This window comes from Nocardioides conyzicola, assembly GCF_039543825.1.
GTDB lineage: Bacteria > Actinomycetota > Actinomycetes > Propionibacteriales > Nocardioidaceae > Nocardioides > Nocardioides conyzicola.
Genome location: NZ_BAABKM010000004.1, coordinates 226,176 through 281,066, shown reverse-complemented (window position 1 = coordinate 281,066; position 54,891 = coordinate 226,176). Strand labels below are relative to the sequence as shown.

The window sequence follows — 54,891 nt, the reverse complement described above, 5'->3', positions numbered from 1 at the left end:
GTGCACCGGCTTCGTGCGGATCCGGGAGACCGGCAAGCCGATGGTCGTGCTCGGCGGCGAGCAGCAGCCGAGCGCCGAGCTGATGGAGCTGTCCAGCGTCCCCATCGGCATCGCCGCCGAGGCGCACCGCTACCTCGCCGAGGGCGGGCCGGCCAACCTCGCGCAGCTGCACGCGTTCCTCTCCGACACCGTGCTGCTCACGGGCGAGGGCTTCGAGCCGCCCGCCGCCGTCCCGCAGTGGGGGATGGGTGAGCGGCCGCCGACAGAGCTCCCCAGGGTCGGCGTCCTCTACTACCGCGCCCACGAGACCAGCGGCAACGCCGGCTTCGCGCACGCGCTCGTCGACGCGATCGACGCGACCGGCCAGGCCGTCGGCGTACCCGTCTTCGCCGGCAGCCTGCGCGCCGCGCCCGACGAGCTGTACGACGCCCTCGGCACCCTCGACGCGCTGATCGTCACCGTCCTGGCCGCCGGCGGCAGCAAGCCCGCAGCCGCCAGCGCCGGCGAGGACGACGAGGCGTGGGACGTGGAGCGGATGGCGGCCCTCGACATCCCGATCTTCCAGGGCCTGTGCCTCACCAGCAGCCGCGAGGAGTGGGAGGCGTCCGACGACGGTGTCACGCCGCTCGACTCGGCCACGCAGATCGCGATCCCGGAGTTCGACGGGCGGATCATCACCGCGCCGTTCTCGTTCAAGGAGATCGACGAGGACGGGCTGCCGCGCTACGTCGCCGACGCCGAGCGCTGCGCCCGGGTGGCCGGGATCGCGGTCAACCACGCCCGTCTGCGACACATCCCGGTCGGCGAGCGCCGGGTCGCGCTGATGCTGTCGGCCTACCCCACCAAGCACTCCCGTGTCGGCAACGCCGTCGGTCTCGACACCCCCGTCAGCACGGTGCGGCTGCTGCGCCGGATGCGCGAGGAGGGGTACGACGTCGGCCACATCCCCGCCCTCGACCTCGACGACGAGACGGAGGCCGGTGACGCCCTCATCCACGCGCTGATCGCGGCGGGTGGCCAGGACGAGGAGTGGCTGACCAACGCCCAGCTGACCGACGCCCACGTGCGGATCACCAAGGCCGAGTACGACGCCTGGACGGCCGACGTGCCGAGCGGGCTGATGGACGACATGGTCGAGGCGTGGGGCGAGTCCCCGGGCAGGCTCTTCGTCAACGACAGCAACGAGATCGTCCTCGCCACGATCCAGGCGGGCAACGTGGTGCTGCTGATCCAGCCGCCGCGCGGCTTCGGGGAGAACCCGGTCGCGATTTACCACGACCCCGACCTGGCGCCGTCGCACCACTACCTCGCGGCGTACCGCTGGCTCGCCCACGGCTTCGGGGCGGACGCCGTCGTGCACCTCGGCAAGCACGGCTCGATGGAGTGGCTGCCCGGCAAGAACGCGGCGCTCTCGGCCGCCTGCGCGACCGACGCCGCGATCGGCAGCATGCCGCTGATCTACCCGTTCCTCGTCAACGACCCGGGCGAGGGGGCGCAGGCCAAGCGCCGCGCGCACGCCACGATCATCGACCACCTGGTGCCGCCGATGGCGCGTGCCGAGTCGTATGGCGACATCGCGCGGCTCGAGCAGCTGCTCGACGAGCACGCCAACATCGCGGCGATGGACCCGGCCAAGCTGCCGGCGGTCCGGGGCGAGATCTGGCAGCTGATGCACGCCGCCGAGATGCACCGTGACCTCGGCCTGGACGAACGGCCCGACGACGAGGAGTTCGACGACTTCATCCTCCACGTCGACGGCTGGCTCTGCGAGATCAAGGACGCGCAGATCCGCGACGGCCTGCACGTCCTCGGCCAGCCGCCGGAGGGCGAGGCCCGGGTCAACCTGGTGCTCGCGATCCTGCGGGCGTCTCAGGTGTGGGGAGGGCAGACCGCCGCCGTTCCGGGGCTGCGGTCTGCCCTCGGCCTGAAGGAGGGGTCGGAGGCGACCGCCGCCGTCGACGCGATCGAGGCGCAGGCGCGCGACCTCGTGGAGCGGATGGAGGACGCGTCGTGGGCCCCGGAGGCCGCGGCCGGGATCCACGACGACCCGCAGGTGCAGCAGGTGCTGCGCTTCGCCGCGGAGCAGGTGGTGCCGCGACTGCGGCGTACGACCGATGAGCTCGACGCCCTCATGCACGCGCTCGACGGCGGGTTCGTGGCGGCCGGACCGTCGGGCTCGCCCCTGCGCGGGCTGGTCAACGTGCTTCCGACAGGGCGCAACTTCTACACCGTCGACCCGCGCGCGGTGCCGTCGCGGCTGGCCTGGCAGACCGGGCAGGCGATGGCGACGTCGCTGCTCGAGCGGCACGTCGCCGACACCGGCGACTACCCGACGTCCGTGGGTCTCTCCGTCTGGGGCACGTCCGCGATGCGCACGTCGGGCGACGACGTCGCCGAGGTGCTCGCGCTGCTCGGCGTCCGACCCGAGTGGGACGAGGCCTCCCGCCGGGTCAGCAACCTGGTCGTCGTCCCGCTCGACGAGCTCGGTCGCCCGCGCATCGACGTGACCGTGCGGATCTCGGGCTTCTTCCGCGACGCCTTCCCGCACGTGGTCACGATGCTCGACGACGCGGTGCGACTCGTGGCCGGGCTCGACGAGCCCGACGAGAGCAACTACGTCCGCGCGCACGCCCGGGCGGACCTGGCCGAGCACGGCGACGAGCGGCGGGCGACCACCCGCATCTTCGGCAGCAAGCCGGGCTCGTACGGCGCCGGCATCCTGCAGGTGATCGAGTCCGGGAGCTGGCGGGACGACGCCGACCTCGCGGAGGTCTACACCGCCTGGGGCGGCTTCGCCTACGGCCGCGACCTCGACGGGGCGCCGGCCGCCGACGACATGCGCGCCAACTACAGGCGGATCAAGGTCGCGGCCAAGAACATCGACACCCGCGAGCACGACATCGCCGACAGCGACGACTACTTCCAGTACCACGGCGGGATGATCGCGACCGTCCGCGCGCTGACCGGCACCGCGCCGCAGGCGTACGTCGGCGACTCGACCACCCCCGACGCCGTACGCACCCGCACCCTGCAGGAGGAGACCAACCGCGTCTTCCGGGCCCGGGTCGTCAACCCGCGCTGGATCTCGGCGATGCAGCGGCACGGCTACAAGGGCGCGTTCGAGCTGGCCGCGACCGTCGACTACCTCTTCGGCTTCGACGCGACCGCGGGAGTGGTGCACGACTGGATGTACGAGTCGCTCGCGCAGGAGTACGTGCTCGACGCGACCAACCGCGAGTTCATGACGAGGTCCAACCCCTGGGCGCTGCGCGGCATCGTCGAGAAGCTGCACGAGGCCAAGGACCGTGGCTTGTGGGAGTCGCCGGATCCGGAGACGCTGGCTGCCATGCAGCAGGTCTACCTGGAGCTCGAGGGCGATCTCGAGGACCGCGGATGAAGCGCGTCCGCGTCATCGGGGTGGGGCCCGGCGACCCGGACCAGGTCACGATCGAGGCGGTGCACGCGCTGCGCGAGGTCGCCTACTTCGTCGTCACCGACAAGTCGGGCCGCGGCGGCATGCCCGACCCGCTCGTGAACGCCCGCGAGCGCCTGCTCGACCGGCACCTCGAGCGGCCGCCCGTGATCGTGCGCGTCGACGACCCCGAGCGCGAGCGCCGGCCGGACCGGACCGCCACGCAGGAGGAGTACGACGCGGCCGTCGCGCGCTGGCACCAGGAGCGGCAGACGGCGTACGAGGAGGCCCTGCTGTCCCATGAGGGTGACGCGGGCTTCCTGGTGTGGGGCGACCCGGCGTTCTACGACTCGACGATCCGGATCCTGCAGTCGTTGCAGCAGCGCGGTCGTCTCGACCTCGAGCTCGACGTCATCCCCGGGATCTCCAGCATCCAGCTGCTGGCCGCGCGCCACCAGATCGTGCTGCACGAGGTCGGCCAGGCGCTGCACGTCACCAGCGGGCGGCGGCTGCGGGAGGCGCTCGCGCAGGGCCAGGACAACGTCGTGGTGATGCTCAACCGGGTGATCGAGCTCGACGGCCCCGGCATGGACCTCAGTGACTGGACGATCTGGTGGGGCGCCAACCTCGGCACGCCGTCGGAGGAGCTGGTCGCCGGCCGCGTCGGCGACGTGCTGCCCGCGGTCGACGCGGCGCGCGAACGGGTGCGCGCCGCCGCCGGCTGGGTGATGGACATCTTCCTGCTGCGGCGTACGACCTGATGGCGCACAACGTCCTGGTCGTCCCGGTGCCCGAGCTCGAGGAGTTCGTCCTCGACCGGACCCGCCACTACGACGGGTCCTTCGTGTCGGCCGACCCGGCCTTCGTCCACGCGCACGTGACGGCTCTCGGACCGTTCCTCGACGACCCGTCCGAGGCCGACCTGGAACTGGTGGCCGAGGTCGCGGGACGTACGCCGGCGTTCGACTTCACCCTCGACGAGCTGGACGAGTTCGCCGACGGGATCATCCACCTGGTGCCGTCGCCGGACGAGCCCTTCCGTGCGTTGACCCGGCGGCTGATCGCGGCGTTCCCCCAGTGCCCGCCGTACGGCGGCGCCTTCCCCGAGCCGGTCCCGCACCTGACCCTCGACCAGCGCGCCGACGGCATCGACCGGGCATCGGTCCGAGCGGCCCTGGGCGACGCCGTGCCCGCGAGGTGCCGGGCCGACCGGCTGGTCCTCGCGCGCTACGCCAACCACGACTGCCGAGTCCTCGCGGAATGGAAGCTAGCGTGACCGGCCTCCTGGTCGCCGGGACGACCTCCGACGCCGGCAAGAGCATCGTCACCTCGGGACTGTGCCGGGCGTTCGTGCGCCGCGGGGTGAAGGTCGCGCCCTTCAAGTCGCAGAACATGTCCAACAACTCGATGGTCGTCGACGGCCCGAGCGGCACCGGCGAGATCGGCCGAGCCCAGTGGGTGCAGGCGCTCGCGGCGAAGGTGGAGCCCGAGGTCGCGATGAATCCCGTGCTGCTCAAGCCCGGCAGCGACCAGCGCAGCCACGTCGTCGTCCTCGGGCAGCCCGCCGGCGAGGTCTCGTCGCGCGACTTCGTCGACGGCCGGCGGCACCTCGCGACCGCGGCGTACGACGCCTTCGACGACCTGTCGTCGCGCTTCGACGTGGTCGTCGCCGAGGGCGCCGGCAGCCCGACGGAGATCAACCTGCGGGCCAGCGACTACGTCAACATGGGCCTCGCGCAGCACGGTCGCCTGGCGACCGTGCTGGTCGGCGACATCGACCGCGGCGGGGTCTTCGCCTCCCTCTTCGGCAGCGTCGCCCTGCTCGCGCCCGACGACCAGCGGCTGGTGGCCGGGTTCGTGGTCAACCGGTTCCGCGGCGACGAGTCGCTGCTCGGGCCGGGTCTGACCGAGCTCGAGGCACTGACCGGGCGACGCGTGTACGGCGTGCTGCCCTTCAGTTCCGACGTGTGGCTGGACAGCGAGGACACCCTCGACGTCGGCGACCGGCGGGTGACCGAGGGACCGGCGCCGCTGCGGGTCGCCGTGGTGCGGTCGCCGCGGATCAGCAACTTCACCGACATCGACGCGCTCGGGCTGGAGCCCGGCGTGGACGTCGTCTACGCCTCCGACGGGCGCTCGCTCGCGGACGCCGACCTGATCGTGCTGCCCGGCTCGCGCGCGACCCTCGCGGACCTGGAGTGGCTGCGCTCGCGCGGGCTCGACCGGGCGGTGCTGGCCCATGCCGCGGCCGGCCGGCCGGTGCTCGGGATCTGCGGTGGCTTCCAGATGCTCGGTCGGACCGTGCGCGACCCGGACGGCGTCGAGGGCCCCGAGGGCGCCGCGGCCGAGGGGCTGGGCCTCCTCGACGCCGACACGGTCTTCCAGGCCGCGAAGGTGCTCCGGCTGCCACACGGCTCCGCGCTGGGCGCGTCGGTCGGCGGCTACGAGATCCACCACGGCCGGGTCACCGTCGGCTCGGGCGAGTCCTTCCTCGGCGGCGCCCGCGACGGGCAGGTCTTCGGCACCATGTGGCACGGCTGCCTCGAGCACGACGACTTCCGGAGCGCGCTGCTCGCCGAGGTCGCCCGGCTCACCGGCCACGCGTGGGCACCCTCGGGCGTGAGCTTCGCGGCCGCCCGCGAACGCCGGCTCGACCTGCTCGGCGACCTCGTGGAGCACCACCTCGACGTCGACGCCCTGCTCGAGCTTGCCACGGCCGGCGCGCCCGGCGACCTCCGGGTCCTGCCGCCGGGGGACCAGCGGTGAAGGTCCTGGTCCTGGGCGGTACGGCGGAGGCGCGGTCGGTCGCCGCGGCCCTGGTCGACGACGGCATCGAGGTCACGACCTCGCTCGCCGGCCGGGTCGCCGAGCCGCGGCTGCCGGCCGGGGGCGTGCGCATCGGCGGGTTCGGCGGCGTGGCCGGGCTGGCGGCGTACGTCGTCGGCTTCGACGCGGTCGTCGACGCCACGCATCCCTTCGCCGCGCAGATCTCGCAGCACGCGGCAGCCGCCTGCGGCGCCGTACCTCTCCTGCGGCTGCAGCGCCCCGGCTGGACCGGCGACTGGACCTGGGTCGACGACCACGCAGGCGCCGCGGCGACCGCGGCGGGACTGGGGAAGCGGCCGTTCCTGACCGTGGGCCGGCAGTCGCTCGACCGCTTCGTGGGTCCGCTCGGCGACCGGGCGGCGCTGGTGCGCGTGGTCGACGAGCCCGAGATCCCGCTGCCGGCGACGTGGGACGTGCTGCGCGACCGCGGTCCCTACCGGCTCGAGGACGAGGTCGCGCTGATGCAGCAGCACGGCTCGGACGTGCTGGTCACCAAGGACTCCGGCGGCTCGTACACCCGGCCCAAGCTGGACGCGGCGGCCGCGCTCGGCATCCCGGTGGTCGTCGTACGCCGGCCGCCTGCTCCTGCCGGGGTCGAGACGGTCAGCGACGTCGCGGCCGCAGCGCGATGGGTGCGGTCACGAGCAGCGCGGCCAGCCCGACCCGGCTCGCCAGCCGACGGGCGCGGGTGATGTCGTGGACGTCCGGGGCACGACCGTCGCCGAGCACCTGCCGGTCCTCGGTGCGACCGGCGTAGACGTTCACGCCGCCCAGCCGCACCCCGAGCGCGCCGGCGAACGCCGCCTCGACCGGACCGGCGTTGGGGCTCGGGTGACCGGGCGCGTCGCGGCGCCAGGCGGACCAGGCCGCGCGTCGGTCGTCGCCGAGCAGGACGGCGAGTGCGGCGGTCAGCCGCGACCCCGGCAGGTTGAGCAGGTCGTCGAGCCGGGCCGCGGCCCAGCCGAAGCGCTCGTAGCGCGGGCTCCGGTGCCCCACCATGGCGTCCAGCGTGTTGGCGGCGCGGTAGGCGAGCAGCCCGGGAGCCCCGAGCAGGGCACCCCAGACCAGCGGCGCCACGACGGCGTCGGAGGTGTTCTCGGCGACCGACTCGATCACCGCCCGGGCGACACCCGCCTCGTCCAGCGCGCTGGTGTCGCGGCCCACGAGGTGGGTGAGGCGCTGACGGGCGCCGGGCAGGTCACCGGCCTCCAGCAGCCGCTGGACGGCCTCGGCCTCGCGGTCGAGCGACCGCCCGCCCAGGACGGCCCAGGTCGCGAGCGCCACCGGGGTGCGGGCGCCGAGGAGCGCGGCGCCGCCGACGAGCAGGCCGACGTGCACGACACCGGGCGCGCGGCGGTCGGCGTACGAGATCCGCTCGAGGGTGGCCGCGGTCGTGCCGAAGCCGGCGACCGGGTGCCAGCGTGCAGGATCGCCCCACACACGGTCGGCGGCGAAGCCGGCCACCAGACCGAGAGCACGTCCACGCAGGGGAGTCATCGATGAGGGTCCTGGTCACCGGAGGTGTCCGGTCGGGCAAGTCGCGGCACGCGGAGTCGCTGCTCGTCGGGGAGTCGGCGGTGCGGTACGTCGCGCCCGGGCCGGTCCGCGACGACGCCGACTGGCAGGAGCGGATCGCCGCCCACCGCGCGCGCCGCCCGGCGTCCTGGACGACCGTCGAGACCGGTGACCTGGCCGGGGCGCTGGCGACCGACGAGGCGGTCCTCGTGGACTGCCTCGGCACCTGGCTGACGCGCCTCGTCGACGACGCGGGGATGTGGGACGCGACGATGCCGGACCTGGCGGCGTACGTCGACGGAGCGGTCGACCGCGGCGTCGAGGCGCTGTCGGTGGCCGGTGGCACCGTGGTCCTCGTGACCAACGAGGTCGGGATGGGGGTGGTGCCGGAGCACAGGTCGGGACGGGTCTTCCGGGACCTGCTCGGGTCGGTCAACCAGCGGTTCGGGGCCGCGTGCGACGAGGTGCACCTGGTCGTCGCGGGCCGGGTGCTGCGGCTCTGACTCCCTCACCACCACGCCCAGGTGAGCAGCGTGGTGGCGAGGGCGAGCTCGATGGCCGCGCCGAAGACGTCGCCGGTGACCCCGCCGAAGCGCGTCGTCGTACGCCGTACCAGCAGCAGCACGACGAGCCCACCGGTGACCGACAGCAGCAGGCCGCCGAGCGCCGCGAGCGGCAGCGGGACCGTGCGCGTGTAGGTGTCGCCGAGACCGCCGGGGCGCGCGGACGGGACCCGGGTGCAGCAGGTGATCCAGAGCGCGCACCTCGACAGGCAGACGAGCGCGCCCGCGAGCAGGGCGAGGCCGAGGGTGTCGACGTAGGCCGTGAGCGCGGCGGCCTGGATGCCTGCCACGACGACGGTGGCGACCACGCCGGCTGGACCGCTGGTGCCGGTCTTCATCACGGCCAGGGAGCGCTCGCGGTCGTAGGACGCCGTCAGCCCGTCGGCCACGTCGGAGAGCCCGTCCCAGTGCAGCGCGCGCGAGCCCGCGGCCAGCGCGCCGACGGCCACGAAGGCCACCGCCAGCGGCGGCAGGTCCGCCCGTCCGCCGAGCCACAGGATCGCGGCGACGAGCGCGCCCAGGGGGAGCACCGCGGCCGGTGCCAGCAGCATCGCCGCGCGGGCGGTGGAGCGGGTGACCTGCCGGGGCGGCCCGACCGGGAGCGCGGTGAGCGTCCCGGTGGCGAGCCGCCAGGCGTCAGGCACCTGGCCCGGCGTGGGGCTCGGGCGGCAGCAGCTCGGAGAGCAGCGCGACGTCGCGCAGCACGGCGACGGCGCTGCGCAGCACCGGCACGGCGGCGACCGCGCCGCTGCCCTCGCCGAGCCGCAGCCCGAGGTCGAGCACCGGCTCGAGGCCGAGCTTGGCCAGCGCGAGCGACTGGGCGGGCTCGGTGGAGCGGTGACCGGCGGCGAACCACGCGGCCGCACCCGGGCCGAGCCGGTCGGCCGTCAGCGCGCACGCCACCGCCATCAGCCCGTCGAGCAGCACCGGCACGCCCTGCCGGGCGGCTTCGAGCAGGAAGCCCGTGCTGGCGGCCAGGTCGGCGCTGCCGAGCGCGGTGAGCGTGTCCACCGGATCGGACGTCCGGTCGCCGGCCCGGTCGAGCGCCTGCTGGATCAGCTCGGTCTTGTGCACGAGCGCCGCGTCGTCGATGCCGGTGCCCCGACCGACGACCTCGGTGGCCGGGAGCCCGAGACCGGCCGCGACCAGCGCCGCGGCGGGCGTGGTGTTGCCGATGCCCATATCGCCGCTGAGCAGCAGCTGGGCGCCGGCGGCGATCTCCTCGCGGGCGACGGTCGCACCCACCTCGAGCGCCTGGCGTGTCTCGTCCGGCGTGAGCGCGTCCTCGAGGTGGATGGCCCCGGACGACCGGCGCACCTTGTGCCGGCGTACCTCGTCGGGCACACCGTCGAGGTTGTCGTCGACCCCGAGGTCGAGGACGCGTACGGCGACCCGGTGCGCACCGGCGAGCGCCGAGACGCCGGCCCGGCCGAGGACGAAGGTCCGGACCATCGCGCCGGTGATCTCCGGCGGGTACGCCGAAACACCGTGGCGGGCCACGCCGTGGTCGCCGGCGAAGATCACCAGGCGCACGTTGTCGAGCTCGCGCGGCGGCACGACGCCCTGGGCGGCGGACAGCCAGACCGCGAGGTCGCCGAGCCGCCCCAGCGCTCCGGGTGGGGTGGCGAGCGCGGCCAGGCGCTCGGCGGCGGCCGCCGCGACCTCCGGTGACGGGGGACCGACCACCGGGCGCGTCACAGGCTGGCCGCCAGCTCGCGGCGCGCGGCCTGCTGGACGTCCTGCCGGTACCGGCGACCGATCAGGCCGGTGAGGCCGATCCCGATCACGGCCCACATCGTGGCGAACGTGATCAGGGAGGCGCGGCGGAAGTACCAGAGCACGTCGGCCGGGAAGTCGCCGATCTCGTTGACGGTCGGCAGCAGCTGGCCGGCGACGACCATCGCGACGACGTACAGACCGACGCCGGACAGGACGCCGGCATAGGCACCGGAGTTCTCGGCGACCCGGACGGCGAGGAGGGTCGACAGGGCGGCGAACGCGAGGGAGATCAGCATGAAGGCGAAGTACCAGCTGGTCCGGTCGCCGATGGTCTCGCCGTTGCCGACGGCCGGTGGCGTGGCGGGGTACTTGAGGAACGGCACCAGCGCGAACGACACGAAGCCGATCAGGGCGACGGTCGCGGTCGACTGCCCGGGTGTCATCCGGCCCAGCCGACCGACGGCCGCGGCGGCCAGCAGCGCGACGATCCCGCCGAGTGCGGTGCCGACGACCAGGGTGCCGGTGAGCAGGCCCCAGGTGCGCTGGTCGTGCCGGGAGACGACGGTGCCGTCCTCCTCGTGGGTGTGGCCCGCGGTGGCGTCCTCGGCGTGGGGGGCATCGGCAGCGGAGCCGGCCTCCTCGAGGGCGATCGCGGTCTGGACGTGGGGTTCCCCGACCTCGTAGGCGACGAGGAACGTGGCGAATCCGGCGAGGAGGCCGACGAGCAGCCCCCTCACGAGCAGGGCTCGTGCGGTCATCTCAGCGACCCGCCCTCAGTGGCAGGGGTAGCCGAGCAGGTGCCGGCTGTCGTGGACCCACTCGTGGACCGCGTTGCCGGTGGGGATCGAGACGGCCCCCTGGTCGGCACTGATGAAGAAGAGCCCGAGGATCGCGAGCAGGCCGAAGAAGATGGCCCACGGGAGGATCTCGCGGAAGGGGATCGACGGGATCTCGACGGCGGAGCCGGAGATGGGTGCAGCAGACGACTGTGACATGTGATGCCTCCTCAGGGATACGTGCGTCCCTGTTCGAATGGGTGGAAGCGGACCTTTGGGTCTGACTTCACCGCTCCCCGGATGGTGCTCGGAGGCGATGTCACAGTAGCGCGACTGTGCCGGAGTCTCACCGGCTTCCTCGTGCCCGCGCGGTCAGCCTAGGGCATCGGGACCGAGCGCGGACAGAGCATCCAGGAGTGATCTCGTCTGCTCGGGTGGACGCACCGCGATCCGCACCCAGGACGGGCCCAGGCCGGGGAACGTGTCGGCGCGACGTACGGCGATCCCGGCCCGTCGGAGCACCGCGTGCGCGCGGTCGCCCACCTCGGCGAGCACGAAGCTCGCCTGGGACGGGATGTGGTGGATCCCCATGGTTGACAGGGATTGCTCGAGGTCGCGTCGCCACTCGCCGATCTGTACGGCGCGGCGTTGCGCCTCGGTGACCGCCGCGTCGCCGGAGCACGCGACCATCGCGGCGGCGGCCGTGCTGGCGACCGACCAGGGCACCTGGCCGGCGCGCAGCTCGGCGACGAGCGCGGCGTCGGCGAGCAGGTATCCGGCGCGTACGCCGGGGATGCCCCAGTGCTTGGTCAGGCTCCGGATGACCAGCAGTCCGGGGTCGCGGTGACCGGTGAGCGTCGCGACCTCGCCGGGCACGGCGTCCATGAACGCCTCGTCCACGACGACCAGCCGACCGGGCCGCAGCAGCGCGGTGAGGGCGGGTGCGGGATGCAGGACGCCGGTGGGGTTGGTCGGGTTGCCGACGACGACGAGGTCCGCGTCGTCGGGGACGGTGCCGGGGTCGAGCTCGAACGGCTCGGGGAGCACCACCTCGGTGACCGCGCGCCCGGCCTGCAGCAGGGCGGCGTGCGGCTCGGTGAACTGCGGGTGCACGACGACCGGACGGCGCCACGGCCGCAGCCGGGCGACGAGCGAGAAGGCCTCGGCGGCGCCGGCGGTCGCCAGCACCTCGGTGGGATGCCGGCCGTGCCGGGCGGCGATCGCCGTCTCCGCGGCCGAGGCCGACGGGTAGCTGCCGGCCTGGTCCAGGCCCTGGTGGAGGGCGGCGTCGAGCCAGGGCGGTCGCGGCCCGGCGTACACGTTGACGGCGAAGTCGACGAGGCCCGCACCCACCTCCACGTCGCCGTGGTGGCGCAGCGGGTCATCCACGGGCGTGCACCGCGTCCGCGAAGCGTCGGGCCAGCTGCGGGTGGCCGGCCCAGTGGGTGTGGAGGTACGACGCGTACAGCGTGGGTCCGAGGTAGCCGAGCTCGCCGCCGGGTGGCGTCACCTGGGTGCGGTGGAACTCGTGCCCGGTGACGGCCTCGCCCGCACGGGTCAGGAGGCTGTCGGTGGTCGCCGTCATCGTGGGATACCTCAACGTCAGCCGCTCGGTCATCTCGGCTCGCGCCGCGATCGCGCCGACCATGGGGGAGGAGTCCAGTGCCTCGCACAGGTAGAGCAGCCCGGCGCACTCGGCCACGGTCGGGACGCCGTCCGCGATCGCCGCCCCGAGCTCGCGCCGGAGCACCACGTTGTCGGTGAGCTCGCAGGCGTGCACCTCGGGGAAGCCGCCCCCGAGGTAGATGCCCGCGGTGCCGTCGGGCAGGCGCGGGTCGACCATCGGGTCGAAGCCCACCACCGTGCAGCCCGCCGCCCGGAGCAGCTCCTCCGTCTCGGCGTACCGGAACGTGAACGCCCGCCCGCCCGCCATCGCCACCACGGGCCTGTCGGTCCCGGAGGCCGCGACCTCGCGAGCCGGATCCCAGGGATCTGCGTCCAGGTCGGGCGCGGACCGGGCGAGCGCGAGCACCGCGTCCAGGTCCACCAGCTCGGCGATCCGCTCGGCCAGGGTGTCCAGCGCGTGCCGGGCCTCGTCGCGCTCGGCGGCGGGCACCAGGCCGAGGTGCCGGGACGGTACGGCGAGGTCGGGGTCGCGCCCGATCGTGCCCAGGACCGGCAGGTGGATCGAGTCGGCCACCTCGCGGGCGTGCCGCGGCGAGCCGGCCTGGTTGAGGATCACGCCGGCGACCTGCACGTCCGGGTCCCAGGTGGCCATGCCGTGGACGACGGCGCCGATCGACCGCGACGAGCGGGAGATGTCGACGACCAGGACGACCGGGGAGCGGGTCAGGGTCGCGACGTGGGCGGTCGAGGAGAAGCCGCGTCCGCCGATCTTGCCGTCGAAGAGCCCCATCACGCCCTCGACGACGGCGACGTCGGCACCGGCGGCACCGTGCAGCAGGAGCGGCACGATGCGCTCCTCGCCCACCAGGTGCGGGTCGAGGTTGCGACCGGGGCGGCCGCACGCCAGCGCGTGGTAGCCGGGGTCGATGTAGTCCGGCCCGACCTTGTGACCGGACACGACGTGCCCCGCCCGGGTCAGCGCGGCCATCAGCCCGGTGGCGATGGTCGTCTTGCCCTGCCCGGTGGCGGGGGCGGCGACCACGATCCGCGGCAGGGCTACCACTCGATGCCCTTCTGGCCCTTCTGCCCGCGGTCCATCTGGTGCTTGACCTTGGTCATCTCGGTGACCAGGTCGGCGACCTCGACGAGGCGGGGGTGGGCGCGGCGGCCGGTGACGACGACGTACTGCCGGCCGGGCCGGTTCGCCAGCGTCTCCACGACGTCGTCGACGTCGACCCAGCCCCACTCCATCGGGTAGGTGAACTCGTCCAGCACGTAGAGGTCGTGGGTCTCGGCGGCGAGCCGGCGCTTGATCTCGGCCCAGCCGGACGCCGCGTCGGCGGCGTGGTCCTCGGCATCCCCGGCCTTGCGCGACCACGACCAGCCCGAGCCCATCTTGTGCCACTCGACCGGGCCGCCCTCGCCGGTCTGGGTGTGCAGCTCGCCGAGGCGTTCGAGCACGGTCTGCTCGCCGATGCGCCACTTGGCGGACTTCACGAACTGGAAGACCCCGACGTCCCAGCCCTGGTTCCAGGCACGGATCGCGAGCCCGAAGGCCGCGGTCGACTTGCCCTTGCCGTCGCCGGTGTTGACCATCAGCAGCGGCTGGCTGCGCCGCTGGGCGGTGGTGAGGCCGTCGTCCGGCACGATCGTCGGCCGTCCCTGCGGCACGTCAGGCCGCCCGTCCGCGGATCGCCAAGGTCAGGGCCTCGGCGCTGACCTCCGCGATCGGCACGTGCTCGGCTCCGAGGTGCTCCGCGAGCACCTCGGCCAGGCCGAGGCGGAAGCCGCCGCTCTCGCAGTCGACCACCAGGCTGTCCACGCCGGTCCTCGCGAGGTGGCCCGCCGCCTGGCGTGACCGCTCGACCGCGGCGTTGCCGCTCGTCGCCCGTCCGTCGGTGACCACGACCAGGAGCGGGCGGCGGCGCGGGTCGCGGACGCGCTCCAGCTCGAGCACCCGCGCGGCCTCGAGCAGGCCCTCGGCCAGCGGGGTGCGGCCGCCGGCGGGCATCACCTGCAGCCGGCTGGCCGCGATGTCGACGGAGTACGTCGGCGGCAGCGCGAGGTCCGCGGCGCTGCCGCGGAACGTCACCAGCCCGACCTTGTCGCGCCGCTGGTAGGCGTCGAGCAGCAGCGACACGATGGCCGCCTTCACCTGCTCCATCCGCTTGCGCGCCGCCATCGAGCCGGAGGCATCGACGCAGAAGAGCACCAGGTTGGACTCCTGGCCTTCGCGCGTCGCCACCCGCAGGTCCTCGGATCGCAGCAGCAGCCGGCCCGCCGTACGACCGCGCGCCAGCTGGTACGGCGCCGCCGCGCGGATCGTCTCGGTCAGGTGCAGCGGCCCGCGCTGCCCGGCGCGTGAGCCGGTCCGGCGCCCGTTGTCGGTGACCGCACGGCTGCGCTTGCCCGCCTCCCCGGCCCCGGTGCCGCGGACGGTGAACAGCTTCGGCCGGTACGTCGCGCCGGCGCCGACGGTCGACTGACCGCCCCCCGTGCTCGCTCCCTCCGAGACGTCGGGCGGTGGGGGTGACCCCTGGCTGTCCCCGGACGACGCCCCGTCGGGATCGGTCGGGGTCGGGTCGCCGCCGCCGCCCCCGTCGTCACCGCCGCCGGGCGGCTCCGGCTCCGGCTCCGGCTCGTCGTCCCCGAGCACCTGGTCGAGCAGGTCCTCGTCGAGACCGGGCGCGTCGAAGGGGTTGCGCCGCCGCCGGTGCGGCAGGGCCAGGCGCGCGGCGGCGCGCACGTCCTCGGTGGTGACCGAGCTGCGGCCGTGCCAGGCGGCGTGGGCGACCGCGGTGCGGGCGGTGACGATGTCGGCGCGCATGCCGTCGACCTCGCACGCGGCGCACAGCTCGGCGATCTGCAGCAGCGTCTCGTCCGAGAGCTCGACGTCGGAGACACGGGTCTGCGCCTCCTGGATCCGCGCGGTCAGCGCGGCCTCCGACCCGGCGTACGACGCCCCGAACCCGTCGGGGTCCGCGTCGTACGCCATCCGCCGGCGGACCACCTCGACCCGCAGTGCGGGGTCCCGGGGCGCGGCCACCTCGACGGTGAGCCCGAACCGATCGAGCAGCTGCGGCCGCAGCTCGCCCTCCTCGGGGTTCATCGTCCCGACGAGGACGAAGCGGGCCGCGTGCTCGACGGACACACCGTCGCGCTCCACGGTCGACCGGCCCATCGCCGCCGCGTCCAGGAGCAGGTCGACCAGGTGGTCGTGCAGCAGGTTGACCTCGTCGACATAGAGGATCCCGCGGTGGGCCTTGGCGAGCAGCCCGGGCTCGTACTCCGCCTTGCCCTCGGAGAGCGCGCGCTCCAGGTGCAGCGAGCCGAGCACGCGGTCCTCGGTCGCGCCGACGGGCAGCTCCACGAGGCGGACCGGCCGCGTCTCGACCGCGGCGTCGGCCGCGAACGGACCGTCGGGGGACAGCGGTGCCGGGTCCCGCGGGTCGCTGGAGAAGCGGTCGCCGGCGACGACGTCGATCGGCGGCAGGACCGACGCGAGCGCCCGGACGATCGTGGACTTCGCGGTGCCCTTCTCGCCGCGGACCAGCACGCCGCCGATGTCGGGCGAGACGGTGGTGAGGATGAGGGCGAGGGCCATGTCGTCGGAGCCGACGACGGCGCTGAAGGGGTACTGCTGTGGCATGAGAGGCTCCCGCTCGCTCGCCAACGGACATCGGATGATGCGTGACGCGAGGCCGGTCTTCGGACTTCCCAGACGTTCCTAGGTCACCGCAGCGGGCCTGTGCCGGACTTTCACCGGCTTCCCAGATTCTCCCCAGCGTTCGGGGCACCTCGTGCCGTGGTCAGGCTAGCGGCTGGACCACGTCCCGGAGCCAGCGGTCCACGTCCCGGCGGCTCCGGAGTCGGACGATCGGGAGGCCGGGGTAGGCCGCTGCGACGGCGGGGAGGCGCTCGTCGTAGAGGTTCCGGGTGCTGATCGCCCAGCGCACGATGTGCTCGGGGTCGGTGAAGAAGTGGCGGAGCGGGCCCTCCCGGTTGCCGTTCCACAGCTCCTCGCGACGCAGCCGCCGGCGCAGCGTCCGGCGTACGACGCGCGCCAGGGTGAGCGGGAACGGCAGATCCACCCACACCATGAGGTCGGCGTGCTCGGTCAGGAGCGGCCGGGCGTAGTCGTACTGCCACTCGCAGACCCACGCGTCCCCAGCGACGACCGCGTCGACGTCGGCCTCGAACTCCGGCCGCTTCGTCCATCCCGGGCCGTGGTGCAGGGCGTCCATCTCGGTGTGCGGCAGCCCGAGGATCTCGGCGAGGCGGCGCGAGAGCGTGCTCTTGCCCGACCCGGCGACGCCGGCCACCGCGACCCGGCGCGGCCGGTGCGGCAGCGGGTCGGTGGCGGTCAGCACCGCGGCATCCTACGGCGACCCGCGGCCGTCGCTGTAACGCCTCGGCACCTACCGGGAGCTGGCTCGGCTTACCGAGTGGGGGCAGCTCCCGATCGCCGAGGAGTCCTCGCACCGACCCCGGTGACCCACGACGGATAGGGTCTGGCGTCGTGCCGCCCGACGACCAGCAGCCCCTGATCACCGTGATCGGGATCGGTGCCGACGGCTGGACCAGCGTGCCGGAGGCGAGCTGGCGGCGGCTGCTGACCGCGGACGTCATCCTCGGCGGCGCCCGCCACCTGGCGATGCTGCCGGACACCCTCGACGTGGTCCGCGAGCCCTGGCCGTCGCCGCTGCGCGACAACCTGCCCGCGTTGCTCGAGCGCCATGCGGGCCTCGACGTCGTGGCCCTCGCGTCGGGCGATCCCCTGGTCTCCGGGATCGGCTCGACGCTGATCGCGCTGCTGGGCGAGGGCGCCGTACGCATCGAGCCGGCCCTGTCGTCGGTGGCCCTGGCGCGAGCGCGGATGGGGTGGTCGGCCGAGGCCAGCACCGTGGTCTCCGTCGTCGGCCGCGACCTGCACGCCGTCCTCCGCGAGCTGGCGCCCGGCTGGCGGGTCGTGGTGCTCTCCTCCGACGCGAGCACCCCCGGTGACCTGGCCCGGCTGCTGGTCGAGCAGGGGTACGGCGCCAGCGGGATGACGGTGCTCGGCAACCTGGGCTCGGGCGAGGAGTCCCGGGTCGACGCGACCGCGGCGACCTGGAGCGGACCGGCCCCTGACCTCAACGTCGTCGCGCTCGACCTCCGCGGCCCGGTCGTCGGTGCCTGGGCGGCCGGCCTCCCCGACGAAGTCTTCGAGCACGACGGCCAGCTCACCAAGCGCGACCTGCGCGCCAGCGCCCTGGCCCGCCTGGCGCCGCAGCCCGGTCAGCTGCTCTGGGACGTCGGCGCCGGTGCCGGCTCGGTCGGCATCGAGTGGATGCGCGCGCACCCGCGCTCCTGGACGATCGCGGTCGAGTCGGACGACGAGCGCGCCGCGCGGATCGGACGCAACGCTGCGCGTCTCGGCGTCCCGAGCCTGCGCGTCGTCCGCGGCCGCGCGCCCGATGCGCTCGCCGACCTGCCCGCACCCGATGCCGTGTTCGTCGGCGGGGGAGCGACCGCGGCCGGCCTGCTGGAGACCTGCCTGGAGCGGCTCGCCCCTGGTGGCCGGCTCGTCGTCCACGGCGTGACCCTCGAGACGGAGACCCTCCTGGCCGGGGCGTACGGCGAGCACGGCGGCGAGCTGACCCGCCTGTCGGTCGAGCACGCGGCGCCGATCGGCTCGTTCAGCGGCTGGACGCCCGCCCGCGCCGTCACCCAATGGAGCTGGAGCAAGCCATGACCGTCCACTTCGTCGGCGCCGGTCCCGGAGCGGCCGACCTGATCACGCTGCGCGCGGCCGCGATGCTCGCCGCGGCGGACGTGGTGCTCTACCCCGGCACCTACCTCGACGACGCCGTGCTCGCGCACTGCCGCGACGGTGCTCGCCTCGTCGACACGCAGGACCTCGACCTCGACGCCATCCTCGCCGAGCTCGTCGGCGCCCACGAGGGCGGCCAGGACGCCGTGCGCCTCACCTCCGGCGACCCCTCGGTCTACTCCGCGATCGCCGAGCAGACCCGCCGGCTCGACGCCGCCGGGGTGCCCTGGGACGTCACCCCGGGCGTCCCGGCGTACGCCGCCGCGGCGGCACTGGTCGGCCGCGAGCTGACGGTCCCGCTGGTCTCGCAGTCCGTCGTGCTGACCCGCACCCAGGCGAGCTCGACGGCGATGCCGGACACGGAGTCGCTGGCCGCGTTCGCCGCCACCCGCGCGACGCTGGTGCTCCACCTCGCGATCACGCGCACGCGTGAGCTGATGGCCGAGATCGAGGGCGAGTACGGCGCGGACTGTCCGGTGGTCGTCGTCCACCGCGCCTCGCAGCCAGGGGAGCTGGTGCTGCACGGCACCGTCGGCGACATCGCCGACCAGGTCGAGGCCGCCGGCCTGCGGCAGGCCGCCGTGATCCTGGTCGGCCGCGCGCTGGCCCGCGACGGCGGCGAGTCCTGGCTCTACGCCGGGCACCGGGAGCGACGATCGGTCTAGACCGGGGTTACGGACGGACGCGTAGGGAAAAGAACCGGGTGGTGACCGACCCGTAGACGGCGTGGTCGGTGCTCGAACTCGGAAGAGGCCCCATGAACAAGCGCGTACTTTCCGCTGCAGCAGCAGCCGCATTCGTCCTCACCTTCGCCACCGGCTGCGGAGGGGGCGACGGCGGCGGGCGACCGTCCGTCGACGAGATCGCCGACGGCATCCAGGGCGGCGTCCTCGGCACGGACGTGGACGAGGACGTCGCCACCTGCGTCGCCAAGGCCTTCCGTGACTCGGACCTGTCGGACGAGGCCCTCCAGGCGATCGCCGACAACGACGAGGACTACAAGGGCAGCAAGGAGGACGCGGAGGCCGCTCGGTCCGTCTCCACCGAGTCGGTCACCAAGTGCATGGGCGTCGACGTCCCGGACACCGGCTCCGACGGCTGACCCGAGCCCCGACCGTCAGCCGACCGAGCGCGGTGTCCACACCGCGCCGGTCGGGCTGACGGTGGTGCTCGAGGCGCCGATGATCAGCAGGCACTTCATGTCCACGGCGTCCGCGTCGAGCCCGGCCAGCGTGGTCACGGTGAGCGACTCCTCGGCCCGCCCGACGTCCCGCCCGACGACCACGACGGTGTCGGGGGAGCGGTGCTCGAGCAGCACCTTCTGGGCCTCGACCACCTGGTGGGTGCGCGACCGCGACGCCGGGTTGTAGACGGCGAGCACCAGGTCGGCCTGCGCCACCGCCCGGAGCCGCTGCTCGATGACCGACCACGGCTTCAGCCGGTCCGAGAGGCTCATCACCGCGAAGTCGCCGCCGATCGGCGCTCCCGCCCGGGCCGCGACCGCCTGCACCGCACTCACCCCGGGGAGCACCCGGATCGGCACGTCGGCGTACGCCGGGTCGGCGGCCGCCTCGAAGACCGCGGTCGCCATCCCGAAGACCCCCGCGTCACCGCCCGAGACGACGGCCACGCGCTCGCCCGCGAGCGCCAGTTCGAGCGCATGGCGGGCGCGGTCGAGCTCGACGGTGTTGCCCGAGGCGTGGCGGCTCAGCCCCTCGCGCTGCGGCACCCGGGCGACGTACGGCGCGTAGCCCACCACGTGGTCGACGCCCGCCAGGGCGGCGGTGACCTCCGGCGTCACCCATTCCTCCGGACCCGGTCCGAGACCGACGACCAGCAGCTCGGCGGTCGTCCCCGCGGTCTCCGGCACGGGTGCCGTCCGGCGCCCGGCTCCGTGGAGCGAGTCGCCGGCGACCACGATCAGCGAGAAGTACGGCACCGAGCCGGGGTCGACGTCCGCGACCGGCAGCCAGCGCTCGGCGGGCATCGAGGCGCGCTCGACGTACACCGCGTGCTCGAGGCGCCCGGCGGCCGCGAGGGCGCGGCGTACGGCGGGGAAGGTGCGGCCGAGCTTCATGATGATCGCGCCGTCGGTGTCGGCGAGGCGACGCGCGAGCTCGGGCTCGGGCAGGGTGCCGGGCAGCACGGTGAGCACGTCGGTCTGGCGCACCAGCGGGGACGCCACGGCCGCGGCGGCTGCGGCGAACGCCGGCACCCCCGGCACGATCTCGGTCTCGAACCGGTCCGCCAACCGGTCGTGCATGTACATGAACGACCCGTAGAACATCGGGTCGCCCTCGGCCAGCAGGACGACGTCGCGCCCGGCCGCCAGGTGCGCCCCGAGCCGCTCGGCCGCCTCCTCGTAGAACGCCGCCATCGCGCCGGCGTACCCGCCCGGGTGCTCGGTGCCGCCGGTCGTGACCGGGTAGCGCAGCTCCTCCTCGATCACCCCGTCGGTGATGACGTCCGCCGCGATCCGTCGGGCGTTGGACGACTTGCCGACGCCGGCGTGGAAGGCGACGACGTCGGCCGACGAGATCAGCCGGGCGGCCTTCAAGGTGATCAGCTCAGGGTCGCCCGGTCCGACACCGACGCCCCAGAAGCGTCCGGGCGCGGTGCTCACTCCGCCTCCTGGGCCAGCGCGTTGACCGCGGACGACGCCATCGCCGAGCCGCCGCGACGTCCGCGCACGGTCACGAACGGCAGGTCGATCCCGTGGTCGCGCCCGAACGACGCGAGCGCGTCCTTGGACTCGGCGGCGCCGATGAACCCGACCGGGCACCCGACGATCGCCGCCGGTCGCGGGCCGCCGTCGAGCACCATCTCGAGCAGGTGGAAGAGGGCCGTCGGCGCGTTGCCGATCGCGACCACCGCGCCGTCGAGCAGCGGCTCCCAGAGCGAGACCGCTGCCGCCGTACGCGTCGTGCGCCACTCGGCGGCCAGTGCCGGCACCCGCGGGTCGGTGAGGAAGCAGTGCACCTCGTTGCCGGCCGGCAGCCGACCGGCGGTGATCCCCATCGCCACCATCCGCGCGTCGGTGAGGATCGGCGCGCCGAGCATCAGGGCGGTCCGGGCGGCAGGCACCAGGTCGGGGTGGACGACCAGGTCGTCGACGAGGTCGACCTGCCCGGAGCCGTGGATCATCCGGACGGCGAGCTTCTCGGCCTCGGGAGGTACGCCGTCGAGGCGCGACTCACGCCGGATGGTCGCGAACGAGTCGACGTAGATCGCCGGCCCGTCGTCGAGGTAGTCGTAGCGCCGGGGAGGCCGGGCGAGCGCGCTCATGCCGGCACCAGGACGCCACGCCAGGGGGTGACGACGAGGTCGGCGTCCAGCTCGCCGAGAGCCGGGTCGACGATGCCGCCCACGGCCGGGACGTGCTCGCCGCCGGGGACGACGCCGTACGCCAGCGGGCCGGACGGCAGGGGGGTCAGCCGGTCGGGCGGCTGGACCGGCACCAGGAGCTCGGGGAGCTCGCCGACGTGCCACTCCGTGGTCCGGCTGCGCAGGAACGCACGCGCGAGCGCGACCAGCGCCGCGGGCGCATCGGTGAGGGGGAGGACCTCGCCCCACCGGCCGCCGACGCGGAGCTGCGCGGACCGCCCGTCGAGCGCCACCACGCCGAGGTCGACCGCACGGTCGAGCAGGTCGCCGCGGCCGTCGTCGAGCACGAAGAGGAAGCGTCCGGGCAGGCCCTCGAGCAGCGGGTCGGCGCAGAGCTGGCGGTCCAGCTCGGCCACGACCGGCCGCAGGTCGGCGCGGCCACCGGCGAGCCCGGTCTGGGGCGAGCACATCAGGTTGCGGGCCAGCTCGTGGCTGCGTGAGGGCAGCAGCCCGGTCGCCTCGATGGCGGCGACCAGCTCCGGCGTGATCTCGCCGAGGCCCCGCAGCTGGAGGTTGGCGCGTCCGGTGACGTGGACGTCGCCGTCGCCGTACGTCGTGGCCACCTGGCTCAACGCCCGCAGGCTGGAGGCGGGCAGCCTCCCGCCGGCGAGCCGGAGCCGGACGAGGTTGCCGTCCGCGGCGGCCCAGGGGCGGAACACGCCCGGGCACTGGTCGGGTCGGGTGCGGGTGTCGGGCACGGGTCCTCCGCGGTCAGGGGCTCGTGCGCGGAGCCCGCGGGGTTCCTCGCGGCAGGTGCCGTGAGGGCCAGCAGGTCTTCGGACTCGGGATCGACCGGTGCGGGACGCCTTCCCAGGCTCCCGGAGGAGCCCAGTGGCTGCGTGTCCCGACCGTCACCCATACCGCTGCGCGTCAGTCCCGGACTCTCACCGGGTTCCCTGACCACCGAGGTGGTACGACTGGCACCCCGGAGGCTACCGGATCGGATCGTCAGCCCTGGCACGGCGGCGCCTCCGCCCACCGGTCCGCGACGTGTGCCCGGGACGAGCGCCCGCCGACTCCTCAGGCACTTCTTCAACTTCTCGGGCTCTGCAGTGTCCCAGAAGTTCAGGGATCCCCGGTTGACCGGGTATCCCTGGGACTCCTGGGACTCACCCGGTGAACGCCACCAGGTGCCGCGCGAGCTCCGGGCCCTGGTCCTCCTGGAGGAAGTGGCCGCCGCCGCCGATGGTGGCGTGCGGCTGGCCGGCGGCTCCCGGGACGTGCTCCTGGAACCAGTGCTCGGCGCCACCCGTGATCGGGTCGCTGTCGGAGAAGAGCGTGACGAAGGGCTTCTCCCAGGTCCCGAGCACCTGGCGCGCGGCGAGGTTGGCGGCGCTGGCCGGGTCGTCGGGCGAGGTCGGCACCAGCGTCGGGAAGATCCGGGCGCCGGCCTTGTAGGAGTCGTCCGGGAAGGGCGCGTTGTACGCCGCGACGACCGCGGGAGGCGGCATCGTCACCACGCCCATGCTGATGATCGCGCCGAGGTCGAAGTCCGGCGTCGTCTGCGAGAACTGCTGCCAGGCCAGGAACGCCTCGCTCATCGGCTCGTGACCGGTGGGCAGGCCGGTGTTGCCGATGGCGACGCGGGCGAAGGCGTCCGGGTGCTCGGCGACCAGCCGGAGGCCGACCAGCCCGCCCCAGTCCTGGCCGAAGAGCGTGATGTCCTCCAGGCCCAGCTCGTCGAGCACCAGCGCCCGCACCCACTCCACGTGCCGCGCATAGCTGTAGTCGTCGCGCTCGGCCGGCTTGTCCGAGCGGCCGAAGCCGACGAGGTCGGGCGCGATGCAGCGCAGCCCGGCGTCGACCAGGACCGGGATCATCGTCCGGTAGAGGTAGCTCCACGAGGGTTCGCCGTGCAGCAGCAGCACGACCGGCCCGTCCGCAGGGCCCTCGTCGAGGTAGTGCATCCGCAGCGTTCCCCCGTCGCCGTCGGGCACCTCGGCGTAGTGGGGCGCGAAGTCGTAGCCGGGCAGCGACGCGAAGCGCTCGTCGGGCGTGCGAAGGACCTTCATCGTGTGCTCCCGGTGGTGGTGTCGGTGCGGCGCGCGAGCACGAGCCGGACCATCTCGCGGGCGACCATCGGGCCGGCGTTCTGGTTCTGGCCGGTGACGAGGTCACCGTCGACGACCCAGTGGTTGGCGAACGGGTCGCGGAAGCGGGTCGACGACTCGAAGAGCGCGCCGGCCTTGCGGAGCTCGGTCTCGGGGTGCTTCGGGGTCGAGGTGATCCTGAGCTCGCGCACCTGCTTGTCGGTCACCGCCGAGATGCGGCGGCCCTCGACGAGCGGGCGGCCGTCAGGGGCCTTCGCGTTGACGAGGCCGAGCGGTCCGTGGCAGACGCCGCCGATCACGAGACCTGCGGCGGCCGCCTCGGTCATCTGCTCGGCGAGCGGCTCGGAGTCGCCGAAATCGAACGCCGCACCCCAGCCGCCGGCGAGGAAGACGAGGTCGTAGTCGGACATGTCGACGTCCGCGATCGCGATCGAGTCCTGGAGCTTGGAGCGGAGGACGTCGTCGCCCAGGTAGCGGTCGTCGGCAGCGGTCCGGAGGACCGGCTTCAACGACATCGGGTCGACCGGGATCACGCCGCCGAGCGGGCTCGCGACGTCGACGTACATCCCGGCGTCCTCGAAGTAGTAGTACGGCACGGTCAGCTCGGACGCGAAGACGCCCGTCGGGGTCCCGTCGCCGAGCGTGGCGTGGTTGGTCGCGATCACCAGCGCCCGGCGGCCGGGCGCCTCCTGGACCACGGCCGCGCCGTCGTCGGGGTGCATGCCGAGGCGCTGGGCGAGCCGCCGCAGGGCGCGGGCGGGCTTCGGCGGGCGGACCAGGTCGGGCTGGCCGTTGCGGCGTACGACGTAGGGCCACGGCACGTTGCGCTCCGGCACGCTGCGGCGCTGCTCCTCCTTGAGCCGGAGGCGCAGGCGGTCGAGGACCTCGGCGTACGCCGGGTCGCCGGCCCGGTTGAGCGACTCGACCGGGTCGGCGGTCAGGTCGTAGAGCTCCCACTGGTCCGGGACGGGGGTGGTCCGGTACTCGGGTCCCGCGGCACCGTTGGCGGCCAGGTGCCGCCGGCCCGGCTCGGTCCAGGTGGCGGGGTCGTCGAAGGTGCGCACCAGCTTCCACAGGTGGTCGTCCACCCGGGTGACGACACCCTCGAAGTTGGCGCCGACGTGGGCGGCGACCTGGATCCGCAGGGGCGCCGGCGGATCGGCCCTGCGGCCGAGCCGGCGGGCCAGGCCGGAGAGCCCGGTGTCGCCCTCGAGCATGTTGTCGCGGGTGATCAGGTAGACCGCGCGGTCGGGGTCGGCGAGCGTCGGGTCGGCGACGACGGGCATCAGGTCGCGACCGGGCAGCGGGTGCACCTCGGTGAAGTCGGCGCGCAGTGTCGCGGCCACCGCGTCGGCGTCGATCCCGGCGGCCGACAGCAGCGTCGGCACCAGGTCGACGTGCGAGGTGGGGACGTCGACGACGCGGGAGCCCGACGTCGGCGAGGCGCCGGTCCGCGCCACCAGGAACGGCACCCGGGTGGCCTCGTCGTACAGGTTGAACCACTTCTGGTGCAGGCCCCCGTGCGCGCCGAGCAGGTCGCCGTGGTCCGACGTCCGCACCAGGACCGCCTCGGCCGAGCCGGCGGTCACCGTGCGGCGGACGCGGTCCAGCGGGCCGTCCACCTCGGCGTGCAGCCGGTAGTAGAGGTCGCGGTACTGCTGGGCCTTGGTGCGGTAGATCCGACCGATGGCCGAGGGGGGACCGTACGCCGACGGGTAGGACTCCCGGAACGCGATCTGGGCCGCGGGCTTGAGCGCGAGGTCCTCGTTGGCGGTCGGCGCCTCGGTGACGTGCGGCGGGTCCAGCGGGCCGGGCGCGATCGGGCTCTTCCGCACCCACGCCGGGAAGAGCACGATGTCGTGCGGGTTGACGAAGCTCGCGACCAGCAGGAAGGGCCGCAGCGCGTCGGGATCCCCGGCGCGACGTCGCGCGTACCGGTCCTCGAGCCAGGCCACCAGCCGGTCCGCGATCAGGGGGTCGCGGCGCAGGCCGCTGTCGGACAGGCTCGCGCCGTGCGGCTCGGGCCCGACCCAGCCCGAGAAGCCGTACGGCGCCAGGGGGTCGGCGTCCAGGTAGGTCTGCACGGAGCCGGGCAGGACGTCGCCGGCCGGCGTGTTCGTCTCGATGCGGCGCCCGTCGGCGTCGTGCAGGTCGGCATGGCTGATGTGCCACTTGCCGTCGTAGTGCGTGTCGTAGCCGGCCGCGCGGAACCAGTTGCCCAGGGTCGGCACCTCGCCCTGCCGCAGCCAGCGCATCCGGCTGTCGTCGGCGGACTTGCCCAGCCCGTCGGTCTGGGTCACGCCGTGGACGTCGGGGTACTGGCCGGTGAAGATCGTCGGCCGCGACGGGACGCACGCGAGCGAGCCGGTGTAGTGACGCTCGAAGGAGACGCCGTTCTCGACGAACCAGCGGGTCCCGGCCAGGGTGCGCTCGCGCCAGGCCGTCAGCTCGGGACCTTCGTACGGCGGGGCCGCGCGCTCCTCGTCGGTCATCAGGATCACGACGTCGGGACGGGTGCTGCTCATGGGTGGGTGCTCCTCAGGTGTGCCACGAGGCTCTGGACCAGCTGTGCGTTGGCCTTGCCGACCTGGCGGGCCACGATCCGCGCGACCAGCGGACCGCCACGTGTCTCGAGGTCGCAGGACAGGGTGACCAGCGTGCCCGGGCCGCCGGGCTCGAGCGTCCACGTATTGCGCGCGGCGGTCACCACGGCCGGCAGCCCGGTGATGTCGTAGGCCAGCGCCCGGGCCGGCTCCCAGCGCACGACGGTCTCGCGGAGCGCGGTCCGACCAACCTGCACGCGGCGTACGGCCCCCGGACCGGGGGCGGTCTCCGTCAGGAGGCTGCTCTGGGAGACGGGGCCGGCCCAGCTGCTGATCGCGGCGAAGTCGGCGAGGAGGTCCCAGACCACCTCGACCGGCGCCGCGACCTCGACGTTGGACGCCGTGCTCGTCATGCTTCGAGTTCTATCATTTGGCACAACCTATGCCAATAGTTATTGACACCCTCGCTGACACTTCCTACGGTCGTGGCATGCCCCCGAGCGACTCCGAGCAGGCCCGGATCGGCCGCACCTTCGCCGACTCCGCCCCTGCGTTCCCCGAGCCGCGTCGCGCCCGCCCGGGAGCACCCAACGTGGTCTACGTCCTGTACGACGACCTTGGCTTCTCCGACCTGGGCTGCTTCGGCTCGGAGATCGCCACCCCGACCGCCGACCGGCTCGCCGCCGAGGGTCTGCGCTACACCAACTTCCACGTGACGCCGCTGTGCTCGCCGACCCGCGCCTGCCTGCTCACGGGACGCAACCACCACCGTGCCGGCATGGGGCTGCTCCCCAACTTCGCGATGGGCTACCCCGGCTACCGCGGGGAGCTGCACCACTCCACGGCGACGCTGGGGGAGATGGCGCAGTCGCAGGGCTACACCACGCTCGGCGTCGGCAAGTGGCATCTGACCCCGATGAACCAGTTCACCGGCGCCGGGCCGTTCGACCAATGGCCGCTGCAGCGCGGGTTCGACCGGTTCTACGGCACCCCCGACGGGATGACCAACCAGTGGCGGCCGGACCTGATCGAGGACAACCACTGGACCGAGATGCCCGACGACGCCGACTACCACTTCACCTCCGACATCGTGGACCGGGCGATCGGCTACGTGCACGACCACCGCAACGGCGACGCGGAGAAGCCGTTCTTCCTCTACGTGGCCTTCTGCGCGCCCCACTTCCCGCACCACGTGCCGAAGGAGTACGTCGACAAGTACGTCCTTGTCTTCGAGAAGGGCTGGGACGCCACCCGCGAGGACCGCCTGGCGCGGCAGCAGGAGCTCGGGCTCGTCGACGCGGGCACCCCGTTGCCCGCGCGCAACGCGGGCGTGCGGCCGTGGTCCGACTACGACCCTGCGGACCAGGCGGCCATGACCCGCCTGCAGGCGGCGTACGCCGGGATGGTCGAGCACACCGACGAGCACCTGGGTCGGCTGGTGGCGGCACTCGAGGAGATGGGCGAGCTCGACAACACCCTCTTCGTGCTGCTCAGCGACAACGGCGCCAGCCAGGAGGGCGGCGAGGTCGGGTCGATGAACGCGGTGAAGTTCTTCACCGGCTACGACGCGCCCGAGCAGGAGCTGGCGGAGATCCACGAGCACCTCGACGAGATCGGCACCGAGCAGTGGGTGAACACCTACTCGATCGGCTGGGCGATGGCGGGCAACACCCCGCTGAAGCTGTGGAAGCAGGACACCCACGGCGGCGGCGTCCGGTCCCCGCTGATCGTGCGGTGGCCGGGGGAGGTGGCCGACCCCGGTGGGATCCGCACCCAGTTCCACCACGCCATCGACCTGACGCCGACGGCCCTGGAGGTCACCGGCATGGTCGCCCCCGGGCAGGTCAAGGGCGTCGAGCAGCAGCCGCTGGACGGGGAGAGCCTGCGCTACACCTTCGGCGACGCGGGCGCACCGACGCGTCGCACGGTCCAGTACTTCGAGATGAACGGCCAGCGGGCGCTGTGGCAGGACGGCTGGAAGGCGGTCGCCCACCACGAGCCCATGCTCAGCCCGGTGCTGGTGCTGACCGGTCAGGCCGAGGCCGTGACCGACTTCGACAGCGACGTGTGGGAGCTCTACCACCTCGACTCGGACTGGAACGAGGTCCACGACCTGGCCGCCGAGGAGCCCGAGCGGCTCGCCGCGATGGTGGAGCTGTGGTGGCAGGAGGCCGAGCGCAACGACGCGCTGCCCCTCGGCGCGATCATCGGCGGCATGAACGGCCCGATCATCACGGGCAGGTACGACCAAGGCCCGCGATGACGACCCCCGAGTGGACCGAGAGCTGGACCCTCTACCCGGGTCCCGGTCGGCTGCCCGACGCCGCGGCGCCCGACGTACGTGCCCGGACCCACTCGATCTCCACGGAGGTGCTCCTGCCCACCGCAGGCGACGGGGGCGTGGTCATCGCGCACGGGGACCGCACGTCCGGGTACTCCGTCCGGGTCGCCGATGGCTACCTGGTCCACCACTACGTGCACGGTGGTGGCCTCAGCTCGACCGTCTCGACCGCTCGCATCCCCGTCGGCCGGCCGGTCCGCCTCGAGGTCCTCGTCCGGCGTGAGGGTCCTGGGGGGACCGTCACGCTCCTGGTCGAGGACCTCGAGGTCGGCACCGGCCGGATCCAGAGCCTGGCCCGCGGCCGGACCGGCTACACCGGCGTCGACGTCGGCTGCGACCGGGGTCTCCCCGTCGGCGGCTACCCCGGCCCCGCTCGCTTCACCGGCCGCCTGACGCGGGTCCTGATCCGGGCCGCGGACGACCAGCTCCTCGACCCGGCCCGGACCTGGGACATCGCCGACAGCGCCGGCTAGTGGTTACTTGCCCGCAACGGCGTTCTTGAAGGCCGTCGCCGGCTTGAAGCCGGGGACGGTCGTCGCGGCGATCTGGATGGTCTCGCCGGACTGCGGGTTGCGGCCCTCGCGAGCGGCCCGGTCGCGGGGCTCGAAGGTGCCGAGGCCGGGGATGACGACCTTGTCGCCACCGGCGACGGCGGTCGTGACGGCGGCGACGACGGCCTCGACGGCGCGCTCTGCATCAGCCTTGGGGAGGCCAGCGGCCTCGACGACGGACTGGACGAGTTCTGCCTTGTTCAAGAGTGCTCCTAGTTCGGCATCCATAAGCTGTCCGATCGGCGACCGGACGACTGTCGAGCCTATCCATGGGCGGGCGGGTGTCGAATTTGTGGAGCGGGTCCGGTCGTTCTGCCCGACCGCCTCGCCACCCACTGTGCCAGGATCCCCAGTCATGACCACGTGGCGCGACACCGCATCTGCTTCGGCACAGGAGGACCTGGACGGCCTCCTCAACCTCGTGCTGCCGCTGGCCCAGGAGCTGCTCGGGAAGAACGGTCAGTTCTACCCCTTCGGCGCCTCGGTCTCGACCCAGGGGCAGGCGTCGCTCACCGCGTCGGACGCGGGGCTGGGGCAGCACCCGCAGCCGGACCGGGTGCTGGCCGGCGTGTACGACGGAGCACGCGCCACCGCGGGCGAGAACCGGGCCGCGGCGTTCGTCTCCGACGTCCTGGTCAACGGGTCCGACGCGGTCCAGGTCGAGCTCGAGCACCGGGACGGCATCGCGCTGGTCGTGCTGGTGCCCTACAAGCCCGCGACGTACAAGAGGGTCCCCACCTTCCGGGACATGAGTGTCCAGCCGGGGGAGCCGCGGGTCTGGATCTCCGGCTAGCCGCGATGGCCAGGCACGTGGTGCGATCGGGGTTGGCGCACCTGGAGAGCGGTGAGGGCGTCGCGTACGCGCTGACCGGGTCGGGTCCGCCGCTCGTCGTGGTGCCGGGCTGGCTGAGCCACCTCGAGCTGAGCTGGTCGATCCCGGCCAAGCGGATGTTCTACGAGGCGCTGTCCTCGGGCCGGACGCTGGTGCGCTACGACCGCCCCGGGTGCGGGCTCTCGGACCCGTACGACGGGCCGCGGACCATGGCGCTGGAGCTGGCCACGATCCGGGCGGTGACCGAGGCGGTCGGCGCGGGGGAGTTCGACCTCTTCGGCTGGTCGCTGGGCGCGGCGGTGGCGGCGCAGTGGGCGGCGGAGCGGCCGGCGACGGTCACCAGGCTGGTCCTGTACGGCGGGTGGGCGACCGGCAGCGCCATCGGCGACGACGACAGCAGGCACCACATCCTCGGGCTGCTCGCGACCCACTGGGGCCTGGGCTCCGACCTGCTCACCGACCTCTTCGCCCCGGACGCGGATGCCGGGACCCGGCGCGCGCAGGCGGCGTACCAGCGGGCAGCCTCGTCGGCCGAGACGGCAGTCGCCCTCCTCCGGCTCGCCTACGACCTGGACGTGTCGGCCGCACTGCCCACGGTCGAGGCGCCGACGCTGGTGCTGCACCGCCGCGACGACCGCGCGGCGCCGGCCGCGCAGAGCCGGTTGCTCGCCGACGCGATCCGCGACGCCCGGCTGGTGGAGCTCGAGGGCCGCTCGCACCTGCCGGCGTTCGGCGACTCCGAGGCGGTCGTCCACGAGGTGCGCCGCTTCCTCGGCCTGCCGAGGCTGCGGCGGTCGGTGCCGACCGGGCTCACCCCGCGTCAGGAGGAGGTCGCGGCCCTGGTGGCCGAGGGCCTCACCAACCGCGAGCTCGCCGAGCGGCTGCACATCACCGAGCGGTCGGCCGAGTCGCACGTCGAGCGCATCCGGCTGCGCCTCGGGTTCCGCTCGCGTGCGCAGGTCGCCGCCTGGTACGTCGCGCGCGGGCCCCACGTGCGGTAGTTCCACGGCTGCGCCCACCCGGTCGGCCGTCGGAGCATCGGGACATGAAGCGAAGTCCCTCCGCCCTGACCCTGTCCGCCCTCGCCTGGCTGGGGTTCAACGCCGTCATGCTCTGGATGGTGGCGTTCCTCGCCGACGTCGTCGTGCCGCGCACGGTGGACGGGCCGGCCCGCACCAGCACCTGGCTCGCCGTGACGACCGACCTGGCGCTCGTGCTGCTCTTCGCCCTGCAGCACTCGGTGATGGCGCGGCCCTCGGTCAAGGCACGCCTGCGCCGGCGCATCCCCGTCGAGCTCGAGCGGACGACGTACGTCCTCGCCACCGACGTCTGCCTCGCGCTGCTGCTCGTGCTGTGGCAGCCCTTCGGTGGCCAGGTGTGGCACGTCGACGGCCCGGCCGCGGTCGTCCTGTGGACGCTCTTCGGGGCCGGCTGGCTGCTCGCCGTCGCGGCGACGTACGCCGTCGACCACTTCGAGCTGACCGGCCTCCGCCAGGCCGGGTGGCTGCCACCCCGGCCGGCCGCGGCGACCACCGAGCTCGAGGTCACCGGCATGTACGCCGTGGTGCGCCATCCGCTGATGACCGGCCTGCTCCTCGCCTTCTGGGCGACGCCGCACCTGGGGGCGTCGCACCTGCTCTTCGCGGCCGCGGCGACGGCGTACGTCGCCGTCGGGGTCAGGTTCGAGGAGCGCGACCTGCGGCGCACGTTCGGCCCGGCGTACGACGCCTACGCGGCGCGCGTCCCGGCCGTGCTGCCGAGGCTCCGGCCCCGTCCTCAGCGCCACTCCCGCCTGAGCAGGCCGTAGACCCACGAGTCCGACACGTCGCCGTTGACGACGCAGTCCTCGCGCAGCGTCCCCTCACGCACGAAGCCGAGCTTCTCCAGCACCCGGGCGGACGCCGTGTTGCGCGTGTCCGTCTCGGCCTGCACCCGGTTGAGGTCCAACGTGTCGAACGCCCACCGCAGCACGGCGTACGCCGCCTCCGTGGCGTAGCCCTGGCCCCACGCCGCCTCGCCGAGGCAGTAGCCGATCGCCGCGCTGCGGTGGTCGGGGTTCCACCGGCTCAGCGAGCACCACCCGACAAAGGCGCCGTCGGAGACCCGGTCCATGGCCAGCCGCGCGCCGCTCCCTTCCTCGGCCAGCGTCCGGCAGGTCGCGAGGAAGCGCTCGGCGCGGGCGGGCTCGGTCCAGGGCGGGGAGTCCCAGTAGCGCAGCACGTGGGCGTCGCTGTGGAGGGCGAAGAGGGCGTCCGCGTCCGCGTCGGTGAAGGGCCGCAGCCGCAGGCGAGCGGTGTGGAGCGTGGGGGTGGGCAAGGCCATGCGCGCCATGTTTCCAGGCCCGTCCAGCGAGCCGAGGCCGCGCCGACGGACGCCGAAGCCCCGATCTTCCTCCCGATGCCCTAGGGTGGGTGTTGTTGAAGGGACGGCTGCACATGGTCGTCCTGGCCGCACACGATGTGCGGCTTGTATCTCGTACTCCTGGTTTTCGGTTCGCTGGACATCAGCACAGGTGTCTTCAGCAGGTCCAGGGCACACCGCCCTTGACACGAAACAAGGGAAAAGATCATGGCTTCTGGAACCGTCAAGTGGTTCAACGCCGAAAAGGGTTTCGGCTTCATCGCGCAGGATGGCGGCGGCGAGGACGTGTTCGTCCACTTCTCCGCGATCCAGTCGGGTGGCTACAAGTCCCTCGATGAGAACCAGAAGGTCGAGTTCGACCTCGCCCAGGGCCCCAAGGGTCCCCAGGCTGAGAACGTCCGCGTCTCCTGACTCACCTCGAAGGGCCCCGACCGCAGCTGCGGTCGGGGCCCTTCGTGCGTCCGGCCCACTGCCTAGGCTGACGTCATGAGCCAGGTGCTGGACGAGGGGCCGTTCTTCCACGGGACGAAGGCCGACCTGCGGGTCGGCGATCTCCTCACCCCCGGCTTCCGGTCCAACTACCGGCCCGAGGTCGTGATGAACCACATCTACTTCACCGCCCTGCGCGACGGTGCCGGGCTCGCCGCCGAGCTCGCGGTGGGCGAGGGCGCTCCGCGGGTGTACGCCGTGGAGCCCACCGGTGCGTTCGAGGACGACCCGAACGTGACCGACAAGAAGTTCCCCGGCAACCCCACCCGGTCCTACCGGAGCGCGGAACCGCTGAGGGTGCTGGGCGAGGTCGCCGACTGGACCCGCCAGACGCCCGAGGCCCTCGAGGCATGGCGCGAGCGCCTGGCGGCTCTCCGCGCAGACGAACGCGGCCAGATCATCAACTGACCGTCGTACGTCGTACGGCGCGGAGGCTCGTGAGGACCAGCGGCCTCACTCCGTGCCGTCCGCAGGCAGCCGCTCCGGCAGCCCGAGGCGCTCACGCCCAGCTCCTCCAGTCGTACGTCCGTGCTCATCGCGTCATCCTTCCGTCTCGTCGTCTCGCAGGTACGACGGACGGGGGCCGGAGAACTCATCACCGGACTCGCCGGCGTGGTGCTCGGTCCTTCGCGCGCGCCTGCTCGGTGGAGAACGAGTCCAACCTCTTCAACGCCTGGTACGAGCGCACGCGATGGTGGAGGTGTTCGCTAGGGCGTCTGAGACCGAGCGCCGCGCCCGGACGCCGTCACTCGGTCGTGAACGCGATCTGGTCGCCGAGGGGCAACGGCACCGAGTCGCCCGTGGTGAGCAGCAGCCCGATCGAGCCCCCCAGGAGGTAGCTGCACTTGGGGAGCGACGAGATCACGACGGGCAGGTCGGCGCTGTTCAGCAGGGTGCCGACCGAGCCGAAGTAGTCCTCGGTGATCGGCGGCAGCGCGTAGTGGTACGGCCCGCCCGGTCCGGTGATCGTCAACGACATGCTGCCGAGGTTGGGGTGTGCGGCGGTGTAGTTCACGTCCAGGGCGTCGGTGATGCGCGCGCAGCCCTGGCCGACGAGCTGCTGGATGTCGATGCTGACCACCCCGAGCTGGCCGTCGACCCGGGTCGGCACCCACGAGCCGTGCTTCTGCACCTGGTCGTACGTCGTGTTGGCCAACGCCACGCGCTCCGCGATCCCCGCCTGCACCTGGGTGGGCGGCTGGCCGACGACCCGCAGCACCATCCGCAGGGCGACGTACTCGTCGGCGGCGAGGCCGGCCGGCGCGGTGCTCTGCCCGGCGACGACGCCGGCGACGTTGTGGGTCTGGGCCGACAGGGCGGCGCTGTTGAGGCCGATCAGGTTGTTGTTGGGCACGAAGAGGCCTGTGGTCAGGCTGTTGTCCTGCGGCACGGCGACCCAGCCGTCGGCGTCGGGGACGACCGCGATCTGGTCCGGTCCGTTGGCGCCGAGCACGACGACGGACTTGGTCTCCACGGGTGGGAACGAGCCGGTGAGGCGCTGCCAGGTGCCGATCTGCATGGCGACCATCTGGGCCGGGCGCACCGGCTGCCAGCCCGCACCGGTGTCGAACTCGAAGCGGTACTCCGCCGGCTGCCCGCTGAACTGCCTGCCCAGGACTCCGTTGAGCCGCAGACCGGAGTAGAACGCCCGGTCGTCGCCGAACGTGCGGCCCGTCCCGCCGGCCGCGCTGTCGAACCCGGTGACGGTCTTGTAGCCACCGATGTGGTCGAACCACGGGTAGGGCTGGTCGGTGCCGCCCGGCGCGTCCTTCACGCACAGGTCGACGCAGAAGCAGGGACCGACGTTCTGCCGGTCGCCCTGGCGTCCCCGCGAACGCGGCTCCTGCAGCAGCACGCCGGTCGGCCCGTCGACGCGGAAGTACACGTCCGGTCCCGCGACCAGCTCGATGTTGAGGCTCGGCGACCACGGCGTGCGCTTGAACGCGTCGGCGGTGTAGTCGATGCGGAAGTGCCCGCCTGCGTCGGTCACGGCGCTGCCGAGCGGGTCGTCCTGCAGCCAGTCGACGTCGAAGGCGCTGACCTTCACGCCGGGCACGGCGATCTTGGTGTCGCACACGTGCACGTGCCCGCAGATCGACCACCAGCCCAGCCGGCCGCGGATCCCGCACCAGATGCGGTGGGGGATCTCGTAGGACCACGCCGCCTCGAAGCCGTCCTTGGTCTGGCGCCACTGCGGGGCGAGCGTGGTCAGGGTGAAGGACAGCGGCTTCGGCGTGGCCGAGTGGCCGGTCATCGAGCCGCAGAAGACGTCGACGTCGAACGCCTCGCCGCCGTCGTACCTCTCCGAGAGCTGCACCCGGAACGACCCGTCCTCGCCGACGACGCCCTCGCCGAGCTGGTCGGTGACCCGGGCGTCCGCCGTCGACTCCTCGAGCAGGACAGCGGTGTGCTTCGGGTCGGCGGCGGCGTCGCGGCTGATGGTGCCGCTGGCGCTGCGCACCAGGTGGATCGTCGCTCCGACCAGCGGCTCGGAGCAGTCGTCGCAGAGCAGGCCGATGAGTCGGCCGGTGAAGGTGTAGGACATGGTGGTCACTCCTCATGGTTGAGCCATGCCCGAGAGGTGGCGTGGCACCCAGGAGGAGCGGGTGGTCGCGGTGCTGGATACGCGACCTCAGCGGCGCTGCATCTCCCAGGCGAGGTCGATCGCCGCGCGGACGCCGTCGGGATCCGCCTCGTCGAGGTAGGCCTCGACCTTGTGGTGGGCCTCCATCCGGGGCGGTACGCCGAAGCTGTCCGGGTAGCTCTCGAGCAGTGCCTCCCGCTTGCTCAGCGGGACCCGGATCACCGCCGTGCCGGCGTCCTGGAGGCGTACGACGAGGCGGTCGTGGACGTACCACGCGGGTCTCTGCTCCGTCCCCTTGCGCTTGACCTGGGGGAGCGACTCGGCGTACCTGCCCACCTCTTCCGGCGTCATCCACCCAGGCTAGGCCGCCTCGGGACTTCGTGGTGAAACCGGTGAAGGCGACGTGAAACCGGGGTGAAGGCGGCCCTTCCTACGGTCATCCCATGACCACCACCACCCCGACTCCCGCCGCGTCGCGCACCTACCCGTCGCTGCGCGCGGCCTGGATCCCGCTCGCCGCCCTGTGCCTGGCCTTCTTCGTCGAGATGGTCGACAACACGCTGTTGTCGATCGCGCTGCCCACCATCGGCCGCGACCTCGGCAGCGGCACGACCGCGCTGCAGTGGGTCACCGGCGCGTACTCGCTGACCTTCGGCGGGCTGCTCCTCACCGCCGGGTCGATCGCCGACCGGTTCGGCCGCCGCCGCGTGCTGCAGGTCGGGCTCGCTGTCTTCGGCACGCTGAGCCTGCTGGTCGTCTTCGCCTCCAGCGCGGGGGAGCTGATCGGCCTGCGGGCCGCCCTCGGCGTCGCCGCCGCGATGATGGCGCCGATCACCAACTCGCTGGTCTTCCGGCTCTTCGACGACAAGGCGCTGCGGATGCGCGCCATCACCCTGATGATGGTCGTCGGCATGTCCGGCTTCATCCTCGGGCCGCTGCTCGGCGGCACCGCACTCGCCCACGTGCGCTGGGAGTGGCTGCTGGTCATCAACGCGCCGATCGCGCTGATCGCGTGCATCGGCGTACGCCTCGGGGTCGCGCCGGACGACCCGGCGGGACTCACCAACGACGCGCTCGACCTGCCCGGCGCCGGGCTGAGCATCACCGCCATCGGCCTGGCCTGCTGGTCGCTGACCAGCGGCGTCGAGCACGGCTGGCTCTCCGCGATCACCCTCGCGTCGATGGTCGGCGCCGTCCTGGCGGGCATCGCGTTCGTCTGGCACGAGCGCCGCAGCGCCGCACCCATGCTCGACCTCGGCCTCTTCACCACCGGCACCGTCCGCGGCGCCGCGATCGCCCAGGTCGGGACTTCGATCGCGATGGCGAGCGTGATGTTCGGGCTGATCCTGCACTTCCAGTTCGCCTACGGCTGGAGCCCGGTGCGGGCCGGGCTGGCCAACCTGCCGATGATCGTGACGATGATCGCCGCGACCCCCTTCACGGAGTGGCTCGTCAAGCGGTTCGGCCACCGCATCGCCACCTTCATCGGCGCGGTCTTCCTGGCCGGCGGCGTCGGTGGCATGTCCTGGGCCGTCGACCACGGGTACGCCGCCATCGCCCTCTTCATGGTGGTGATGACCATCGGCCTGCGCACCGTCATGACGATCTGTGCGGTCGCGCTCGTCGACGCGATGCCGAGCAACCGCACCTCGATCGGCGCCGCGCTCAACGACACCGCCCAGGAGGTCGGCACCAGCATCGGCACCGCCGTGGTCGGCACCGCGATCGCCGCACTGGTCACCACCCAGCTGCCCGCCGGCGTCTGGAGCAGCGACCTCGTTGCCTCGTTCTTCCACGGCGAACGGATCACCTACGGCCTGCTCGCCGTCGTCGTCGGGCTCGTTGCCGGGTACGGCGCTCTCACCCTCACCGACTCGCGCACCGTCGAGGAGCACCCCGAGGAGGCCTGACGCCGGCCGGTCAGGCGGTCAGGCGCCAGCCGGCGACGTCGATGACGAAGTGGGACAGCACGAGCGCACCGAGGTAGAACGTCGACACCGCGAGCGCCGCACCGACGCGGGTGGGCAGGGAGCGGTTCCGGACCAGGGCGTACGCCGTGGCCGCGGCCCACCCGAGCGCCGCCTCGGCCGGGACCACGTAGACGGCGACGCCGAGCAGGCGGTGCGTGTCCCCGGCCGGCTCCCAGAGCCCGAGCGTGGGCGCGAGGATCTCGGCGCCGAGGAACACCACCCCGGAGAGCACGGCAGCCCTGCCGGGGCGCCCGCCGCTGAGGGCGACCGCGGCGAAGAGGGGAGCGACCCACATCGCCGCCATCGCGAGCGGGATCACGTCGTCGACCCGCGGCCCTCCGGTGTCGGGGAAGCGCAACGTGCCCACCAGGTCGGCGAGCACCCAGTCCGGCAGCACCTGGAAGACCGAGACCAGGGCCAGGAAGCCGGCCAGGGAGAGCAGGTCGGCGCGACCCGTCACGCGGCACACCGCGAGCAGCCCCACGACGTACGCCACGACGCACGCGAAGACACACCAGCCCTGTGCGGGCGGGTCGAGAGCCAGCGCGACCGCACCACCGGCGAGCAGCGCGACGTGCACACCGATGACCGGCCCGAGGCCCTGGCGAGACGTGAGGTCCGCCGCGGCGAGGGTCGTGGTCACGGGTGACAAGGTAGCGGCGGCGCGGCCTGTGTCCTCGCGTTTCGCCGACTGAGGCAGACTGACCGGATGCTCGGCGACGTGGGGGACTGGTTCCTGACCCAGCAGGAGCGGGGCAACCCCGCGACCCGCCTCGACGACGTCCATCCGCCGGGGGTGGCGTGGTCCGAGGGCAACCTGGTCCGCCCGCTCGTGCACGGGTCGACGTACTTCTCCGAGCTGTTCGACCGCATCGAGGCGACGCGCGAGGGCGACCTGGTCCTCTTCACCGACTGGCAGGGTGACGCGGACGAGCAGCTCACCGGTCGGCCGGGCAGCGAGGTGGTCGACGTGCTGGGCCGGGCCGACGAGCGCGGCGTCGACGTGCGCGGCCTGGTGTGGCGCTCGCACACCAGCGCCATCGGCTTCAACTCCGACGAGAACCTCCGCCTCGGCCGCGCCCTCCAGCGGCGCGGCGCCGAGGCCATCCTCGACATGCGGGTGCGGACCGGGGGGTCGCACCACCAGAAGTGCGTGGTGATCCGGCACCGCGACGACCCGAGCCGGGACATCGCGTACGTCGGCGGGATCGACCTGTGCCACTCGCGCCGCGACGACCGCGACCACGGTGGCGACCCCCAGGCCCAGGACAACCTGGCGGAGGAGTACGGCGACACCCCGCCCTGGCACGACATCCAGGCCGCCATCACCGGGCCCGCGGTGTACGACGTCGAGACGGTCTTCCGAGAGCGCTGGGAGGACCCGACCACGCTCAGCCGCAGCCCGGTGATCCTGCTGCGCGACCGGCTGCGCGGCCTCGACACCACGCCGGACCCGCTCCCCGAGCAGCAGCCCCCGCCGCCCCCGGTGCCGGGTGGGACCCACGCCGTCCAGCTGCTCCGCACCTACCCCAACCTCCGCCACGGCCGCGACTACGACTTCGCCCGCGGCGGCGAGCGCAGCGTGGCCCGCGGCTACACCAAGGCGGTCGAGCGGGCGCGGCGGCTGATCTACGTCGAGGACCAGTACCTCTGGGGCGACCACGTCGGCAACGTCTTCAGCGACGCGCTGCGCAACCACCCCGACCTGCACGTGATCGTCGTGGTCCCGCTGCACCCCGATGTCGAGGGCTTCAGCCGCACCGCCCAGCTCGTCGGCCGCCGCCGCGCGATGCTCGACATGCAGCGCGCGGCCCCTGACCGGGTCGCCGTCTACGGGATCGAGAACCACGCAGGCACCCCGATCTACGTCCACGCCAAGACCTGCCTCATCGACGACACCTGGGCCAGCATCGGCTCGGACAACTTCAACCGCCGGTCGTGGACCCACGACTCCGAGCTGTCAGCTGTCGTGGTCGACACCGCCGGCGACTACGCGCGGAGCCTGCGCCTGGAGCTGGCCGCCGAGCACCTCGACCGCAGCCCCGACGACGCGATGGCCGACTGCGTGGAGGCGACGGACATGTTCGCGGCGTACGCCGCGAGCGCCGCCGCCCTCGACGACTGGTACGCCGCGGGTCGTCAGGGACCCCGTCCGCCAGGCCGGCTCCGCCGGCTCTCCCCGCCCGAGGTGGGGCCGCTGACGCGACTGGTCGCGCGCCCCTTCTACCAGCTGGTGCACGACCCGGACGGCCGCCCGAAGCCCCTGCGCCGGGCCGACCAGTTCTGACGTCGGGGTGGTATGAGCCGTGTTCCACGTGATGTTCTTCGAGCCCCGGATCCCGCCCAACACCGGCAACGCCATCCGGCTGGTGGCCGGGACCGGAGCGACCCTGCACCTGGTCGAGCCGCTGGGGTTCGACCTGTCGGAGCCCAAGCTGAAGCGCGCCGGGCTGGACTACCACGACCTCGCGTCCGTCGTGGTCCACGCGGACCTCGACGCCGCGTTGGGCAGCGCGGAGCTGGCGGCGTCCAGGGTCTTCGCGTTCACGGCCCACGCGACCCGCTGGTACACCGACGTCGAGTTCCAGCCCGGCGACGTGCTGCTCTTCGGGCCCGAGCCCAGCGGCCTGTCGGACGACGTGCTGAGCCACGCCCGAGTCACCGACCGGCTCCGGATCCCCATGGTGGGCGGCCGCCGGTCCCTCAACCTGTCGAACTCCGCGGCCGTCGTCACGTACGAGGCCTGGCGGCAGCAGGGCTTCCCCGGCGCCGAGTAGACCCCGTCGACCTACGCGTGCGCAGCGGGGTCGACGTGGACGTCGACGGGACGGATGGGCCGGCCCGGCCAGACGTGGGGGATCACGTCGAGGTTGATGCTGTGCGCGAAGCGCCGTACGCGCAGTCCGGCTTGCCGGGCCTGGCGTTCGACCCGGGTGTCCCAGGCGACCACGGCCAGCGGGCGTCCGACGTCGTCCACGACCCAGGTCTCGACAGCGGGGAGCTCGTTGATCACGTCCGGCGCCCACGAGATCTGCGCGAAGGTGACGGACTCGGCGGGGATGGTCGCGAGGAGCTGGCCGTAGCGGCGTACGTGGACGGCCCCGCCGTCGAGGACGGTGCGCGCCGGCAGGAGGTTGGTCACCGACCACCCGGCCGGCTCCGCAGGGCTGCTGTCGAGGTCGTCCCTGTGCAGGAAGTTGGTCAGCCGGTTGGCCGTCTCGAGCTCGGTGCGGGGCGGTCGGTGTACGCCGCCTCCGGGTCCGCATCGACCGGTTGCCAGTGGCCCCGGATCTCGGCGCGGAGCACCTGCTCGACCTGGTCGAGGTCGTCCTCCTCGCCGGGACGCCTGACGAACAGGAACCAGCCGGCCGCCACGAGGAACACACCCATGAGGATGGCGGCGATGCCCTCGCGGGGCGTGGCGAGCGCAACGACGACGCCGCCGATGATCAGGAGGTAGCCGAAGCCGTGGGCCTTCGTCCTGACGGTGACGAGCACCTGGTTGCTGCCCTCCAGGAGGGTCGCCTCCCCAAGGGTCATCACGTACGCGCTGCCCAGGGGCGAGCCGGAGTACTCCTTGACGACGAACGTCGATCCGTTCGTGCGTCGGAAGCTGCGGTTGGGCCCCAGCGGCCAGTGCTTCGCGGCGTCGGTCTTGTTGTCGAACTCCCTGAGTCGGGTCACCTCGGCCTCGGAGAGGGTGACGACGTACTCGCGCCTCACGCGTCCGCCTCGCCGACCCGGTGCTCGGCCACGGCGCCGTGGAGCCCCCCGAGCAGCGCTCGTGCGCGCGCGTCCGGGACGCCGAGCATGAGCAGGGTCGTCATGGTCGGCGCGGTGACGTCGAGGGTCCCGCTGGACAGGTCGTTGTCCGCGATGGCGAAGACCGCCGACCAGGCCACGCGGCTGAGCACGTCCGCGGGCAGGTGATGGGCGAAGCTCCCGGCATCCTGGCCCCGTTGGACCAGGTCGGTGAGTGCTCCCTCGACCGGCCCGAGCAGGGCGTGGATGTCCTCGCCGAACTCGCCGCGACGCAGCACCACCAGCACCCGGTAGCGACGGACGAGAGGCCAGAGGCGTGCGATGAAGTCGACCCAGGCCGCGTCGGCGGCCTCGTGGTCGGCGGCGCTCCCGGCAAGCACGGCGGCGATCTCGCTCACGGCGCGCTCCGTGAGCGCGAGCACGAGGTCGGACCGGGACGGGAAGTAGCCGTAGACGGTCCGTCGGACCACGCCGGCGGCGGTGGCCACCTCACCCATGCCCGCGCCCGGGTTGGACCCGAGGACCTCCATCGCTACGTCGAGGATCCGCTCTCGTGTGTCGCTCCGGGCTTCTCTCGGCATGGTCACAGCATTGCACACGCGTGTGCAGATAGCGTACATTGCACACGCGTGTGCAATTCCCGTCGCGCACTCGGACCGACCTCAGGAGAGCCGCAGATGAACACCTCCCACCTCACCTCCACCGACATCCGCCCCTTCCGCGTCGCGGTCCCGGCGGCCGATGTCGACGACCTCACCCAGCGGCTGGCCCGGACCCGCTGGCCGGCCGCGGAGACCGTCGCCGACTGGTCGCAGGGCGTGCGCCTGGACGATGCCAGGTCGCTCGTCTCCTACTGGGCGGAGGAGTACGACTGGCGCCGCTTCGAGTCCGAGCTCAACTCCTTCCCGCAGTTCGTGACCACGATCGACGAGGTCGACATCCACTTCATCCACGTCAGGTCCGGCAACGCCGGTGCGATGCCGCTGCTCCTCACCCACGGGTGGCCCGGCTCCAACGCCGACTTCCGGAAGCTGATCGGGCCGCTCACCGACCCTGCTGCGCACGGTGGGGATGCGGGTGACGCCTTCGACGTCGTCATCCCGTCGCTGCCCGGGTTCGGCTTCTCCGGGAAGCCGACCGGGACCGGCTGGGACGTGGACCGCATCGCCGCAGCCTGGGCGGAGCTCATGGGCCGGCTCGGCTACCGGCGTTGGACGGCGCACGGCGGCGACTGGGGAGGGGCAGTGACGACGGCTCTCGGCGCGCTGCGGCCCGCAGGCCTGCTCGGGATCCACCTGAACACGCCGTACGCCTTCCCGGACGAGATCCCCGACGTGCTGACACCCGAGGAGCAGCGCGCGGTGGACGGTCTGGCCTACTACGGCGGACCGCTCGGGGGATCGAACCACCTCCAGGGCACGAAGCCGCAGACCGTCGGCATCGCGCTCGCGGACTCGCCGGCCGGGCAGGCGGCCTGGATCTACGAGAAGTACCAGTCCAAGACGGACAACCGCGGACTGGCGGAGGACGCCCTCAGCGTCGACGCCATCCTGGACGTCATCTCGGTCTCGTGGTTCACCAACAGCGCCGCCTCGTCCGCCCGCATCTACTGGGACAACCGGTCGGCCACCATGGCCGGTCCGAAGCTCGCCCTGCCGGTGGCCGTGACCGTCTTCCCGCGAGACATCCCCCGGTTGCCGCGCACCTGGATCGAAGATGCCTACAGCGACCTGGTCCACTACGGCGAAGCCGACCGCGGCGGCCACTTCGCTCCGCTCGAACAGCCGGGGATCCTCGTCCACGAGATCCGCGCCGGACTGCGGACGCTGCGCGACCGGCCCGATGCGCGGTGACGGGCGGTCGGCCTCAGCCGATCTCGATGCGGTGCAGGTCGTCGCCGAGCTCGACCCGGCCGGAGAAGTGCTGGGCGGCGATGGCCCGCCACTCGTCCTCGGTGCCGGGCACGAGCGCTGGGACGTAGTGGGTGAGCACGAGCGCCGAGACGCCGGCCCGGGCCGCGGTCGTCGCCGCGTCCTCGACGCTCGAGTGGTAGTCGAGGATGTCCTGGAGGCGGGGGAGCGGGATCGGCTCCAGCAGGTCCCGGCGGAGCGCGGTGATGACCAGGGCGTCGGCGCCGGCGCAGAGCAGGTCGAGGGGCTCGCAGGGCACGGTGTCGCCGGCGATCACGACCGAGGCGCCGGCGTACTCGATCCGGAAGGCGAGAGTGGGCTCCACCGGGCGGTGGTCGGTGGCGCCGGCGCGGATGATCACGTCGCCGTCGTCCCAGACGACGCCGGGCCCGACCTCGCGGACGTGGAGCGGCGGCGGGCCGTCCAGGTCGACGTGGTGGGCCGTCCGGTAGCCGATGTCGGCCGAGAGCGACTGCAGGACCCCGTCCGCGACGACGCGGGTGCCGGGCGGGCCGACGACCAGGAGCGGCGACGGCGTGAAGGTGGTGATCCACCGGGTGGTCACCAGGTCGCCGAGGTCGGTGAGGTGGTCGCTGTGCAGGTGCGTGAGGAGCACGGCGGTGAGCTGGTCGGCCCCCGAGCCGGCCGCCGCGGCGCGCATGACGACGCCGCGGCCGGCGTCGACCAGGAACGTCTTCCCCCCGGCGCGCACCAGCGTGGCCGGTCCGGCCCGGTGCGGGTCCGGGAGTGGGCTCCCGGTGCCCAGGAGGGTGATCTCGATCATGGGTTCTGCTCCTCGGGATCGACGTCCGAGGCGTCTTCGACAGGGCGGCCGGACCGGCGACGGCGCCGCCGACGGAGGACGTACGCGACGATCAGCAGGACCAGGAGGAGCGCGAGGATCGGTGCGAACCGCTCGAGGATGGTGTTGACCGTGTCGATGTGGTTGCCGGCCTGCCGCCCGACCGTCGTCCAGATGGCGACCCAGACCACGGCGCCGACCATGTTGGCGACCACGAACCGGTGCCACACCATGCCCGTGATGCCGGCGACGAGCCCGTTGGCGCGTCGCAGGAGCGGGATGAACCGGCCGACGACCACGGTCACCGTGCCGCGACGGGCGTAGAACCCCTCGGCCCGGTCGAGCAGGTCGTGGGTCACCCCGAACCGCCGCCCGAGACGGATGGCGAGCGGGCGGCCGCCGTACCGTCCGACCGCGAACGCCGCGCACTCCCCGAGCACGGCCGCCAGCCACGCGACGACCAGCACCGGCAGCAGGCTGAGGTCACCGGACACCGTGTAGATCGAGGAGACGACCAGGGTCGCCTCGGCAGGCACGGGCAGCGAGAGGTTCGCGAGGAAGATGATCAGCGCGACGGCGACGTAGCCGTAGTCGTCGATGTACGGCGCCACGGTGCCGAACACCCCGGGCAGGTCGGTCATAGACGGTCCTCCGGGAGCCGTGGTCGAGCATCGTTGGCCGTCGACCCGGGCCGACACGTCCTGGTGATGCTCGCCGGACGTGCGCCCCCATGTCAACGACCTTTTGGCACTAGGTTGCCAAAAGATGCTCAAGAGTACGTCTCGCTCCGACGCCTCCTACGCCGTACCCTCTCGCACATGACCAAGCAAGGGGACGGGCGCACGGCACGGCGGGGTCGCAACAGCGACGCCGTGCTGGACACCGTCCACGAGATGTTCGTCGAAGGGAACTTCTCACCGTCCGTCGAGGACGTGGCCGCCCGCTCCGGGGTGTCCCTGCGCTCGGTCTACCGCTACTTCGAGGACACCGAGGCGCTGCTGCACCTCGCGATCGAGCGCCGGATCGCGCTCGTCGGCGAGCTCTACGCGCTGGGCAACCTCGGTGAGGGCACGCGGGAGGAGCGCGTGCTCGCGCTGGTCAACCAGCGTCTGGTGATCCACAGCAAGCTCGCCCCGACGGTCCGGGCGGCCATGCTGCGGGCGCCGTTCTCGCCGCAGATCGCCGACCAGGTCGACCAACGGCGCAAGCTGCTCGCGGCCCAGGTCGCGGCGCAGTTCGAGCCGGAGGTCGCCGTGCTCAGCAAGTCGCGTGCCGAGGCGCTGCTCGTCTGCATCGACGCCCTGTGCTCCTTCGACACGATGGAGGACCTGCGGGTACGCCGCGGGATGTCGATCAGCCGGGCCCGCCGGGTGATGGTCGGTGGCGTGACCGCGCTGCTTGCTGACGCGGCCCTCAACAACTGACACCCTGTCTGCCATGAGCATCCTGCAGATCGCGGACGACCTGTGGACCGGCGTACGCCGCATCGAGGACACCCACCCGTTCTCGCTGTCCGGTGAGGCGGAGGAGGTCGCCGACGGGGTCGCGTTCGTCCCCGCCTTCGCCAACGTCTCGGCGCTCGCCACCGACGACGGGCTCGCGCTGGTCGACACCGGCAGCCCGCCGTTCGCCCAGCACGTCCACACCACCCTGCGCCGGTGGAACACCACGCGCCTCCACACGGCCGTCTTCTCGCACGGCCACATCGACCACGTCTTCGGCGTGGGGCCGTTCGAGGAGGAGGCCCGGCAGCAGGGCTGGGCGGCGCCCCGGGTCGTCGCGCACGAGGCGATGCCCGCCCGGTTCGACCGCTACGTCCTCACCGCGGGCTACAACGAGGTGATCAACCAGCGCCAGTTCGGGCTGCCCGACCTGCGCTGGCCACGGGAGTACCGCTACCCCGACGAGACGTACGCCGTCGCGACCCGGCTCCAGGTCGGCGGCCTCGACCTCGAGCTCACGCACTGCCGCGGCGAGACCGACGACCACACCTACACCTGGGTGCCCGAGCGCAAGGTGCTCTGCTGCGGCGACCTCTTCATCTGGGCCTCGCCCAACGCCGGCAACCCGCAGAAGGTGCAGCGCTACCCGCGGGAGTGGGCGGCGGGCCTGCGCACGATGGCCGGGCTCGGCGCCGAGATCATGCTGCCCGGGCACGGCGTCCCCGTCATGGGCGCGGACCGGATCCGGCAGGCACTGACCGACAGCGCCGACCTGCTCGACCACCTCCACGACGAGACCGTCGCGATGATGAACGCGGGCGCTCGCCTCGACGAGATCGTGCACGCCGTCCGCGGTCCGCAGCACCTGCTGGACCGGCCCTACCTGCGGCCCGTGTACGACGAGCCGGAGTTCGTCGTCCGCAACGTGTGGCGGTTGTACGGCGGCTGGTGGGACGGCGACCCGGCGCACCTCAAGCCGTCACCTGCGGCCGACCTGGCGACGGAGATCGCGTCGCTCTCCGGCGGTGCGGGTCGTCTCGCGGAGCGCGCGCTCGAGGTGCTCGCGGCCGGCGACGACCGCCTGGCCGGTCACCTGGCCGAGCTCGCCTCCCAGGCCGCGCCGGGCGACCCGGCCATCGCCGGGGTCCGGGCCCAGGTCTTCTCGACCCGTGCCGCCCACGAGGCGTCGACGATGTCGCAGGGCGTCTTCAGCTGGGCCGCGCGCGAGTCCGCCGCGCAGGCACCGGCCGACTAGGACACGAGCAGGAAGAGCACGCCGAAGGTGACGCCGGCGGCGGCGACCAGCGCCGTCGCGAACGGACGCCACGGTGCCGAGCTCGCAAAGAGGACGGCCACGAGTCCGGCGAAGACGGCCGACACGGCGAGTGCGACGTCCCACGCGCCGTACAGCCAGATCAGCCCGAGCAGCAGGCCGGCGGCGACGCCGAGCGCCCCGCCCGGTAACGCGCCGGGCGGTGGATGGTCGGGGGCCAGCGGCTGGTCGAACACGGTTCGATCATGCCCGGGTGCCGGTCAGTCGATGTAGTCCTCCTTGCGCAGCCAGCGCAAGGAGTAGATGCCGAAGAGCGACGGCAGGTACGTCGTGCACATCCGCTGCGAGACCGCGATCGCGAAGGCCGGACCGGAGGGTACGCCGACCGCGACCAGGCCGGCCGCGATCGCCGCCTCACCGACGCCCACGTTGCCCGGCACCGGGACCAGGCTCGCGAAGAGCGAGGCGCCGGCCGCCACGAACAGCATCGACGCGTAGGACCCCGTCGGGTGCATGCCCTGGACGAGCAGCGTCAGGCAGAGCGCGGTGATCATCAGCGACAGCAGGTTGGTGCCGAAGAGACCCAGTGCGCGGGCGGGGCTCTCGGTGACGACCTTCAGCGAGGTCGCCAGGCTGCGCACCATGGTGACGACCTGGCGGCGGAGCTTCGGGACCAGCGTGAACGCGATCGCCGACAGCGCCAGGACGACGCCGAGCAGGGCGACGATCCGGTCGAGGTTGTCGGGACCGGACAACGAGACGCCCTCGGGCAGGCTCTGCGCGAGCAGCACGGCGACTCCCACCACGAGCACGTTGGCGACCGACGCGGCGAACGAGTCCAGCCCGGTGGCGGTCACGGCGGCGGCCGGTCCCTCGCCGTACCGGCGGAAGAACGTCGTGTAGAGCGCGACCCGGCCCAGCGTGGCCGAGATCGCCAGTCCGACCGTCTTGACGGCGTACTGGAGGTGCACCAGCGGCGCCAACGGGAGCCGGGTGCGGACCGTCGAGATCGCAGTCCCTGCGTCGGCGACGGAGGTGAGCTGGCAGACCACGAGGCCGATCACCACCCACGCCCACCCGGCGTTCTGCCAGGTCGACCAGACGGTCGACCAGTCGAGGTTGATGAGGGTGGTGAGCAGGATGTACGCCGCGAAGAGCATGAACCCGGTCTGCAGCAGGTCGCGCGGGCGGACCCGTACGATCTCGGCCGGCGGGAGCGGCTCGGTCCCGGTGCGCTCCGGGATGATCGCCAGGACCGCCGCGATCGCGGCCTTGACGCCCTTGTCGGCCCGGAGAGACCGCGGCATGGCCGCGCGCTGCAGGTAGGGCTGCGCGGCCGCCAACGCCTCGGCGCCGAGCCCTGCCAGCGCGGCGTCGACGGCCCGGTCCGGTCCCACCACGAGGGCCTGGCTGGTGAGCAGCACGGCGACCTCCTGCGAGCGCTGGGCGTCGTCGGCGGCGATCGAGCCGTCCGCGAAGTCGGACAGGACCACGTCGGTCGGGCCCTGCGCCACCTGGGCGAGCGTGAGGCCGCCGTGGCACAGGCCGGCCTCGTGCAGCCGGCCGACGGCGGCCCAGGTCTGCCGGAGCACCTCGTCGGCGAGCTCGGGTTGCGTCGACAGCGGTGGAGCAGGGGCGCCCAGGACCAGGATGGCGTCGCCGGAGCTCTCCGCGGCCGCCAGCACGCGGTCGACCCCGACCCCCGCACGGTCGGCCATGATCGTCACCAGGGCCTCGTGCTCCACCAGCTGGAGCCGGGTCGAGCCGGGAGCCGTCTGGTCGCGGTAGAGCAGCCGACGCCACCAACGTGCGGCCAGGTGGGCGTCGGTGGCGTCGCGCCCGTAGACCTTCACGAGCAGCGGGTCGCCGGCACGCGAGGTCGCGGTGAGGATGCGCGCGCCCCACGGCTGCTCGTCGGCGAAGCGCAGGTCGGCCACGTCCAGCCGCAACGCCTTCAGGCTGGCGGCGACCTGGCCCAGCTCGGGGTGGCCGGCGGGGGAGCCGAGGACCACGAGCGCGAGGCTGGCGCCCGCGATGCCGATGGCCAGGGCGCCGAGCACGTCGGTCGGACCGGCGATCCCGATGGCCCAGGCCGCGGCGCACTGCACGAGCACGATCGCCACGTGGAAGCGCCGATAGGCCAGCACGACCCACGGGCGCAGCGCCAGCAGCGCCGCGGTGATCACGGCGACTCGCAGGGTCGGGAAGCCGTGCGGCGACCCGGACCGCACCGGCCCGGGATCGATCTCGGGCAGGCCCGCGCCGGCGAGCCACGACGCGAGCACGACACCAGCGAAGGTCGCCGCGACGGCGACCAGCAGCGTCAGCGGCAGCAGCCCGCGTCGCCGTAGGGTCACGACGACGGCGACGATCACGACCAGGCAGTACATCGTGCCCAGCCAGTACGTCGCGTCGAACAGGCTGGTGACCCACCTCGGCAGGTCATCGGCGACATGGCGGACGGCGCTGTCGAGCGCGCCACGGTGGACGGCGGCCCGAACGCAGGCGAGCGTCACCAGCACGCCGCCGACCAGGAGGGCGAGGTCGACGGGGCGGCGGGTCCGGTTGGCTCCGGCCAGGAAGAAGCGTGAGCTCCGCCGACCGGTCGGGCCCGGGGCAGGCAGCACCTCAGACACGGGTCTCCTTCGTTGTGAGGTCGGTGCGGTGGCCGGATTCCTCCAGCCAGCTGACCAGGACTCGGTGGAGGGCGTCGGCTCCGACCACCATCTGCTCCGGCATCTCGAAATCGACGGGGTGGACGACCATGCCCCGGTCCTGCCAGCCGCCGAGGCCACCGTGGCAGGCGACCAGCCCCTCGAAGGCCGCGACCTCGTCGAGGTCGTCGACCAGGCTGTTGACGTAGATGTCCGGCGCCTCGGGCATCGTGGCGGCGCGCAGCACGAACGCGGGCGCGTGCGGCCCGAACGTCGCCAACGGGTCCACCCCGACCACGACGTCGTCCCGCACCCGGTGCTCGCCACCCGGTCCCAGCGCGACCGGTCCGTGCTCGTCGGTGTGGACGACGACGAAGCCGATGCCGGGGTGCTCCACCAGGCCGGGCACCAGAGCGGGGAAGCGGGCGGCGAGATCGTCGAGGGTGAGCTTGCGCTTCTCACCGGCGACGTAGATGAGGCCGAGGTTGCCGGACCCGAAGACCAGGAACTGCTCCTCCGGCTTCGCGCTCGTTGGCTCGCGGGTCTCGAAGGTGTCGGCCGTGATCCGGGTCGACGCGCGGTCGAGGGCCCGGCCCAGGACCGAGTCCTGGTCAGCGTTGCCGGCGACCATCGAGTTCAGCGCACCGCTGCCCTCTGCGTTCTCGACCGACGCGATCGCGGTCGCGTCGGACAGCCGGGAGACGAGCGCGGCCAGGTCCTCGCCGTACCTGTCCGCGAAGATCGCGCCCTGCGACTGGCCGTGGTCCGAGAGCACGACGACGTGGTACTTCCGCGGCGCGACGGCAGCGACGGCCTCGATCTGTGCCAGCACGGCGTCGATGCCGGCGAGCGCGTCGAGCGACTCCGGCTGGAGGATGCCGGCGTGGTGCGCGACGGCGTCGTAGTCGACGTAGTCGACGTACACGCTCCGGCGACCCTTGAGCATCGCGTCGGCGACCAGGGTCGTGTTCAGGTCGCGGACGACGCCGTTGAGCGCCGCGCGCTCCATCGCGAACGCCCACCCACGGTGCACCCGCGGTCGGATGTCGCGGCGTCGGGCGCGGGACGCCTGGAACCGCTCACGGGCGATCTCGCTGAGCGCGCGGGTCATGCTGCGGGTGAAGCCGGCCGGACGGCTCAGGAAGGTGGAGATCGTCCGCCGGGACTCCCGGGTCTCGTGGCCCCGGCCGACCGCGCTCATCGTCGCGTACGCCGTGGGCGCGTCGCCGGTGAAGAGGTTGCTCACCGAGACGCCGTCGTCGGCGAGCAGCCCGAGGCCGTCGGAGTGCATGGCCTCGATCAGCGCGGCGTCCGCGGGGCGGTTGGCGACGTAGACCTTGCCCGAGGAGCGGTCGACCCAGCGGAAGGCCGGGATGCCCTCGATGGTGCCGTGCAGGATCCCCATCTGGCTGGCCGGCGTGGTGGCGGGCAGCTTGGGCCGCCACTCGACGGCGTGGTGCGAGCCGCTGCGGATCCACCGCGACAGCGTCGGCAGGGTGCCGGCGCGCACGCACCAGTCGAGCACCGGGTAGGGCACACCGTCGGCCTGCACGAAGACGATGCCGGGCACGTCGGGGTCGTCCAGCGTCACGCGCTGCCGCCGGGCCCGGCGCAGCAGGGATGCCGTCACCGCGTCGTCGGTGCCGGCGGTCGCGACCCAGACGAAGAACGTCGAGACGAACGCGACGATCCACGACGCGAGCAGCGCCCAGCCGAGGTCGGCGGCGGACAGTCCTTTGGGTGCGTAGACGACCAGCCACACCGCGAGCGCCTGGCCGAGCAGCCCGAGCAGGATGCTCCCGACCCAGCCGAGGCGGACCGCGCCCTCGACGAGGAGCACCCGGAGGACGGCGCCGATGACCGCCACCAGGATCGCCGTACGAAGGGCGTCCTCCCAGCCGCTGAGGTCGAATCCGGGCAGCACCCAGGACGCGAGCACCAGGCCGACGGTCGCTCCGACGATGCCCAGCGCTGCCCGGCCGAGGTCGCCCCAGCGCAGGTGCCACCGGGACTGCGTGCCCGCGGCAGGTCCGGCCATGTCGCGACCGTAGCGGAATCGGCACCCCGCGCCATGGCCCGTTGCGGGTGACCCTGGGACGTCTCGTGGGAGGCTGCGGTGGTGGTCGACGCCGAGATCGTGCCGGGGGACCGGCTCGGCACGTTCGTGCTGCGGATGTCGGGCATGGACCAGTCCTGCGTCGACCTGGAGGACCCGACCCGGATCGTCTTCGACTACGTGCGCCGGCTCGCGGACGTCGTCGACGCTGTCGCTCCCAGCGGTACGCCGTTGCGGGTGGTGCACGTCGGCGGCGCCGGGATGACGCTGCCGCGGTACGTCGCGGCGACCCGCCCGCGGTCCGCGCAGGTGGTGCTCGAACCGGCGGCGGCCGTCACCGACCTGGTCCGGCGTGACCTGCCGCTGCCGCGCAACAGCGGCATCAAGGTGCGCGACGTGGACGGTGCTGCCGGGGTGGCGGCGCTGCGGGACGCGTTCGCCGACCTCGTGGTGGTCGACGCCTTCGCCGACGCGCGGGTGCCGGGGTCCCTGGTGACGGCGGCGTTCGCCGCCGACCTGCTGCGGGTCGTCGGTCCTGGTGGCGTCGTGGCGTTCAACCTGACCGACCGGGCGCCCTTCGGCTGGACCCGGCGGGCGGTCGCGGCCATCCGGCTGTCGTTCCCCGCCGTGCTGCTGACCGCGGAGCCGGCGACCCTGCGGGCCAAGCGGCTCGGCAACCTGGTCGTCGTCGCCTCGGCCGGCACCGTGCCGCTCGACGCGCTGCGCTCGCGGGCCGCGAGCTCCGCCGCGCCGTACCGGGTCCTCGACGCCCGCGCCGTCTCCGACTCCTTCGGCGGCGGCACGCCGTTCACCGAGGCCGACACCGCCGACTCGCCGGCGCCGGTGTGAGGCGGGTTTCACCGGTCAGCCGCCGAAACCCGCACGACACGCCGAGGCCCCACGGCGTGTCGCGCGGGCTCCGGCTGACAACCGCTCAGCCGCGCCAGGGCGTGAGCCGAGGCAGCCACCCCGGCACGGCAGCGCGATAGCGGTCGTACGACGCGCCGAACTGCTCGTGCAGCGCCGGCTCCTCGTAGCCCTTCACGAAGGCGACGACGGCGGCGAGGAAGACGAGCAGCCACCACAGCAGGTCGGTGCTGCGCAGCACGAGCGCCTGGCCGAGGATCACCGCCGCGACGCCGACGTACATCGGGTTGCGCACGTGCCGGTAGAGCCCGCCCTGCACCAGGAACTCGGTCGGCGCGATCGGCGCGGGAGTGCCGACGCCCTCCCGCACGAAGCGCACGAAGCAGTCGAGCACCATCGCGACCCCGAGGCCGACCAGCAGCACACCGACCACGTCGAGCACGCCGTACGACGCCGACGAGCGCGCCCAGCCGGTGATCCACCACGGCACCAGACCCGCCATCACCCCGGGCGCGGCGAGGAGGAAGACGAAGGTCCCGACGGCCGCCCGGCGCATGGCCCGAGCATAAATCAACGTCTGATGAATTAACAGGTGTACGCCGTGCCTCGCGGCTCGCGCGTCCACAGCACGCCGTCGCCCGGTGTCGGTCCCTCGGCCGCCAGCTCCCGCTTGAGCACCTTGTTGGTCGCGGTCCGCGGCAGGGTGTCGACGACCCGCACGTACGCCGGCCAACCCTTGGGCGACAGGTCGGCCTGGTCGGCCAGGAACGACTCGAGGGACGCGGGCGACAGCGCCCCCCGGAGCACGAGGGCGGCCATCACCTGGTCGCCGACCGACGGGTCCGGCACGGCGTACACCGCGGCCTCGTCGACCGCGGGGTGCCGCAGCAGGACCCGCTCGATCGTGGCCGCACCGAGGTTCTCGCCGTCGACCCGCAGCCAGTCGGCGGTCCGGCCGGCGAAGTAGACGAAGCCGTCGGCGTCCCGGTAGGCGAGGTCGCCGGACCAGTACATCCCGCCGCGCATCCGCTCGGCCTCGGCGTCGGGGTCCTTGTAGTAGCCGGCGAACGCGCCGGACCCCGTGGTGTTGACCAGCTCGCCGGTCGCGGCCTCGCCGTTGAGGAGCTCGCCGGAGGGCCCGAAGACGGCGTCGGGCACCTCCGCCATCGTCTCGGGGTCGAGGACCTTCACCCCGTCCAGCGGCCGCCCGAGCGAGCCCGGCGGCATCTCCGGCACCCGCTGCACGATGACGGCGTTCTCGGTGGACGAGTACGAGTCGACGACGACGCACCCGAACCGCTGACCGAAGCCCGCGATGTCGCGGTCGTTGGCCTCGTTGCCGAAGACCAGCCGCAGCGGGTTGTCCGCGTCGTCGGGCTGCTCGGGCGTCGCCATGATGTAGGTCAGCGGCTTGCCGACGTAGTTGGCGTACGTCGCGCCGTGGCGGCGTACGTCGGGCAGGAACCCGGACGCGGAGAAGCGACGGGCCAGCGCGATCGTCGAGCCCGCGGCCAGCGCCGGCCCCCAGCCGGCCATGATCGCGTTGGAGTGGAACATCGGCATCGACAGGTACGCCACGTCGGCCGGGCTCAGGCCGAACCGCTCGGACAGGAACTGCCCGGGATACGCCACCTTCGCCTGCGTCACGTTGACGGCCTTCGGGTCGCCCGACGTGCCCGACGTGAAGATCAGCATCATCAGGTCGTCCGGTCCGACCTCGGCGTCCGGCACGGCGGCCGCGGCGTGCTCGTCGAGCAGCGCCGACCAGTCCGGGCTCTCGACCGGCAGCACGGGCACGTCGACGTCGGACAGCAGGTCGGCGTGGGCCGCGTCGGTGACGACGACCTGCACGTCGGCCCGGCGTACGTCGGCCGCGAGCGCCTCGCCCCGGCGGGTCGGGTTGAGCCCGACGACCACGTGACCGCCGAGTGCGGCACCGCCGAGCAGGAACGCGAACTCCGGCACGTTCTCCAGCAGCACGCCCACGTGGGGAGGCTCTCCGGAGGGCAGCAGGGTCGACAGCACGGCGGCCCGCACGCTCGACTCGCGCACGACCTCGGCCCAGCTCCACGACTCGTCCTCGAAGAGCAGCCCCGGGCCGTCGTCACCCGCCCGCGCGAGCAGCTGCTCGCGCACGGTGGGCATCCCCGTCATGCCGGCTCGGCCGCCAGGATCCGGCCGATGTTGAGCGCCTGCTCGGTCGCGCCGCCGTGCAGGAACTCGAAGCGCTTGGCCGACGTGAAGTAGCGGTGCGTCTCGCCGTCGAGGTCGATGCCGACCCCGCCGTGCACGTGGACCGCCGTGTGCGCGAGCCGGTGGCCGGCGTCGGCCGCCCACAGCTTCGCGATCGCGACCTCGCTCTCGGCGGGCAGGCCCTCGTCGAGGCGCCACGCGGCCTGCCACAGCGTGAGCCGCTGGGCGAGCACGTCGATGTAGCCGTCGGCCAGCCGCTGCGACACGGCCTGGAAGGTGCCGATCGGGCGGCCGAACTGCTCGCGCGTCTTCGCGTAGGTCGAGGTGAGCTTCAGCGCGCCCTCGGTGATGCCCAGCTGCTCGGCGGAGCCGGCCAGCACGAGCAGCTGACGCAGCCGCTGGTCGGCGGCACCGTCGGCCGCGCCGACGAGGCGGTCTCCGGACAGCACGGCACCGTCGAGGTCGAGCCGGGCCACGCCGTCGCGGTCGGAGAAGGTCTGCGCGACCACGGTGACGCCGGCGTCACCGGGCTCGACCAGGAAGACGCCGACACCGGTCGGCGTCTCGGCGGGCACGA

General features: G+C 73.2%; 53 protein-coding genes, 1 pseudogene and 2 riboswitches (2 of these 56 running past the window's edge). Of the genes and pseudogenes, 23 read left to right on the top strand and 31 right to left on the bottom strand.

Annotation, left to right across the window (positions count from 1 at the left end; all coding sequences use genetic code 11):
* The 5 genes in view from ABEA34_RS21135 to ABEA34_RS21115 are tightly spaced (each overlapping or abutting the next) and all read left to right on the top strand, a layout consistent with a single transcriptional unit that may run on beyond the window.
* Positions 1–3,397 carry the 3' portion of a cobaltochelatase subunit CobN gene (locus ABEA34_RS21135; protein WP_345523633.1) on the top strand. It extends 170 nt beyond the left edge of the window, so 3,397 of the gene's 3,567 nt are visible here — the last part of the coding sequence; its start codon lies off the left edge, out of view; its stop codon occupies positions 3,395–3,397.
* Positions 3,394–4,173, top strand: a complete 780-nt coding sequence (gene cobF / locus ABEA34_RS21130) for a precorrin-6A synthase (deacetylating) (protein WP_345523632.1) — start codon at positions 3,394–3,396, stop codon at positions 4,171–4,173. Before ABEA34_RS21135 ends, cobF begins: the two co-directional genes overlap by 4 nt.
* The gene (locus ABEA34_RS21125) at positions 4,173–4,688 is read left to right on the top strand and encodes a 2'-5' RNA ligase family protein (RefSeq protein ID WP_345523631.1); all 516 of its coding nucleotides are present in this window, start codon (positions 4,173–4,175) and stop codon (positions 4,686–4,688) included. The genes cobF and ABEA34_RS21125 overlap by 1 nt, the downstream gene beginning before the upstream one ends.
* Complete coding sequence (locus ABEA34_RS21120; protein ID WP_425576900.1) at positions 4,673–6,178, top strand: cobyric acid synthase; 1,506 nt, start codon at positions 4,673–4,675, stop codon at positions 6,176–6,178. The genes ABEA34_RS21125 and ABEA34_RS21120 overlap by 16 nt, the downstream gene beginning before the upstream one ends.
* Positions 6,175–6,930 carry a cobalt-precorrin-6A reductase gene (locus ABEA34_RS21115; RefSeq protein WP_345523629.1) on the top strand — a complete coding sequence of 252 codons (756 nt, stop codon included), beginning with the start codon at positions 6,175–6,177 and terminating at the stop codon, positions 6,928–6,930. The genes ABEA34_RS21120 and ABEA34_RS21115 overlap by 4 nt, the downstream gene beginning before the upstream one ends.
* Here the strand turns inward: ABEA34_RS21115 and ABEA34_RS21110 are convergent.
* On the bottom strand, positions 6,842–7,735 hold the full coding sequence (locus ABEA34_RS21110; protein ID WP_345523628.1) for a cobalamin biosynthesis protein: 894 nt from the start codon (positions 7,733–7,735) through the stop codon (positions 6,842–6,844). The two genes, ABEA34_RS21115 and ABEA34_RS21110, sit on opposite strands and share 89 nt — an antisense overlap.
* A gap of 2 nt (positions 7,736–7,737) precedes the next feature.
* Here ABEA34_RS21110 and cobU point away from each other — a divergent pair, with 2 nt between their 5' ends.
* Positions 7,738–8,256 carry a bifunctional adenosylcobinamide kinase/adenosylcobinamide-phosphate guanylyltransferase gene (cobU, locus tag ABEA34_RS21105; RefSeq protein ID WP_345523627.1) on the top strand — a complete coding sequence of 173 codons (519 nt, stop codon included), beginning with the start codon at positions 7,738–7,740 and terminating at the stop codon, positions 8,254–8,256.
* A 5-nt stretch (positions 8,257–8,261) separates the two neighbouring features.
* On the opposite strand, the gene ABEA34_RS21100 is transcribed toward cobU, so the two are convergent.
* The 8 genes and pseudogenes from ABEA34_RS21100 to ABEA34_RS21060 all read right to left on the bottom strand — a co-directional run bounded on the left by ABEA34_RS21100 (position 8,262) and on the right by ABEA34_RS21060 (position 16,807).
* Positions 8,262–8,960, bottom strand: a complete 699-nt coding sequence (locus tag ABEA34_RS21100) for an adenosylcobinamide-GDP ribazoletransferase (RefSeq protein WP_345523625.1) — start codon at positions 8,958–8,960, stop codon at positions 8,262–8,264.
* Positions 8,953–10,014 carry a nicotinate-nucleotide--dimethylbenzimidazole phosphoribosyltransferase gene (gene cobT, locus ABEA34_RS21095; RefSeq protein WP_345523624.1) on the bottom strand — a complete coding sequence of 354 codons (1,062 nt, stop codon included), beginning with the start codon at positions 10,012–10,014 and terminating at the stop codon, positions 8,953–8,955. The genes ABEA34_RS21100 and cobT overlap by 8 nt, the downstream gene beginning before the upstream one ends.
* Complete coding sequence (locus ABEA34_RS21090) at positions 10,011–10,793, bottom strand: CbtA family protein (RefSeq protein WP_345523623.1); 783 nt, start codon at positions 10,791–10,793, stop codon at positions 10,011–10,013. The genes cobT and ABEA34_RS21090 overlap by 4 nt, the downstream gene beginning before the upstream one ends.
* A gap of 15 nt (positions 10,794–10,808) precedes the next feature.
* The gene (locus ABEA34_RS21085; protein WP_345523622.1) at positions 10,809–11,030 is read right to left on the bottom strand and encodes a CbtB domain-containing protein; all 222 of its coding nucleotides are present in this window, start codon (positions 11,028–11,030) and stop codon (positions 10,809–10,811) included.
* A gap of 153 nt (positions 11,031–11,183) precedes the next feature.
* Positions 11,184–13,500, bottom strand: a pseudogene (gene cobBC, locus ABEA34_RS24135) (bifunctional hydrogenobyrinic acid a,c-diamide synthase/histidinol phosphate aminotransferase CobBC).
* Entirely contained in the window at positions 13,494–14,108 is a 615-nt protein-coding gene (gene cobO / locus ABEA34_RS21070; protein ID WP_345523619.1) for a cob(I)yrinic acid a,c-diamide adenosyltransferase, read from the bottom strand. Before cobO ends, cobBC begins: the two are co-directional and overlap by 7 nt.
* Before the next feature lies 1 nt (position 14,109).
* Positions 14,110–16,086, bottom strand: coding sequence for a magnesium chelatase subunit D family protein (locus tag ABEA34_RS21065; RefSeq protein WP_345523618.1), 1,977 nt, complete (start codon positions 16,084–16,086; stop codon positions 14,110–14,112).
* Positions 16,087–16,119: 33 nt separating this feature from the next.
* A riboswitch (cobalamin riboswitch) is annotated at positions 16,120–16,253 on the bottom strand.
* Positions 16,247–16,807 carry a P-loop NTPase family protein gene (locus tag ABEA34_RS21060; RefSeq protein ID WP_345523617.1) on the bottom strand — a complete coding sequence of 187 codons (561 nt, stop codon included), beginning with the start codon at positions 16,805–16,807 and terminating at the stop codon, positions 16,247–16,249. (Overlaps the previous riboswitch by 7 nt.)
* Before the next feature lie 149 nt (positions 16,808–16,956).
* Here ABEA34_RS21060 and cbiE point away from each other — a divergent pair, with 149 nt between their 5' ends.
* The 3 genes from cbiE to ABEA34_RS21045 all read left to right on the top strand — a co-directional run bounded on the left by cbiE (position 16,957) and on the right by ABEA34_RS21045 (position 19,351).
* A complete protein-coding gene (gene cbiE / locus ABEA34_RS21055) occupies positions 16,957–18,171 on the top strand; it encodes a precorrin-6y C5,15-methyltransferase (decarboxylating) subunit CbiE (protein ID WP_345523616.1) in 1,215 nt (404 codons plus the stop codon).
* Positions 18,168–18,914: a cobalt-precorrin-4/precorrin-4 C(11)-methyltransferase gene (locus tag ABEA34_RS21050; protein WP_345523615.1), complete on the top strand. Its 747-nt coding sequence runs from the start codon at positions 18,168–18,170 to the stop codon at positions 18,912–18,914. Before cbiE ends, ABEA34_RS21050 begins: the two co-directional genes overlap by 4 nt.
* Positions 18,915–19,006: 92 nt before the next feature.
* Positions 19,007–19,351, top strand: a complete 345-nt coding sequence (locus tag ABEA34_RS21045; protein WP_345523614.1) for a hypothetical protein — start codon at positions 19,007–19,009, stop codon at positions 19,349–19,351.
* Between the two features lie 15 nt (positions 19,352–19,366).
* On the opposite strand, the gene ABEA34_RS21040 is transcribed toward ABEA34_RS21045, so the two are convergent.
* From ABEA34_RS21040 to ABEA34_RS21015, 6 genes are all read right to left on the bottom strand, one after another.
* Positions 19,367–20,872 carry a precorrin-2 C(20)-methyltransferase gene (locus tag ABEA34_RS21040; protein WP_345523613.1) on the bottom strand — a complete coding sequence of 502 codons (1,506 nt, stop codon included), beginning with the start codon at positions 20,870–20,872 and terminating at the stop codon, positions 19,367–19,369.
* Positions 20,869–21,534 (bottom strand): precorrin-8X methylmutase, encoded by a 666-nt coding sequence (locus tag ABEA34_RS21035; RefSeq protein WP_345523612.1) that lies wholly within the window; start codon positions 21,532–21,534, stop codon positions 20,869–20,871. The genes ABEA34_RS21040 and ABEA34_RS21035 overlap by 4 nt, the downstream gene beginning before the upstream one ends.
* Positions 21,531–22,331 (bottom strand): nitrite reductase, encoded by an 801-nt coding sequence (locus ABEA34_RS21030; RefSeq protein ID WP_345523611.1) that lies wholly within the window; start codon positions 22,329–22,331, stop codon positions 21,531–21,533. Before ABEA34_RS21030 ends, ABEA34_RS21035 begins: the two co-directional genes overlap by 4 nt.
* 52 nt (positions 22,332–22,383) lie before the next feature.
* A riboswitch (cobalamin riboswitch) is annotated at positions 22,384–22,570 on the bottom strand.
* Between the two features lie 172 nt (positions 22,571–22,742).
* Positions 22,743–23,645 (bottom strand): haloalkane dehalogenase, encoded by a 903-nt coding sequence (locus ABEA34_RS21025; RefSeq protein WP_345523610.1) that lies wholly within the window; start codon positions 23,643–23,645, stop codon positions 22,743–22,745.
* Positions 23,642–26,209, bottom strand: a complete 2,568-nt coding sequence (locus ABEA34_RS21020) for a sulfatase-like hydrolase/transferase (RefSeq protein ID WP_345523609.1) — start codon at positions 26,207–26,209, stop codon at positions 23,642–23,644. Before ABEA34_RS21020 ends, ABEA34_RS21025 begins: the two co-directional genes overlap by 4 nt.
* Entirely contained in the window at positions 26,206–26,640 is a 435-nt protein-coding gene (locus ABEA34_RS21015) for an SRPBCC family protein (RefSeq protein ID WP_345523608.1), read from the bottom strand. The genes ABEA34_RS21020 and ABEA34_RS21015 overlap by 4 nt, the downstream gene beginning before the upstream one ends.
* A gap of 77 nt (positions 26,641–26,717) precedes the next feature.
* Between ABEA34_RS21015 and ABEA34_RS21010 the strand changes: the two genes are divergently transcribed.
* Together ABEA34_RS21010 and ABEA34_RS21005 are read left to right on the top strand one after the other, a co-directional pair.
* Positions 26,718–28,490: an arylsulfatase gene (locus ABEA34_RS21010; RefSeq protein ID WP_345523607.1), complete on the top strand. Its 1,773-nt coding sequence runs from the start codon at positions 26,718–26,720 to the stop codon at positions 28,488–28,490.
* Positions 28,487–29,041, top strand: a complete 555-nt coding sequence (locus ABEA34_RS21005) for a hypothetical protein (protein ID WP_345523606.1) — start codon at positions 28,487–28,489, stop codon at positions 29,039–29,041. Before ABEA34_RS21010 ends, ABEA34_RS21005 begins: the two co-directional genes overlap by 4 nt.
* 3 nt (positions 29,042–29,044) lie before the next feature.
* On the opposite strand, the gene ABEA34_RS21000 is transcribed toward ABEA34_RS21005, so the two are convergent.
* A complete protein-coding gene (locus ABEA34_RS21000) occupies positions 29,045–29,323 on the bottom strand; it encodes an HU family DNA-binding protein (protein ID WP_345523605.1) in 279 nt (92 codons plus the stop codon).
* A gap of 151 nt (positions 29,324–29,474) precedes the next feature.
* Here ABEA34_RS21000 and ABEA34_RS20995 point away from each other — a divergent pair, with 151 nt between their 5' ends.
* The 3 genes from ABEA34_RS20995 to ABEA34_RS20985 are packed head-to-tail and all read left to right on the top strand — an operon-like array spanning position 29,475 to position 31,758.
* Positions 29,475–29,912: a hypothetical protein gene (locus ABEA34_RS20995; RefSeq protein WP_345523604.1), complete on the top strand. Its 438-nt coding sequence runs from the start codon at positions 29,475–29,477 to the stop codon at positions 29,910–29,912.
* Positions 29,913–29,917: 5 nt separating this feature from the next.
* Positions 29,918–30,952: an alpha/beta fold hydrolase gene (locus tag ABEA34_RS20990; RefSeq protein ID WP_345523603.1), complete on the top strand. Its 1,035-nt coding sequence runs from the start codon at positions 29,918–29,920 to the stop codon at positions 30,950–30,952.
* Positions 30,953–30,996: 44 nt separating this feature from the next.
* Positions 30,997–31,758: a methyltransferase family protein gene (locus tag ABEA34_RS20985; RefSeq protein WP_345523602.1), complete on the top strand. Its 762-nt coding sequence runs from the start codon at positions 30,997–30,999 to the stop codon at positions 31,756–31,758.
* Here the strand turns inward: ABEA34_RS20985 and ABEA34_RS20980 are convergent.
* Positions 31,728–32,273, bottom strand: coding sequence for a GNAT family N-acetyltransferase (locus ABEA34_RS20980; RefSeq protein ID WP_345523601.1), 546 nt, complete (start codon positions 32,271–32,273; stop codon positions 31,728–31,730). The genes ABEA34_RS20985 and ABEA34_RS20980 overlap by 31 nt on opposite strands.
* Before the next feature lie 246 nt (positions 32,274–32,519).
* On the opposite strand from ABEA34_RS20980, the gene ABEA34_RS20975 reads away from it, so the two are divergent.
* Together ABEA34_RS20975 and arr are read left to right on the top strand one after the other, a co-directional pair.
* Positions 32,520–32,723, top strand: coding sequence for a cold-shock protein (locus ABEA34_RS20975; RefSeq protein WP_056886861.1), 204 nt, complete (start codon positions 32,520–32,522; stop codon positions 32,721–32,723).
* 75 nt (positions 32,724–32,798) lie between these two features.
* Entirely contained in the window at positions 32,799–33,209 is a 411-nt protein-coding gene (gene arr / locus ABEA34_RS20970) for an NAD(+)--rifampin ADP-ribosyltransferase (RefSeq protein WP_345523597.1), read from the top strand.
* 337 nt (positions 33,210–33,546) lie between these two features.
* Here the strand turns inward: arr and ABEA34_RS20965 are convergent, their stop codons facing one another.
* Positions 33,547–35,346 (bottom strand): transthyretin-like family protein, encoded by a 1,800-nt coding sequence (locus ABEA34_RS20965; protein WP_345523595.1) that lies wholly within the window; start codon positions 35,344–35,346, stop codon positions 33,547–33,549.
* Positions 35,347–35,433: 87 nt separating this feature from the next.
* Positions 35,434–35,736, bottom strand: a complete 303-nt coding sequence (locus ABEA34_RS20960; RefSeq protein ID WP_345523593.1) for a hypothetical protein — start codon at positions 35,734–35,736, stop codon at positions 35,434–35,436.
* A gap of 92 nt (positions 35,737–35,828) precedes the next feature.
* On the opposite strand from ABEA34_RS20960, the gene ABEA34_RS20955 reads away from it, so the two are divergent.
* Entirely contained in the window at positions 35,829–37,295 is a 1,467-nt protein-coding gene (locus ABEA34_RS20955) for an MFS transporter (RefSeq protein WP_345523591.1), read from the top strand.
* 10 nt (positions 37,296–37,305) lie between these two features.
* Here ABEA34_RS20955 and ABEA34_RS20950 read toward each other — a convergent pair whose 3' ends face one another.
* Positions 37,306–37,998, bottom strand: a complete 693-nt coding sequence (locus ABEA34_RS20950; protein ID WP_345523589.1) for a DUF6989 domain-containing protein — start codon at positions 37,996–37,998, stop codon at positions 37,306–37,308.
* Between the two features lie 66 nt (positions 37,999–38,064).
* Between ABEA34_RS20950 and ABEA34_RS20945 the strand changes: the two genes are divergently transcribed.
* Complete coding sequence (locus tag ABEA34_RS20945; RefSeq protein ID WP_345523587.1) at positions 38,065–39,642, top strand: phospholipase D family protein; 1,578 nt, start codon at positions 38,065–38,067, stop codon at positions 39,640–39,642.
* Between the two features lie 19 nt (positions 39,643–39,661).
* Entirely contained in the window at positions 39,662–40,132 is a 471-nt protein-coding gene (locus tag ABEA34_RS20940; RefSeq protein WP_345523585.1) for a tRNA (cytidine(34)-2'-O)-methyltransferase, read from the top strand.
* A gap of 11 nt (positions 40,133–40,143) precedes the next feature.
* Here the strand turns inward: ABEA34_RS20940 and ABEA34_RS20935 are convergent, their stop codons facing one another.
* Genes ABEA34_RS20935 through ABEA34_RS20925 form a run of 3 tightly spaced genes read right to left on the bottom strand, consistent with a single transcriptional unit; the run spans position 40,144 to position 41,698 of the window.
* Positions 40,144–40,497 (bottom strand): hypothetical protein, encoded by a 354-nt coding sequence (locus tag ABEA34_RS20935; RefSeq protein WP_345523584.1) that lies wholly within the window; start codon positions 40,495–40,497, stop codon positions 40,144–40,146.
* Between the two features lie 59 nt (positions 40,498–40,556).
* The gene (locus tag ABEA34_RS20930) at positions 40,557–41,078 is read right to left on the bottom strand and encodes a hypothetical protein (protein ID WP_345523582.1); all 522 of its coding nucleotides are present in this window, start codon (positions 41,076–41,078) and stop codon (positions 40,557–40,559) included.
* Positions 41,075–41,698 (bottom strand): TetR/AcrR family transcriptional regulator, encoded by a 624-nt coding sequence (locus ABEA34_RS20925; RefSeq protein ID WP_345523580.1) that lies wholly within the window; start codon positions 41,696–41,698, stop codon positions 41,075–41,077. The genes ABEA34_RS20930 and ABEA34_RS20925 overlap by 4 nt, the downstream gene beginning before the upstream one ends.
* A 96-nt stretch (positions 41,699–41,794) precedes the next feature.
* On the opposite strand from ABEA34_RS20925, the gene ABEA34_RS20920 reads away from it, so the two are divergent.
* Positions 41,795–42,970, top strand: a complete 1,176-nt coding sequence (locus ABEA34_RS20920; RefSeq protein WP_345523578.1) for an epoxide hydrolase family protein — start codon at positions 41,795–41,797, stop codon at positions 42,968–42,970.
* Positions 42,971–42,983: 13 nt separating this feature from the next.
* Here the strand turns inward: ABEA34_RS20920 and ABEA34_RS20915 are convergent, their stop codons facing one another.
* Positions 42,984–43,811: a ribonuclease Z gene (locus ABEA34_RS20915; protein WP_345523576.1), complete on the bottom strand. Its 828-nt coding sequence runs from the start codon at positions 43,809–43,811 to the stop codon at positions 42,984–42,986.
* Positions 43,808–44,470 (bottom strand): DedA family protein, encoded by a 663-nt coding sequence (locus ABEA34_RS20910; protein ID WP_345523574.1) that lies wholly within the window; start codon positions 44,468–44,470, stop codon positions 43,808–43,810. Before ABEA34_RS20910 ends, ABEA34_RS20915 begins: the two co-directional genes overlap by 4 nt.
* Before the next feature lie 177 nt (positions 44,471–44,647).
* Between ABEA34_RS20910 and ABEA34_RS20905 the strand changes: the two genes are divergently transcribed.
* Both ABEA34_RS20905 and ABEA34_RS20900 read left to right on the top strand, forming a co-directional pair.
* A complete protein-coding gene (locus ABEA34_RS20905) occupies positions 44,648–45,253 on the top strand; it encodes a TetR/AcrR family transcriptional regulator (protein ID WP_345523572.1) in 606 nt (201 codons plus the stop codon).
* A gap of 13 nt (positions 45,254–45,266) precedes the next feature.
* Positions 45,267–46,526 carry an alkyl sulfatase dimerization domain-containing protein gene (locus tag ABEA34_RS20900; RefSeq protein ID WP_345523570.1) on the top strand — a complete coding sequence of 420 codons (1,260 nt, stop codon included), beginning with the start codon at positions 45,267–45,269 and terminating at the stop codon, positions 46,524–46,526.
* Here ABEA34_RS20900 and ABEA34_RS20895 read toward each other — a convergent pair.
* From ABEA34_RS20895 to ABEA34_RS20885, 3 genes are read right to left on the bottom strand one after another with little or no spacing between them, the layout of a single operon-like run.
* Positions 46,523–46,780, bottom strand: coding sequence for a hypothetical protein (locus tag ABEA34_RS20895; protein WP_345523568.1), 258 nt, complete (start codon positions 46,778–46,780; stop codon positions 46,523–46,525). The genes ABEA34_RS20900 and ABEA34_RS20895 overlap by 4 nt on opposite strands.
* A 24-nt stretch (positions 46,781–46,804) precedes the next feature.
* A complete protein-coding gene (locus tag ABEA34_RS20890; protein ID WP_345523567.1) occupies positions 46,805–49,180 on the bottom strand; it encodes a lysylphosphatidylglycerol synthase domain-containing protein in 2,376 nt (791 codons plus the stop codon).
* Complete coding sequence (locus tag ABEA34_RS20885) at positions 49,173–51,236, bottom strand: phage holin family protein (RefSeq protein WP_345523565.1); 2,064 nt, start codon at positions 51,234–51,236, stop codon at positions 49,173–49,175. Before ABEA34_RS20885 ends, ABEA34_RS20890 begins: the two co-directional genes overlap by 8 nt.
* Positions 51,237–51,317: 81 nt before the next feature.
* On the opposite strand from ABEA34_RS20885, the gene ABEA34_RS20880 reads away from it, so the two are divergent.
* Positions 51,318–52,103 carry a spermidine synthase gene (locus ABEA34_RS20880; protein ID WP_345523564.1) on the top strand — a complete coding sequence of 262 codons (786 nt, stop codon included), beginning with the start codon at positions 51,318–51,320 and terminating at the stop codon, positions 52,101–52,103.
* 85 nt (positions 52,104–52,188) lie between these two features.
* On the opposite strand, the gene ABEA34_RS20875 is transcribed toward ABEA34_RS20880, so the two are convergent.
* The 3 genes in view from ABEA34_RS20875 to ABEA34_RS20865 are tightly spaced (at most 29 nt apart) and all read right to left on the bottom strand, a layout consistent with a single transcriptional unit that may run on beyond the window.
* A complete protein-coding gene (locus ABEA34_RS20875) occupies positions 52,189–52,677 on the bottom strand; it encodes a methyltransferase family protein (RefSeq protein ID WP_345523563.1) in 489 nt (162 codons plus the stop codon).
* Positions 52,678–52,706: 29 nt separating this feature from the next.
* Positions 52,707–54,275: a long-chain-fatty-acid--CoA ligase gene (locus tag ABEA34_RS20870; protein WP_345523562.1), complete on the bottom strand. Its 1,569-nt coding sequence runs from the start codon at positions 54,273–54,275 to the stop codon at positions 52,707–52,709.
* On the bottom strand, positions 54,272–54,891 hold the 3' portion of the coding sequence (locus tag ABEA34_RS20865) for an acyl-CoA dehydrogenase family protein (RefSeq protein WP_345523561.1). 493 nt of this gene lie beyond the right edge of the window; only the last 620 of its 1,113 coding nucleotides appear in the window; the start codon falls outside the window, past its right edge — the gene reads right to left on this strand; the stop codon is at positions 54,272–54,274. Before ABEA34_RS20865 ends, ABEA34_RS20870 begins: the two co-directional genes overlap by 4 nt.

Coding starts and splice junctions, on each gene's coding strand:
- cobF (WP_345523632.1), top strand. CDS start 3,394: ATGAAGCGCGTCCGCGTCATCGGGGTGGGGCCCGGCGACCCGGACCAG.
- ABEA34_RS21125 (WP_345523631.1), top strand. CDS start 4,173: ATGGCGCACAACGTCCTGGTCGTCCCGGTGCCCGAGCTCGAGGAGTTC.
- ABEA34_RS21120 (WP_425576900.1), top strand. CDS start 4,673: ATGGAAGCTAGCGTGACCGGCCTCCTGGTCGCCGGGACGACCTCCGAC.
- ABEA34_RS21110 (WP_345523628.1), bottom strand. CDS start 7,735: ATGACTCCCCTGCGTGGACGTGCTCTCGGTCTGGTGGCCGGCTTCGCC.
- cobU (WP_345523627.1), top strand. CDS start 7,738: ATGAGGGTCCTGGTCACCGGAGGTGTCCGGTCGGGCAAGTCGCGGCAC.
- ABEA34_RS21090 (WP_345523623.1), bottom strand. CDS start 10,793: ATGACCGCACGAGCCCTGCTCGTGAGGGGGCTGCTCGTCGGCCTCCTC.
- ABEA34_RS21085 (WP_345523622.1), bottom strand. CDS start 11,030: ATGTCACAGTCGTCTGCTGCACCCATCTCCGGCTCCGCCGTCGAGATC.
- ABEA34_RS21065 (WP_345523618.1), bottom strand. CDS start 16,086: ATGCCACAGCAGTACCCCTTCAGCGCCGTCGTCGGCTCCGACGACATG.
- ABEA34_RS21050 (WP_345523615.1), top strand. CDS start 18,168: ATGACCGTCCACTTCGTCGGCGCCGGTCCCGGAGCGGCCGACCTGATC.
- ABEA34_RS21045 (WP_345523614.1), top strand. CDS start 19,007: ATGAACAAGCGCGTACTTTCCGCTGCAGCAGCAGCCGCATTCGTCCTC.
- ABEA34_RS21035 (WP_345523612.1), bottom strand. CDS start 21,534: ATGAGCGCGCTCGCCCGGCCTCCCCGGCGCTACGACTACCTCGACGAC.
- ABEA34_RS21025 (WP_345523610.1), bottom strand. CDS start 23,645: ATGAAGGTCCTTCGCACGCCCGACGAGCGCTTCGCGTCGCTGCCCGGC.
- ABEA34_RS21020 (WP_345523609.1), bottom strand. CDS start 26,209: ATGAGCAGCACCCGTCCCGACGTCGTGATCCTGATGACCGACGAGGAG.
- ABEA34_RS21015 (WP_345523608.1), bottom strand. CDS start 26,640: ATGACGAGCACGGCGTCCAACGTCGAGGTCGCGGCGCCGGTCGAGGTG.
- ABEA34_RS21010 (WP_345523607.1), top strand. CDS start 26,718: ATGCCCCCGAGCGACTCCGAGCAGGCCCGGATCGGCCGCACCTTCGCC.
- ABEA34_RS21005 (WP_345523606.1), top strand. CDS start 28,487: ATGACGACCCCCGAGTGGACCGAGAGCTGGACCCTCTACCCGGGTCCC.
- ABEA34_RS20995 (WP_345523604.1), top strand. CDS start 29,475: ATGACCACGTGGCGCGACACCGCATCTGCTTCGGCACAGGAGGACCTG.
- ABEA34_RS20990 (WP_345523603.1), top strand. CDS start 29,918: ATGGCCAGGCACGTGGTGCGATCGGGGTTGGCGCACCTGGAGAGCGGT.
- ABEA34_RS20985 (WP_345523602.1), top strand. CDS start 30,997: ATGAAGCGAAGTCCCTCCGCCCTGACCCTGTCCGCCCTCGCCTGGCTG.
- ABEA34_RS20980 (WP_345523601.1), bottom strand. CDS start 32,273: ATGGCCTTGCCCACCCCCACGCTCCACACCGCTCGCCTGCGGCTGCGG.
- ABEA34_RS20975 (WP_056886861.1), top strand. CDS start 32,520: ATGGCTTCTGGAACCGTCAAGTGGTTCAACGCCGAAAAGGGTTTCGGC.
- arr (WP_345523597.1), top strand. CDS start 32,799: ATGAGCCAGGTGCTGGACGAGGGGCCGTTCTTCCACGGGACGAAGGCC.
- ABEA34_RS20965 (WP_345523595.1), bottom strand. CDS start 35,346: ATGTCCTACACCTTCACCGGCCGACTCATCGGCCTGCTCTGCGACGAC.
- ABEA34_RS20960 (WP_345523593.1), bottom strand. CDS start 35,736: ATGACGCCGGAAGAGGTGGGCAGGTACGCCGAGTCGCTCCCCCAGGTC.
- ABEA34_RS20955 (WP_345523591.1), top strand. CDS start 35,829: ATGACCACCACCACCCCGACTCCCGCCGCGTCGCGCACCTACCCGTCG.
- ABEA34_RS20945 (WP_345523587.1), top strand. CDS start 38,065: ATGCTCGGCGACGTGGGGGACTGGTTCCTGACCCAGCAGGAGCGGGGC.
- ABEA34_RS20925 (WP_345523580.1), bottom strand. CDS start 41,698: ATGCCGAGAGAAGCCCGGAGCGACACACGAGAGCGGATCCTCGACGTA.
- ABEA34_RS20920 (WP_345523578.1), top strand. CDS start 41,795: ATGAACACCTCCCACCTCACCTCCACCGACATCCGCCCCTTCCGCGTC.
- ABEA34_RS20915 (WP_345523576.1), bottom strand. CDS start 43,811: ATGATCGAGATCACCCTCCTGGGCACCGGGAGCCCACTCCCGGACCCG.
- ABEA34_RS20910 (WP_345523574.1), bottom strand. CDS start 44,470: ATGACCGACCTGCCCGGGGTGTTCGGCACCGTGGCGCCGTACATCGAC.
- ABEA34_RS20905 (WP_345523572.1), top strand. CDS start 44,648: ATGACCAAGCAAGGGGACGGGCGCACGGCACGGCGGGGTCGCAACAGC.
- ABEA34_RS20900 (WP_345523570.1), top strand. CDS start 45,267: ATGAGCATCCTGCAGATCGCGGACGACCTGTGGACCGGCGTACGCCGC.
- ABEA34_RS20885 (WP_345523565.1), bottom strand. CDS start 51,236: ATGGCCGGACCTGCCGCGGGCACGCAGTCCCGGTGGCACCTGCGCTGG.
- ABEA34_RS20875 (WP_345523563.1), bottom strand. CDS start 52,677: ATGCGCCGGGCGGCCGTCGGGACCTTCGTCTTCCTCCTCGCCGCGCCC.
- ABEA34_RS20870 (WP_345523562.1), bottom strand. CDS start 54,275: ATGACGGGGATGCCCACCGTGCGCGAGCAGCTGCTCGCGCGGGCGGGT.